Below are 57,671 nucleotides of genomic sequence, written 5' to 3' on the forward strand. Positions count from 1 at the left end.
GGCGTTTCTCAGCCGTGAGGTGGTGGCGCAGAAGCTGTTGGTGGAAGTGCTGTCGGCGTGGCGTGCAGAGGGCAACGAGCTGTATCTGGTCTACCCGAGCCGCAAGCTGAACTCCCCGGCGCTGGCCTGTTTCATTGATGTGGTGCTGCAGCACCCGGCGTTCGACGACTACGCGCGCGAGCTGGCGCGGGAGTGACGGCGGGCGCGCGCAGAGCCTTTTAGGTTCAGGCGGCGCGCCGCGCCACCTGAACGATGCGTTTCCCTCTATTTTCGCCCGCCAGCAGGCCGATCAGTGCGGCGGGCAGCAGCTCGAAACCGGTGATCAGGTCTTCGATAATTGCGAGTTTTTCCTCAGTGACCCAGGCCGCGAGTGCCGCCAGCGCCTGTTCTTGCCGATGAAGGAAATCGGCCAACAGGAATCCCCGCATCGTCAAACTGTTGACGATCAGCAAACCGGGTATCCCGGCAGGCGCTGCCGGCGGGGAGGCCGTATCGTACTGCGACACCGCACCGCAGCAAACGATGCGTCCATGCTTCGCCATATGCGGCAGGCTGGCCGCCAAAATATCGCCGCCGACGTTATCGAACAGCACATCGATGCCGTTGGGACACGAGCGGCGCAGGGCGTCATGCAGATTTTCCTTCTTATAATCTATCGCCGCGTCGAAACCCAACCTGTCCGTCAGCAGAGCCGTTTTGGCGCCGCCGCCGGCAATGCCCACCGTGCGGCAGCCGCGAAGCCGGGCGATTTGTCCGGCGAACATGCCTACCGCCCCCGCGGCGGCAGATACGACGACGGTTTCACCGGCCTCTGGGCGTCCGCATTCCAGCAGACCGAAGTAAGCGGTGAGTCCAGGCACGCCGTAAACGCTGAGCAAGTGCGTATGCGGAACGATGCCCGACTGCTTGAGCGCGCCAGCCGCCGGTACGGCCGCAAAGGTTTGCCAGCCGGTTTCCGCCAGCACTAAATCACCGGCGGCCAGCAGGGGAGAGCGCGACTCGACGACTTCGGCCAGCGCGGTTGCGGCCATGACGTCTCCCGCCTGCAATCCGGAACGATAAGTGACGCCCTGCATCCAGGCTCTGCTGGCCGCATCCAGTGGCACGTAAAGCGTGCGCAACAGCACCTCTTCGGGGCCGGGGAGCGGCATGGGGGCCTCTCGAGTCTGAAAACAATCGAGGGTCAGCTTTCCTTGCGGGAGTTTAGCGAGGATGATTTGACGATTCTGCATAGAAGGTCCCCTATTTAAATCTTGCCGAAGGCATCGACACCGGTGAGTTGCGCCGACAGTTTCCACAGGCGTTGGGCTTGTTCAGGATCGACGGCGTAGCTTTTTACGCCGCTGAAGGAAAAGCCGTTGTCATCGTTGCGCCGGGCGACATCGCAATCTTCGCAATACAATCCGCCAAGGCCATTGAGTTGAGGCGATGTCGCCGCCCAAACCTGGGTTGCCGCGCCTTGTTGCGGGGTTTTCAGCATTTCCGGGTGGGCGGGTTTGCCGTCGGCGTCGATCCAGTCCAACGCGAGCATCTCTTCCTGCGAGAGATAGCGCTGCAGCGGCGTTGGGATCATGCCGGGATGCAGCGAGAAGGCGCGCACGCCAGCGTTTTTCCCCAGCTTGTCAAGCTGCAGGGCGAAGAGCGCGTTAGCGGTTTTCGATTGGCCATAGGCCAGCCACTTGTCATAGCCGCTGTGAAATTGGACGTCATTCCAGCGTATGGCACTGGCATGGTGACCGGAAGAGGAGATGACGACAACGCGGGCGTCGCCCATCAACGCCGGCCAGAGGTGGTTCACCAAAGCGTAATGCCCCAGGTGGTTGATCGCGAATTGAGCCTCCCAGCCTGGGCCGATACGGGTTTCAGGACAGGCCATGATGCCGGCGCCGCAGATCAACATATCGAGGTGGACGTCTGTCGCCAGAAGTTGTTGCGTGAACCCTTTGATGTTGCTCAGATCGGCCAAATCAAGCTCATAAACCTCAGCGTTGCTGATGCCGGCGATGGCCAGACGCGTGTGGGCGATAACGGGGTCGCGGGCGGCGACGATCACCTTCGCCCCCGCCTGCGTCAAAGCGCGAGTCGTTTCCAACCCCAGGCCGGAATGACCGCCGGTCACCAGCGCTGTCATGCCGGCCAGTTGACGGTCTTTGAGCACGTCGGCGGCGGTGGTGGTAGCGTTGAAGCCGGAGTTGAGGGGCACTTGTCTGTTCATTGGGAATTCCTCGCTGCAGTTGACTGTGACACTGGGAGTGTAAGTCGGCGTTATCGGCGGCTGAATGCAACAAAAACCTAATTTCTGTCGCCATCGTCCTAAAACCTTTGGCTGGGGCATCGCACGGGCTATGCTCTTGAAAGGGCCTTAGGGGGAGAGGGTATGGATCCTTTATCGGAAGTGCTTGCGCCGTTGAACAGCCAGAATGCGTTTTTCGGCGGCCTGAAGGCCGGCGGCGACTGGGCCGTTCATTTTCCTGCGCCGCAGAGCGGGAAGTTCAACGCTGTGGTGCGTGGCGGCTGTTGGCTGGCGGCGGAAGGGCTGGCCGAACCGCTGTGGCTGGCGGCCGGCGACTGTTTGTTGCTGACCCGCAGCTTGCCGGTCACCGTTGGCAGCGATCTGTCGCTGCCGGCACTCGATGCTGACGCACTTTATCTGCAGGCAAAAAACGGCGTGGCGAGCTGTGGCGAGGCGGAGGATTGTCTGTTTATCGGCGGGCGTTTTACCTTTGGCGAAGAGGTGGAGCGGTTATTGGGTACTTTGCCGGCGCTGATGGTGATTCGAGGCGGCACTGAAGAGGCCGCGGTGTTGCAATGGGCGTTGCAGCGGCTGGCGGGCGAGCTGCTGAAGCCTTCACCGGGCAGTGCCTCGATGGTACACCATCTGGGGCAGATCATGTTGACTCAGGCGCTGCGGATGTACCTGATGGGAGAAGAGAGCGTGGCGTCCGGTTGGCTGCCCGCCTTGTTCGATCCGCGCATCGGCGCCGCGATGCAGGCGGTGCATGCCGATCCTGGCCGGCGCTGGACGGTGGCGTCGCTGGCCGCCGCTGCGAGCGTTTCCCGCTCGACGTTGGCGTTGCGCTTTAAGCAGAAGGCCGGCATGGCGCCGTTAGAGTATGTGTCGCGCTGGCGCATGCTGTTGGCTGCACGGGCTTTGCGTACCGGCAGCGAACCGGTGTCCGCCATCGCGCAGCGCTTGGGATACGATTCAGACAGCGCGTTCAGCCACGCCTTTAAGAGAATGATGGCGTGCTCGCCGCGCGAGTATCGCCGGACACGGGCATAAAAAAAGGCGCCGCATGCGGCGCCTTTCGGATCACTTGGCGATCTTTTTGTACTTGATGCGGTGCGGCTCGAGCGCGTCGGCGCCCAGCGTACGCTTCTTGTACTCTTCGTACTCGGTGAAGTTACCTTCGAAGAATTCCACCTTGCCTTCATCCTGGTAGTCCAGGATGTGGGTGGCGATACGGTCGAGGAACCAACGGTCGTGCGAGATCACCATGGCGCAGCCAGGGAATTCCAGCAGGGCGTTTTCCAGCGCGCGCAGGGTTTCGATATCCAGGTCGTTGGTCGGTTCATCGAGCAGCAGTACGTTGCCGCCAACCTGCAGCAGCTTGGCCAGGTGCAGACGGCCACGCTCACCGCCGGACAGCTCGCCCACGCGTTTGCCCTGATCGACTCCCTTGAAGTTGAAGCGGCCGACATAGGCACGGCTTGGCATCTCGGTGTTGCCGATGCGCATGATGTCCTGCCCGCCGGAGACTTCTTCCCAGACGGTTTTCGAACCGTCCATGCTGTCGCGGAACTGATCGACGGACGCCAGCTTGACGGTGTCGCCCAGCACGATGCTGCCGGAATCTGGCTGCTCCTGGCCGGACATCATGCGGAACAGCGTGGATTTACCCGCGCCGTTCGGGCCGATGATGCCGACGATCGCGCCTTTCGGCACCGAGAACGACAGGTCGTCGATCAACAGGCGGTCGCCATAGGACTTACGCAGGTTGCTGACTTCGACCACTTTATCGCCCAGACGTGCGCCAGGCGGAATGAACAGTTCGTTGGTTTCGTTACGTTTTTGGTATTCGGTGTTGTTCAGCTCTTCAAAGCGGGCCAGACGGGCCTTGCCTTTGGACTGACGGCCTTTGGCACCCTGACGCACCCACTCCAGCTCTTTCTCGATCGACTTGCGGCGAGCGGCTTCGGCGGATGCTTCCTGCGCCAGACGCGCATCTTTCTGTTCCAGCCAGGATGAGTAGTTGCCTTCCCACGGAATGCCCTCGCCACGGTCCAGCTCGAGGATCCAGCCGGCAACGTTGTCCAGGAAGTAACGGTCGTGGGTGATCGCGACGACGGTGCCTTCGAAGTCGTGTAGGAAACGTTCCAGCCAGGCCACGGACTCGGCGTCCAGGTGGTTGGTCGGTTCGTCCAGCAGCAGCATGTCCGGTTTTTCCAGCAGCAGGCGGCACAGCGCCACGCGGCGGCGTTCACCGCCGGACAGATGGGCGATTTTGGCGTCCCAGTCCGGCAGGCGCAGCGCATCGGCGGCACGCTCCAGCTGCGCGTTGAGGTTGTGGCCGTCGTGCGCCTGAATGATCTCTTCCAGGCGGCCCTGTTCGGCGGCCAGCTTGTCGAAGTCTGCGCCTTCTTCCGCGTACAGCGCGTACACTTCGTCCAGGCGTTTCAGCGCGCCGACCACTTCCGCCAGCGCTTCTTCCACCGACTCACGCACGGTGTGTTCGAGGTTAAGCTGCGGCTCCTGCGGCAGGTAACCGATCTTGATGCCCGGCTGCGGGCGCGCTTCCCCTTCGATATCGGTATCGATGCCGGCCATGATGCGCAGCAGAGTGGACTTACCGGCGCCGTTCAGGCCCAGTACGCCGATTTTTGCCCCAGGGAAGAAGCTCAGGGAGATGTTTTTCAAAATATGACGCTTCGGCGGTACCACCTTGCCGACGCGGTGCATGGTATAGACGTATTGAGCCACGTTGCTCTAAGCCTCTCTATATCAGTATTTATAGGATGTCTGGCGGCATGAGTGTAGCCCGTTTCGATCTCGGATCCCAGACATCGCTCAGCGATCGCCAAGTATAACCGTTTATGCGCCGATAAAGGCGCATATTGGTGGCTTATGGCGTGACGACGATCGCGACGCGGCGGTTTTCCGCGCGGCCGCTGGAGGTGCGGTTGTCGGCGACGGGATCGCGTTTGCCCATGCCGCGGGTTTCGATATTGGCGCGTGGAATGCCGACGCTGGCCAGCAGATCGGCCACCGCATCGGCGCGGCGCAGGGAGAGCTGGTCGTTATAGCTGTCTTCGCCGTAGTTGTCGGTATGGCCGTCCAGACGGAATTTGGTGATGCCGACGCTCAGCAGCGCGCGCCCCATCTTCTGCACCGTCTCGGTGCTTTCCGGGTTCAGCTTGCCGATGTTGTTGCCGAACAGCACTTTATCCGACAGGCCGAACTCCCAGCCGTTGTCGGTCAGTTTGAAGCCCTGCGACTGCAGCAGCGCGACCTGCTCGGGCGTCAGCCCCTGCGGTTTGCTCTGGCAGCCGGCGAGCGCCAGCAGGGCGACGAACACCATCGTCAACAGTGAAAAACGGCCTTTAAACAGTTGCTGTATCATAGTCAAAATCCCTAGTTCAAGTGTTATAGCTGCGGCTCTTATTTGTGTATCGCCAGCCGCCAGCCTCCGTGATAACGATGCTTTGCCTGATACATTGCATCGTCAGCTTCGTGCAAAAGACCCTGAGGCGTCGCCGCGTGATCAGGGTACAGCGCAATACCGATACTCAGAGAGGTGATGATCGTCTCGTCGTTCGGCAAAATGACCGGCTGCGTCATGCAGTCGATAATATTATCGGCGATCTGCAGGACATCTTCCGTGCTGTGCACCGGTGCCAGCAGCACGGCGAACTCATCCCCTCCCAGGCGCGCGACCAGATCGGTTTCACGCAGCTGCGCGCGAATGCGCCCGGCGATGGTGGTCAACACCGCATCGCCTGCGGCGTGGCCGTAACTGTCGTTCACTTCCTTGAAGCGATCGCCATCGATAAATAGCACCGCCAATTTTGCCGACGGCTCGATATCGCCCAGGGCGCGGCTCAGCCGTCCTTCGAAGAAGGCGCGGTTCGGCAAGCCGGTCAGGCTGTCGTGCGTCGCCCGGTGGGCCAGCGAGTCGTTCTCCTGTTTCAGGTGGGCCTGCCAGGCCTCCAGCTCGTCGAGCAAGCCGTTGAAGTCGTTGCTGAGCTCGTGCAGTTCGGCGATCGGCGCCGACGGCACCCGCAGGCCGAAGGTGCGATCGCGGCGTACCGCATGCGCCACGTTGGCGATGTCGTCCAGCGAACTGACGATGCCGACCAGCATGCGGCGCGACAGCACCAGGGCGCACAGGGTACTGAGCACCAGACAGGCGATCATGCCGACCAGGCCGCGCAGCAGGAAACGCAACAGGCTGCCGCCGTTGCCGCTCAGCCAGACCTGACCGACCTGCTTGCCCTCATGTGTGATGGGCAGGATGACCGGCTCGGGCAGCGCCCAGTGCGCGACGATCTGCTCCAGACCGTGTAGCGGCCCGTCGGTGGGATGGCGCCAGTTGGCCAGCATCTTGCCGTTATTGTCGAGGATCCGCGCGTCCGACACCTCTTCGTTGGACGCGATCAGCATCAGCGCCTCGCGCGCGGCAGCGCGATCTTCAAACACCACTGCCGCTTCAACGGTATAGCTGATGGAGCGCGCGATCAGATGCAGGTTGTGGTTGGCGTAAGCGCGCAGCGCAAACAGCGCTACCAGCGTCAAAAAGATGCCGGCGGTGCCGACGGCGATCAGCGCCAGCCCAAGATGCACCCGCTGCAGCACCCGGCCCAGCGTCGGGCGCGCATTGCCGGAACGGTTTTTACGCAACAGTCTCATAGCGGCGGCGCCTGTTTGCGCGCCAGTTGCAGCACGTTGGGGTGAACGCGTACGCCGCTGCGCGCCAGGGCGTCCAGGTTGACCTTGAAGCTGGCCTGATCCCCATCGATCTGCAGGCAGAATGCGCTGCCGGCGGAGCATTCGCTATCGTTCTCGCTGATGCTGAGAATGGAGTTGCCGGAAATGCGCTGCATGAAATTTTGTCTCTGCGCGGCGTTGATGTTCCCTAGATAGATGACATCACAGCCGGTACTCAGCGTTGGGCTGTCGAACGGCACACGTTCAGTTTTAATTGGACGCGGCGCGCTCAGCAGAATCGGATCGAACAGCCCCTCGGCATACTGGGTGGGTGCGGTCACGCACAACCGGATAGGATTGGGTTCACGCGACCAGCGGGCGTAGCTGATGATGCCTACCACCACGGTCGTCACGGCGTGCGTGCGCTTTTGATAGGGATCATCGGCGGCGTGCGCAGGTCCGGGCAACGTCAGCAGAACCAACAGGACGATCAGCAACAGGCGGCCGATATGCAGACGTGCGGCAAGGAAGCCCGGCACGGGGCTTTTTGCGCAACGCATCACTATCGCGGTGTTATTCGCCATCTTCACCCGCCATTCCGGTCTGATCCACCGCCCGCAGGCCGTGGCCCGACAAGGGAAAATCCGGCCCGCTTGCAGGGACAATCGTTTTGCTGAAAGCTGTCAGTTGCACTGCCTAATGAACACTATCTAACCCATAATTGGCGCGGATTGTATTATAAGATGTCTTCGTTGGGCGCTTTATGTGCTGTTTTCTCGGAATTATCCTACTTATTTTTGATAGTATAAAAATGCCCACTCGGGTTTGCCACCGCTTTTCTGCAAAGTTGGTGCGTTTGGCCAGCTGTCAGGCGATTTGCGCAACGGTTGCGCCATCCTGTAAATGCAATAATGTGATAGCTAATAATTAAAAAGTATTTTACTTGTCTCTGAGCTACGAGGTCGGCTAATAAAAATCCGGCTGACGAAAATAGCCGGGCGTCCTGATTTGTCAGCCTAAGTAAACGTTTTTTACCTGGCTCCCGCCATGGCGATACACTTCTTCTTCTACAGTATTGAATGGATGGGCGATCGCGCTGTCTATGGTAGATATCCGCGTCCGGGCCGTGCGCCCGGTTTTATTTTGTCCCGCGGCGCCGTGGCGCGGCGGTCACCGGGGAGCTGGGCGGCTCCTGCGGCACAACCTGTGAGGAAAGAGCGAGGATGGTCAAGGTGGACAAGCGACGGCTGTTGGCGATGGGGCTGTGCCTGACGGCGTTTTCTGGCGCGGCGCTGGCGGATTCTCTGGATGCGCAGCGTCAGCGCTACCAGCAGATCAAGCAGGCGTGGGACGGCAATCAGATGGACGTGGTGGCGCAGTTGATGCCGACGCTACGCGATTACCCGCTTTATCCTTATCTGGAATACCGCGAGCTGACTCAGGATTTGAGCCAGGCGGGATTCTCCGAGGTGAACGACTTCATCAAGCGTAATCCGACGTTGCCACCGGCTAAATCACTGGCGCCGCGCTTCGTCAATGAACTGGCGCGTCGCGAAGACTGGCGCACCCTGTTGGCTTTCAGCCCGCAGCCGCCCAAACCGGTGGCGGCACGCTGCAACTATTACTACGCCAAATGGGCTACCGGCGATCAGCAGGCGGCCTGGAGCGGCGCTGACGAGCTGTGGCTGAACGGCAAAACGCTGCCGGGCGCCTGCGATCGGCTGTTCAGCGTCTGGCGCGGCGCAGGCAAGCAGACCCCGCTGGATATTCTGGCGCGCATGAAGCTGGCGCTGAAAGAGGGCAACAGCTCGCTGGTCAGCAACCTCTATAGCCAGCTGCCGGCCGATTATCAGACCATGGGCAACGCCCTGGTGCGCTTGCAAAACGATCCGACCACCGTGGAAGCCTTCGCCCGCAGCGTGGGGCCGACCGACTTTACCCGCGCCGCCACCGGCATCGCCTTTGAACGCCTGGCGCGGCAGGATGTGGAAAACGCGCGGGCGATGATCCCGACGCTCGCGCGGCTGCAGAAAATGAGCGACGACGAGCGGCTGGGGCTGGAAGAGGCGGTGGCCTGGCGCCTGATGGGCAACGATGCCACCTACGAGCAGGCGCAATGGCGCGATCAGGTGATCCTGCGCAGCCGTTCGCCTTCGCTGCTGGAGCGCCGGGTGCGCATGGCGCTGGGTAACGGCGATCGGCAGGGGGTGGCGACCTGGCTGGCACGCTTGCCGGAAGAGTCGCGCAACAAGGATGAGTGGCGCTACTGGCGCGCCAGTCAGCTGATGGACGAAGGCAAACGCGCCGAAGGCGAGGAGATGTTGCGCAACCTGATGACCGAACGCGGCTTCTATCCGATGGTGGCGGCGCAGAAGCTGAACGCCACTTACCCGGTGATGGTGGCGGTGGCGGCCAAGCCGCGCGCGTCGCTGACCGACGGGCCTGAAGTCGCCCGGGTGCGCGAGCTGATGTACTGGAACATGGACAACCTGGCCCGCAGCGAGTGGGGCTCCTACGTCGCCAGCCGCAGCCGGCCTGAACAAGAGGCGCTGGCGCGTTACGCCTTTGAGCAGAAATGGGCCGATCTGAGTGTGCAGGCGACCATCGTCGGCAAGCTGTGGGACCACCTGGAGGAACGTTTCCCGGTTGCCTGGCCGCAGGAGTTCCGCCGCGCCACCGATGACAAGGGGATCACCAGCAGCTATGCGATGGCGATCGCGCGCCAGGAGAGCGCCTGGAATCCGAAGGCGCAGTCGCCGGTCGGCGCTTCCGGCCTGATGCAGGTCATGCCGCGTACCGCGCAGCATACGGTGCAGATGTTCAATATTCCCGGCTATGTCGGCCCGAGCCAGCTGTTCGACCCGCAGACCAACATCACCATCGGCACCAGCTATCTGGAGTCGGTCTATCAGCAGTTCGGTCGCAACCGCATTCTGTCGAGCGCCGCCTATAACGCCGGCCCGTCGCGGGTGAACACCTGGCTGGGCAACAGCGCGGGGCGGATCGATCCAGTGGCGTTCATCGAAAGCATCCCGTTCTCGGAGACCCGCGGCTACGTCAAGAACGTGCTGGCTTACGACGCGTTTTACCGCTACCTGACGCATCGGCCGGCCAAGGTGCTGACCGACGCCGAGTGGCAGAGACGTTATTGATTTTGACGGCCCTATGGTATGCTGCTGTACTAGTTAAATAGTATGGTGGCTGCCATGACGCAATTATCGTTAAACGACCCCGCTCTTTCAGAACAAGGCAATGAGGATTGGCTGCGCTTCGTCGCGTTGCTGCAGAATTCGTTTGCGCAAGAACTGCATCAACCGCTGTTGCAGCTGATGCTGACGCCGGACGAACGCACCGCGCTGGGCACCCGGGTACGGATCATTCAGGAATTGATGCGCGGCGAGATGAGCCAACGCGAGCTGAAAAATGAACTGGGCGCGGGGATCGCCACCATCACCCGCGGTTCGAACAGCCTGAAAGCGGCGTCGCCCGCGCTGAAACAGTGGCTTGAGCAGCAGCTGCTGCACGATGCGCCCTAGCAGGCTCTGCGCTATTGCTGATAGATGGCGTTGTGGAACGGCACCAGCGCCAGCAGCAACGCCTGATGGTAAACGCTGGTGCGGCTCAGCCGGCCGTCGGTGAAGACGCCGATGGCGCCGCCCTGACGCTTCACCTCGGCGTTACCGGTGATCGCCGCCATTTCGCTGCCTAATTCGCGGCCGTCGCGAATACCCTGTAAGATGACTTCCGGCAGCATCAGGCTCGCCGAGCGGGATTCGCCGCGGATGTGCGGGTTCTCGACGGTCATCCAGGCGAAGGTCATATTCTCTTCAATCCCGGCTTCCACGCCGACCCAAAAATCGGCCTCGGGCCTGACCTGGCGCGCTTCCATCACGCGTTGACGCGAGCCGGTGCGGGTTTCGTGATTGCCTATCGGCTGCAGCGAGACGCCGCTGGCGACGTCGACGGATTCAATGCGGTACTGGTCCGCGCCAAAGACGTCATCGAAGGCCAACTGAATAGCCTTGATCTTTGCCGGGTTGGTAGTTGCAGCGACAACATGGTACATAACGGGTTTGATATCCTTCTGGCCGATACGCCGGGCAGCGGCAACAGCGCCGCCGGGCCGGGGATAAACGCAAATTTCACGCAGTATAACGGAAAACAAAAATGTTACAGGTATACCTCGTTCGCCATGGCGAAACGGAATGGAACGCGGCTCGCCGCATCCAGGGTCAGTCCGACAGCCCGTTAACCGCCATGGGTGAGCACCAGGCTCGCCTGGTCGCCAGGCGCGTCAGCAAGGAAGGCATCACGCACGTCATTACCAGCGATCTGGGGCGCACGCGCCGCACCGCGCAGATCATCGCCGAAGCCTGCGGCTGCGAAGTGATTTGCGATCCGCGTTTGCGTGAGCTGCACATGGGGGTTCTGGAAGAACGCCTGATCGACAGTTTGACGCCGCAGGAAGAACAGTGGCGCAAACAGATGGTCGATGGTACTCCTGACGGCCGCATCCCTCAAGGCGAATCCATGGAGGAGCTGGGTGAGCGCATGCGCGCCGCGCTGGAGAGCTGCCTGATGCTGCCGGAAGGCAGCAAGCCGCTGCTCGTCAGCCATGGCATCGCGTTGGGGTGTTTGATCAGTACGGTGTTGGGGCTGCCGGCCTATGCGGAACGCCGTTTGCGCTTGCGCAACTGCTCACTGTCGCGCGTCGACCACCAGCAAAGCCCGTGGTTGGCTTCCGGCTGGATCGTTGAAACGGCGGGCGATGTCACGCACCTGGACATGCCCGCGTTGGACGAACTGCAGCGTTAACGCCGAATCGGGATCAGGTAATCGCACTTGATCTCGATAGGCGCCTGATGTGGACGGCGCTCGCCTTTCGGATAGAAACGTTCGATGTCGTGCCCTTTGCGGCGCGTCAGTTTGAGCGCCGGCAGGCAGGTGCCGTAGACCGTCAGAATAAAATCTTGCAGACCCTCGGTAGGCCCTTCATAGCTGAACATGGCAAACTCGCCGCCCGGCAGTACCAGTGGCTGGCCGTCCTGTACCTTTTCCGGCACCTGATCCGGCTCCAGCGCCGTGGTGTACAGCACTTCCTGCTCGTCGTCCTTCTCCTGGCTCGGACGTGAGTGATGCAGCCCGTACAGCACCGGCGGCAGGGTTTCTACGTCCCCGAGGAACTGGCGCCAGAACTGCGAGCGCAATTCGGTGCGCACGGTGGTGATCTGTTCCAGCGTACAGGAGTAGCTTTGGGTCAGGCCGACCAGCTGCTTATCCGGCAACGAGACGAACTCCGGCTGCGGCAGGGTGAAGGCCCCCAGACGGATCGGCGGGCAGATGCCGAACGCGTTCCAGTCCTCGGCACGGCGGTACAGCGCCGGCGTTTGCGCAAACTGTTTTTTGAAGGCGCGGGTGAAGGTCTGCTGTGAGTCGAAGCGATATTGCAGGGCGATATCCAAAATCGGCCGGCCGGTCAGACGCAGCGCGACGGCGGCTTTGGACAGCCTCCTTGCCCGGATGTAAGCACCGATGGCGTTACCGGTAATATCTTTGAACATCCGTTGCAGGTGCCATTTGGAGTAGCCGGCCTTGGCCGCTACGTTATCCAGCGACAAGGGTTGGTCCAAATGGCTTTCCAGCCAGCTAAGCAGATCACGAATGATACCGGCTTGATCCATAGATCTTCCTCGTAAAGCTTGGGGGTAGGAACCCGAACTGTTGATTCGTCACGCTGGTGCTGCGCTATCAGACCGATCCATGAGCCATTATGCGTTGCACTCTTTGCCTCTGCTGCGCATGCCGCGCCAGAGTTGGATTGGGGTACACCGTAGTGGGCGCAAAGAAATAACGACGCCGCATCATAGCAATTTTTTTCCTCCGCGACTCTCAAAGATTTTTGTCACGCTCTGTGCTAAAACGGACGGTGCGGACCCGTAAAAACCCGATTCCGTGAGCTTAGACATAAATAATGGTGATCGCCGAGCCTATTTTCGCGGCATGGTTATATCGGAGTTAAGTAAATGAAAAAAAGCTGGATATTATTATTCGGTTTGGTTTGCGCAACCCTGGGTAGCGCACAGGCGGAGCAGGTAGGTTCCGTTGATACGGTGTTTAAATTATTGGGGCCGGACCACAAAATCGTGGTGGAGGCGTTCGACGATCCTGATGTTAAAAATGTAACTTGTTATATCAGCCGTGCCAAAACCGGCGGCATCAAAGGCGGCCTGGGGCTGGCGGAAGATACCGCCGACGCGGCCATTTCCTGCCAGCAGGTGGGGCCTATCGAGCTGAGCGACAAGATCAAAAACGGCAAGGCGGAAGGTGATGTGGTATTCCAGAAACGCACTTCGCTGGTATTCAAGAAGCTGCAGGTGGTGCGTTTCTACGACGCCAAGCGCAATTCGCTGATTTACCTGAGCTACTCCGACAAGGTGATCGACGGTTCGCCGAAGAACGCGCTGAGCGCGGTGCCGATCATGCCGTGGGCTGAGACGAAATAAAAAAACGGGGTTCAGCATGCTGAACCCCGTTTTCATGACGGCAGGCTGGAATTACTCTTCCAGATCGCCGCAGAAGCGGTAACCTTCGCCGTGAATGGTGGCGATGATCTCCGGCGTGTCCGGCGTCGATTCGAAGTGCTTGCGAATGCGGCGGATGGTGACGTCTACGGTGCGGTCATGCGGCTTCAGCTCGCGACCGGTCATCTTCTTCAGCAGTTCGCCACGGGATTGGATCTTGCCCGGGTTTTCGCAGAAGTGCAGCATGGCGCGGAATTCGCTGCGCGGCAGCTTATACTGTTCGCCTGCCGGGCTGATCAGCGAGCGGCTGTTGATGTCCAGCTCCCAGCCGTTGAACTTGTAGCTCTCGACCAGGCGACGCTCTTCACCGAGGCTGCCCAGATTCATGGTGCGCGACAGCAGGTTGCGCGCGCGGATAGTCAGCTCACGCGGGTTGAACGGTTTAGTGATGTAATCGTCGGCGCCGATTTCCAGGCCGAGGATTTTGTCCACTTCGTTATCGCGACCGGTCAGGAACATCAGGGCAACGCTGGCCTGTTCGCGCAGTTCGCGCGCCAACAGCAGGCCGTTTTTGCCCGGCAGGTTGATGTCCATGATGACCAGATTGATATCATTTTCGGACAGGATATTGTGCATCTCTGCACCATCATTGGCTTCATGAACAATGTAGCCTTCCGCCTCGAAAATGCTCTTCAGGGTGTTACGAGTGACTAACTCGTCTTCGACAATCAGAATGTGCGGGGTCTGCATATTTGCTACCTAAAATTGCCAACAAAATAGAAAATCGGAAGTACAGAAGTCTCTGTTTTCTTAGAGGAGGGCAGAGATAGCGCCACGTTCCCTCTCAGCAAATGACTAAAGTACGTAAACTCGTTCTTGATGCACTTTCCATCTCATGTCAACAAGATCGCTAGCTTGGTGGGGATGCCGTTCCCTACAACCCCTGAGGTGCCAAAACGGCGCATATCCTAACCCCATTAACAGCAATATAACAGCGCGTGCCGAATTCATCACCCAACAAAACTACGCTTTGTTGACATATATCAAATTCAATTGTAGCACGTTAACAGATTTGTGAAAAACACTTACAGAAATGCCAGTTTAAGTCACAGAACCTCAAATTCTGTGAACGATTCAGCATTATCTCGTGCGATAGGATACAATTATTCGCTTATTGATCATCGTGTTGTTTTAACTCATTGATAAATAAATGAGGTAAAACATAAGCACGAATAATGACTATTACGACGGGTTTATTAGCTCAACGAGCCGTTTAACCTTGTTTGTTGCTATTAACGCGTTTATTGTTACGCAATTGTAAATATAAGCGGGCGCTGCGCCATCGTCAAAAACGCAGGCTCGCCTTCGGTGGATGAGTGATGCAGCTTCATATTGTTTTAGTGGCTCCGGCGCGGCCGGAAAACGTCGGCGCGGCGGCGCGCGCGATGAAAACCATGGGCTTCGCTTCGTTGCGCATCGTCGACAGCGAGGCACATCTGCAGCCGGCGGCGCGCTGGGTGGCACACGGGGCCGGCGAGATCCTCGACGGCGTGCAAACGTTCGCCACGCTGGAACAGGCGCTGGCGGACGTGGATTTCACCGTCGCCACCACCGCCCGCAGCCGCGCGCGTTTTCACTACTACTGCACGCCGCCTGAACTGCTGGAACAGCTGAGCGAGCGCCGGCAATGGGTCGGCCAGGCCGCGTTGGTGTTTGGCCGTGAGGATTCCGGCTTGACCAACGAAGAGCTGGCGCTGGCGGATTTGCTGACCGGCGTGCCGATGCAGGCGGATTACCCGTCGCTTAACCTGGGGCAGGCGGTGATGGTGTACTGCTACCAACTGGCGAGCCTGATGGGCGTCAGCACGGCGCCGGAAACCACGGCGTCGGAAGGGCAACTCAAGGCGCTGCGCCGCCGCGCCGATGCTTTGTTGAATACCCTGGATGTCGGCGACGATCAAAAATTGCGCGACTGGCTGCATCAGCGCCTCGGTGCGCTGCAACAGCGAGATACGGCGATGTTGCATACGCTGCTGCACGACATCGAAAAAAAACTCGCCAAGTGATAGCGGCTCCATCAGGCGGTTACTCAGTGTGATCTACTGGTAAATTGCAGCTAAGTCGTGTTTTTGTTCTGTCATCTTGCTTTTTACCTGCGATATCGCGCAACGATGCCGTTGAACGGAAAATAAGCAAAAAAAAGAAATCGTTTGACTTGGGATAGCGATTGCTTTAACCAATAGAGGGGACAGAACATTTCATGAGACAGACAGACAACATGCGCAACATCAGCCTGAATACCACAATTATTACCACCACCGATACCACAGGTAACGGGGCGGGCTGACGCGCACAGGAAACACAGAAAAAAGCCCGCACCTAATCAGTGCGGGCTTTTTTTTCGGCTTAAATTCGGAGAGATCACAAATGCGAGTGCTGAAATTTGGCGGAACCTCGGTAGCGAATGCAGAACGTTTTCTGCGCGTCGCCGACATCATGGAGAGTAACGCGCGTCAGGGACAGGTAGCCACGGTCTTGTCCGCCCCCGCAAAGATCACCAACCATTTGGTGGCGATGATCGAAAAAACGGTGGCGGGTCAGGACATTCTGCCGAATATCAGCGACGCAGAGCGGATCTTTGCCGACCTGCTGAGCGGCCTGGCGCAGGCGCTGCCGGGCTTTGAGTACGATCGCCTGAAAGGCATGGTCGAGCAGGAATTCGCGCAGCTCAAGCAAGTGCTGCACGGCGTCTCGCTGCTGGGGCAGTGCCCGGATAGCGTCAATGCGGCGATCATCTGCCGCGGCGAAAAGCTCTCCATCGCCATCATGGAAGGGGTGTTCCGCGCCAAGGGCTACCCGGTCACGGTAATCAATCCGGTGGAGAAACTGCTGGCGCAGGGCCACTACCTGGAGTCCACCGTGGACATCGCCGAATCCACGCTGCGCATCGCCGCCGCGGCGATCCCGGCTGACCACATCGTGCTGATGGCCGGTTTCACCGCCGGTAACGACAAAGGCGAGCTGGTAGTGCTGGGCCGCAACGGCTCCGACTATTCCGCCGCGGTGTTGGCCGCCTGCCTGCGCGCCGACTGTTGCGAGATCTGGACCGACGTCGACGGCGTTTATACCTGCGATCCGCGCACCGTGCCAGACGCCAGGTTGCTGAAATCGATGTCGTACCAAGAGGCGATGGAGCTCTCCTATTTCGGCGCCAAAGTATTGCATCCCCGCACCATCACGCCGATTGCCCAGTTCCAAATCCCTTGCCTGATTAAAAACACCTCCAACCCGCAGGCCCCCGGCACGCTGATCGGTCAGGACGGCACCGATGACGCGATGCCGGTGAAAGGCATCACCAACCTGAACAACATGGCGATGATCAACGTCTCCGGGCCGGGCATGAAAGGCATGGTCGGCATGGCCGCCCGAGTGTTCGCCGTGATGTCGCGCGCCGGCATTTCGGTGGTGCTGATCACCCAGTCCTCTTCCGAATACAGCATCAGCTTCTGCGTGCCGCAAGGCGAGCTGCAGCGCGCCCGTCGGGCGCTGGAAGAGGAGTTTTATCTGGAGTTGAAAGACGGCGTACTGGATCCGCTGGATGTGATGGAACGCCTGGCGATCATCTCGGTGGTCGGCGACGGCATGCGCACCCTGCGCGGCATCTCCGCGCGCTTCTTCTCCGCGCTGGCGCGCGCCAACATCAATATCGTCGCCATCGCCCAGGGGTCTTCCGAGCGCTCAATCTCGGTGGTGGTCAGCAATGACTCCGCCACCACCGGCGTGCGCGTCAGCCACCAGATGCTGTTCAATACCGATCAGGTGATCGAAGTGTTCGTCATCGGCGTCGGCGGCGTCGGCGGGGCGTTGATCGAGCAGATCTACCGCCAGCAGCCGTGGCTGAAGCAAAAGCATATCGATCTGCGGGTGTGCGGCATCGCCAACTCGCGCGTGATGCTGACCAACGTGCACGGCATCGCGCTGGACAGCTGGCGCGACGAGCTGGCCGGCGCGCAGGAGCCGTTCAATCTCGGCCGCCTGATCCGGCTGGTGAAAGAATATCACCTGCTGAACCCGGTGATCGTCGATTGCACCTCCAGCCAGGCGGTGGCCGATCAATACGCGGACTTCCTGGCGGACGGCTTCCACGTGGTGACGCCGAACAAAAAGGCCAACACCTCGTCGATGAACTATTATCAGCAACTGCGCGCGGCCGCCGCCGGTTCGCATCGCAAGTTCCTGTACGATACCAACGTCGGCGCCGGTCTGCCGGTGATCGAGAACCTGCAAAACCTGCTGAACGCCGGCGATGAGCTGGTGCGTTTCTCCGGCATCCTGTCCGGTTCGCTGTCCTTTATCTTCGGCAAGCTGGACGAAGGGTTGTCGCTGTCGGCGGCGACTCTGCAGGCCCGGGCCAACGGTTACACGGAGCCGGATCCGCGCGACGATCTGTCCGGTATGGACGTGGCGCGCAAGCTGCTGATCCTGGCGCGCGAGGCCGGTTACAAACTGGAGCTGAGCGATATCGAGGTCGAGCCAGTGCTGCCGCCGTCCTTCGACGCCTCGGGCGACGTGGATCAGTTCCTGGCGCGGTTGCCGGAACTGGATAAAGAGTTTGCGCGCAACGTGGCCAACGCCGCCGAGCAAGGCAAGGTGCTGCGCTATGTCGGCCTGATCGACGAAGGGCGCTGCAAGGTGCGCATTGAGGCGGTGGACGGCAACGATCCGTTGTATAAAGTGAAGAACGGCGAGAACGCGCTGGCCTTCTACAGCCGCTACTATCAGCCGCTGCCGCTGGTGCTGCGCGGCTACGGCGCCGGTAACGATGTGACCGCAGCGGGCGTGTTCGCCGATCTGCTGCGCACACTGTCATGGAAGTTGGGAGTTTAATATGGTTAAGGTGTATGCACCGGCCTCGATCGGTAACGTCAGCGTCGGTTTTGATGTGCTGGGCGCGGCGGTTTCGCCGATCGACGGCACGCTGCTGGGCGACTGCGTCAGCGTGGAAGCCGCCGAGACGTTCAGTCTGCAAAACGCCGGGCGCTTCGTCAGCAAGCTGCCGGCCGATCCGAAAGAGAACATCGTCTATCAATGCTGGGAGCGTTTCTGCCAGGAGATCGGCCGCGAAGTACCGGTGGCGATGCGTTTGGAAAAGAATATGCCGATCGGTTCGGGGCTGGGTTCCAGCGCCTGTTCGGTGGTCGCCGGGCTGATGGCGATGAACGAATACTGCGATCGCCCGCTGGACAAAAACACGATGCTCGGGTTGATGGGCGAGCTGGAAGGGCGCATTTCCGGCAGCGTGCATTACGACAACGTAGCGCCTTGCTACCTGGGCGGTCTGCAGCTGATGCTGGAAGAAGACGGCATTATCAGCCAGGAAGTGCCGTGCTTCGACGATTGGCTGTGGGTGATGGCCTATCCGGGCATCAAGGTCTCCACCGCCGAAGCGCGCGCTATTTTACCCGCGCAGTACCGCCGCCAGGATTGCATCAGCCATGGCCGTTATCTGGCCGGCTTTATTCACGCCTGCCACACCCGGCAGCCGCAGCTGGCCGCCAAATTGATGAAGGACGTGATCGCCGAACCGTACCGCACCCGGCTGCTGCCGGGCTTCGCCGAAGCGCGCAAGGCGGCGCAGGAGATCGGCGCGCTGGCCTGCGGCATCTCCGGCTCCGGCCCGACGCTGTTCGCCGTCTGCAACGACGGCGCCACCGCGCAACGCATGGCCGCCTGGCTGCAACAACACTATCTGCAAAACGACGAAGGTTTTGTTCATATTTGCCGTCTGGATACCGCAGGCGCTCGACTACTGGGATAACGCATGAAACTGTACAACCTTAAGGATCACAACGAGCAGGTCAGCTTCGCGCAGGCGATCAAACAAGGCCTGGGCAAGCAGCAGGGGCTGTTTTTCCCGCTGGAGCTGCCGGAGTTCGAACTGACCGAGATTGACCAGCTGCTGGAGCAGGACTTTGTCACCCGTAGCAGCCGCATTCTGTCGGCCTTTATCGGCGAAGAAGTGCCGGAGGCGGCGCTGAAGAAACGCGTGCAGGCCGCCTTTGAGTTTCCGGCACCGGTAGCGAAAGTGACCGAGGATGTCTCTTGCCTGGAGCTGTTCCACGGCCCGACGCTGGCGTTCAAAGACTTCGGCGGCCGCTTTATGGCGCAGATGCTGGCGGAAGTGGCCGGCGATCAGCCGGTGACCATTTTGACCGCCACCTCCGGCGACACCGGCGCCGCCGTGGCGCACGCCTTCTATGGCCTGAAGAACGTTCGGGTGGTGATCCTCTACCCGCAGGGCAAAATCAGCCCGCTGCAGGAAAAGCTGTTCTGCACCCTGGGCGGCAATATTCACACCGTGGCGATCGACGGCGATTTCGACGCCTGCCAGGCGCTGGTGAAGCAGGCGTTCGACGATCAGGAGTTGAAAGAGGCGCTGCACCTGAACTCGGCCAACTCGATCAACATCAGCCGCTTGCTGGCGCAGATCTGCTACTACTTCGAAGCGGTGGCGCAGTTGCCGCAGGAAGCGCGCAATCAGCTGGTGATTTCGGTGCCGAGCGGCAACTTCGGCGATCTGACCGCCGGGTTGCTGGCCAAATCGCTGGGCCTGCCGGTGAAGCGCTTCATCGCCGCGACCAACGCCAACGACACCGTGCCGCGCTTCCTGACCAGCGGCCAGTGGCAGCCGCACGCCACGGTAGCGACGCTGTCCAACGCCATGGACGTGAGCCAGCCAAACAACTGGCCGCGCGTGGAGGAACTGTTCCGTCGTAAGGTCTGGCAACTGAAAGAGCTGGGGCACGCGGCGGTCAGCGATGAGACCACCCAAGACACCATGCGTGAACTGGCTGAGCTGGGCTATATCTCCGAACCGCATGCGGCCATCGCTTACCGCGCGCTGCGCGATCAGCTGCAGGAAGGGGAGTTCGGGCTGTTCCTCGGCACCGCGCATCCGGCCAAGTTTAAAGAGAGCGTGGAAGCGATCCTCGGCCAGGAACTGCCGTTGCCGAAAGCGCTGGCGCTGCGGGCCGATCTGCCGCTGTTGTCGCACACGCTGCCGGCCAATTTCGGCGAGCTGCGCAAATTCCTGATGGGGCTGCCGGCCTGACGTTCGGCCGGCTAAAATGCGAAAAGCCGTCTTGCGACGGCTTTTTTTATGCCTGTTCCGGGCGTTTGAACACCAGCTCGTTGCCCTGCGAGGCGGCTTCGTCGAAGGCGTAGCCTTCCAGGTTGAAGTCCACCAACTGCTCGCTGCGCGTCAGGCGGTTTTTGATGATAAAGCGGCTCATCAACCCGCGCGCTTTTTTGGCGTAGAAGCTGATGACCTTGTACTTGCCGTTCTTCTCGTCGAGGAACACCGGCTTGATCAGCGCGCCATGCAGTTTGGCCTGCTTCACCGCCTTGAAATACTCGTCGGACGCCAGGTTGACCACCACGTCGTCGCCCTGCTGCTCCAGCGCTTCGTTGAGTTTTTGGGTGATCTGATCGCCCCAGAAGCTGTACAGGTCTTTGCCTTTCGGGTTTTCCAGCTTGATGCCCATCTCCAGCCGGTACGGCATCATCAGATCGAGCGGGCGCAGCACGCCATACAGGCCGGACAGCATGCGCAAATGCTGTTGGGCGAAGTCGAAATCGGCTTCGTTGAAATCCTGCGCCTGCAGGCCGGTATAAACATCGCCCTTGAAGGCCAGCAGCGCCTGGCGGGCGTTGTCCGGGGTAAATTTCGGCTGCCATTCGCTAAAGCGCGCGGCGTTGAGCCCGGCCAGCTTGTCGCTGATGCTCATCAGGCTGGCGATTTGCGCCGGCGTCAGCTCGCGGCAAATTTTGATAAGCCGCTGAGACTTGTCCAGCAGTTCGGGCTGCGTGAAGCGTTGTGTCGCCAGCGGGCTTTCGTAATCGAGCGTTTTTGCAGGGGAAATAATAACGAGCATGGCCAGATCCTGTTTATCCAAGTGCGCATACTGTAGCAAAAAGCGCGTAAAAAAGGGGCAATCGGTCCAATAGGCGGGGCGCGCATCGCACACGCCCCGGAAAATTCAGCGCGGCGGCTGTTGATCGTCCCACACGCCCGGCTCCAGCTGCGACTTCAGCTCCGGGTAGCGGTTGGCATCGAAGGTCGGCAGTTTGCCCAGGCGGCGCTGACGGTGGTAATCGTCGGCCAGCTTCAGCGCCACCCGCGACAGCAGCAGGATCGCCGTCAGGTTGGTGATCGCCATCAATGCCATGGAGGTATCCGCCATTTTCCACACCAGCGGCAGCTCCGCCAGCGCGCCGAACATCACCATGCCCAGCGCCACGCAGCGGAAGATCAGCAGGCCGCCCGGGTGGTTGTGCTCGAGGAACACCAGGTTGCTCTCGGCATAGGCGTAGTTGGCGATGATCGAGGTAAAGGCGAAGAAGAAGATGGCGATGGCGACGAACGGCGCGCCCCAACTGCCGACGGCGGTCGACAGCGCGCGCTGGGTCAGATCGATGCCGCTGATGCTGTCGGTCGGCTGATCGAGAATGCCGGAGGAGAGGATGATCGCCGCGGTGGCGCTGCAGATGACGATGGTATCGATAAACACCCCGAGCATCTGCACGTAGCCCTGTGAGGCGGGATGCGGCGGATAAGGCGAGGCGGACGCCGCGGCGTTGGGCGCCGATCCCATGCCGGCTTCGTTGGAGAACAGACCGCGCTGCACGCCCTGAGTCATCGCCTGAGAAATGCCGTAACCGACCGCGCCTGCCGCGGCTTCCTGCAGGCCGAATGCACTTTTGAAGATCAGCGTCAGGATCGCCGGCATGTGTTCGATGTTATGACCAATCACCCAGAGGGCCAGCAGCAGGTAGGCGCCGGCCATCAGTGGCACCACCAGCTCGGCCACTTTGGCGATGGAGCGGATGCCGCCGAAGATCACCACGCCGCTCAGCACCACCAGGCCGATGCCGACATGCAGCGGCTGTAAGTGGAAGGCGACGGCGGAGGCCTGCGCGATGGAGTTGGCCTGTACGGCGTTGAACACCAGACCGAAAGCGATGATCAGGAAAATGGAAAACAGCACGCCCATCCAGCGCATGCCAAGGCCTTTTTCCATGTAGTAGGCCGGGCCGCCGCGGTAGTTGCCGTTATCGTCCTTGGTTTTGTAGAGCTGCGCCAGCGAGCTTTCCACAAATGAGGTGGCCATGCCGATAAACGCCACCACCCACATCCAGAAGATGGCGCCGGGGCCGCCGGCGGTCAGGGCGATGGCGACGCCGGTCAGATTGCCGGTGCCGACGCGCGCGGCCAGCGTGGTGCACAGCGCCTGGAAAGAGGAGATGCCGGCGCTGTCGCTTTTATTGCTGTTTTTCAACACCGAGAACATGTGGCTGAAGTGGCGGAGCTGAATAAAGCGGGTGCGCAACGTGAAGTAAATGCCGGTGCCAAGCAGCAGATAAATCAGCACCGACCCCCACAAAATGTTGTTTATAAAATTCATCAGGTCCGTCAAGGGATCCCTCCTCTTATCGAAATTTAATGCGCACCTGGCAGCATCCACCGCAGGTGAAAAACATTGGCCTATTTTTTACAAGAGCTTAGCTGGAATCGGTCCGGCGTCAGTCGATTAAGATTTTTCGCAGATTAGCGGACGAATTGCATCAATTTTTTCGAATTTAACATAATTTATTCGGGTGATAGCACGTTATTGCCTTTTCATCCGCTCGGTAATGGCGAAAGATATCGGCGTAAACGGTTGCTCGCCCAAGGATAAAACAGATGCTTGCGCGCCGCGGTTTTCCAGCCTTGCACCGGGCTTGGCGCATGTTATTATCAGGGCAGGGCATGGTTGAACAATGCCAAAAGTTCATGCACAAACGATGAGATAATGCCAACATGACCGACAAATTAACTTCCCTGCGCCAGCTGACTACGGTGGTTGCAGATACGGGTGATATCGCGGCAATGAAGCTGTATCAACCGCAGGACGCCACAACCAACCCTTCGCTGATCCTCAATGCAGCCCAAATTCCTGAATACCGCAAACTGATTGACGAAGCCATCGCCTGGGCGCGCGGCCAGAGCAGCGATCGCGAGCAGCAGATCGCCGACGCCGCCGACAAGCTGGCGGTCAACATTGGTCTGGAGATCCTCAAACTGGTTCCGGGCCGCATCTCCACCGAGGTGGACGCGCGTCTGTCTTACGACACCGTGGCCAGCGTGGCCAAGGCCAAGCGCCTGATCAAGCTGTACAACGAAGCCGGCATCAGCAACGATCGCATCCTGATCAAGCTGGCTTCTACCTGGCAGGGCATCCGCGCGGCGGAGCAGCTGGAGAAAGAAGGCATCAACTGTAACCTGACCCTGCTGTTCTCCTTCGCTCAGGCTCGCGCCTGCGCCGAAGCTGGCGTTTACCTGATCTCGCCGTTCGTCGGCCGTATCCTCGACTGGTACAAAGCCAACGGCGACAAGAAAGAGTTTGCGCCGCATGAAGATCCGGGCGTGATCTCCGTGACCGAGATTTACCAGTACTACAAACAGCACGGTTACAACACCGTGGTGATGGGCGCCAGCTTCCGTAACGTCGGCGAAATCATCGAGCTGGCCGGCTGCGACCGCCTGACTATCGCCCCTGCGCTGCTGAAAGAGCTGGCGGAGAGCGAAGGCGCGCTGGAGCGCAAACTGTCTTACACCGGTGAAGTGAAGGCGCGTCCTGCCGCACTGACTGAACCTGAGTTCTACTGGCAGCACAACCAGGATCCGATGGCGGTTGAAAAACTGACCGACGGCATCCGCAAGTTCGCCGTAGACCAGGGCAAACTGGAAAAAATGATCGCCGACCTGCTGTAATCGCCGCAGATCGCACAGTAAAAAGGTGGCTCAGGCCACCTTTTTTTATGCCCGGCGCTCCCGCCGGCGGGGGAAGCCCTTATACTCTCGGCAATGACAACAGAGCGGGGGACGAACCCGTTCGGACCCCATCAGGCAGTAGAGGTTACGCATGGATATTTTACGTATTGGTTTGGTTTCCGTTTCCGACCGCGCTTCCGGCGGCGTTTACCAGGATAAAGGCATCCCGGCGCTGGAAGAGTGGCTGAGCGGCGCGCTGGCAACGCCGTTCAAGCTGGAAACCCGACTGATCCCCGATGAGCAGACGCAGATTGAACAAACGCTGTGTGAGCTGGTGGATGAAATGGGCTGCCATCTGGTGCTGACTACCGGTGGCACCGGGCCGGCGCGCCGCGACGTCACCCCCGACGCCACGCTAGCGATCGCCGATCGCGTGATGCCCGGCTTCGGCGAGCAAATGCGTCAGATCAGCCTACACTATGTGCCAACGGCAATTCTTTCTCGTCAGGTGGGCGCGATCCGTAAACAGGCGCTGATCATCAACCTGCCCGGTCAGCCGAAGTCGATCAAGGAGACGCTGGAAGGGGTGAAGGATGAGCAGGGCAATGCGGTGGTACACGGCATCTTCGCCAGCGTGCCTTATTGCATTCAACTGCTCGACGGGCCTTACGTCGAAACGCACGCCGCGGTGGTAGCAGCATTTCGGCCAAAGAGCGCGCGCCGCGAGATAAACCTCTAAATTTCAGCGTTCTGCGACATCGGCTTCAGTCCGTCTGGTGTGAAAATAATTTGCCGCTATAGTAAGGATTCTTTTACAAAAAGCCTGCGGCTTTTATTTTTACAGCCTTTACCGACGGTGCCCTATGCCTCACGACACTAATCGCCGGCTGAACCGGCAAGACTACAAAACGCTGACGTTGGCCGCGTTGGGCGGCGCGCTGGAGTTTTACGACTTCATCATCTTCGTGTTCTTCGCCGCCGTGGTCGGCGATCTGTTCTTCCCGGCGGACATGCCGGAGTGGCTGCGGCTGGTGCAGACCTTCGGCATTTTCGCCGCCGGCTATCTGGCCCGCCCGCTGGGCGGCATCGTGATGGCGCACTTCGGCGATCTGGTCGGCCGCAAAAAGATGTTTACCCTGAGCATTCTGCTGATGGCGTTGCCGACGCTGGCGATGGGCCTGCTGCCGACCTACGCCAGCATCGGCATCGCCGCGCCGCTGTTGTTGCTGTTGATGCGCGTGCTGCAAGGGGCGGCGATCGGCGGGGAAGTGCCAGGCGCCTGGGTCTTCGTCGCCGAACATGTGCCGCGCCGGCGCATCGGCTTCGCCTGTGGCACGCTGACTGCCGGGCTGACGGTCGGCATCCTGCTGGGTTCGGTGGTGGCGACAGTGATCAACACCACGCTCAGCCCGCAGAGCATCGCCGGCGGCGGCTGGCGCATTCCTTTCCTGCTGGGCGGCATGTTCGGCCTGGTGGCGATGTACCTGCGCCGCTGGCTGCAGGAAACGCCAATCTTCATCGAGATGCAGGCGCGTAAAGCGCTGGCCGAAGAACTGCCGTTGAAATCGGTGGTGCTCAACTACAAACGGGAAGTGGCGGTATCGATGCTGCTGACCTGGCTGCTCTCCGCCGGCATCGTGGTGGTGATCCTGATGACCCCGACCTATCTGCAAAAACAGTTCGGCATCGCGCCGGCGTTGACGCTGCAGGCTAACAGCATCGCCACCATCATGCTGATCGCCGGCTGCATCGTCGCCGGCGTGTCGGCCGATCGTTTCGGCGCCAGCAAAACGCTGGTGGTCGGCAGTTTGCTGCTGGCCGGCTGCAGCTGGCTGTTTTATCAAACGGTGGGCGTACGCCCGGAAATGCTGTTCGCCTGCTATGCCCTGGTGGGGTTCAGCGTAGGCGTGGTGGGGGCTGTGCCGTACGTGATGGTGCGGGCATTCCCGGCGGAAGTGCGGTTTACCGGCATCTCGTTCTCATATAACGTCTCGTACGCTATTTTCGGCGGTTTAACCCCTATTTTTGTGACGCTGATCATGAAATTAACCCCGTTAGCGCCCGCTTACTACGTACTGGCGCTGTCGCTGATCGGGCTGCTGCTCGGTGTCTACCTGCATCGCGACCTCAACAGCGAAGCCGGAGAGCGGCAAGCCGATTCTTACAGCTAAAAAAAAGCCCTGCATCGCAGGGCTTTTCGTTAAGGGGGGCGATTACGCCGTGACCGGCGATGCCGCGACGCGAGCCGTAGCCGGTTCGCCAATCGGCAGCACGGTGCGGCCATACTGCTCGTTGAGCACTTCTGCCATCGCCAGGTAGATGGCGCTGGCGCCGCAGATGATGCCTTCATAGCCGGCGAAGGTCAGCAGCGCGTGGTTGCCGGTGATGTTGCCGACGGCCAGCAGGGCGAACAACAGCGTCAGGCTGGCGAACACGAACTGCAGCACGCGGTTGGCGCCGAGAGTACCGAAGAACATGAACAGGGTGAAGACGCCCCACAGCGCCAGGTAGATGCCCAGCACGTGCGCCTCGGTGGCTTCAGCCAGGCCCAGGCGCGGCAGCAGCAGCAGGCCGACCAGGCTCAGCCAGAAGCTGCCGTAGGCGGTAAACGCGGTCATGCCGAAGGTGTTGCCCTTCTTGTATTCCAGCAGACCGGCCAGGATCTGGGCCAGGCCACCGAAGAAAATTCCCATGCTGATGATGGCGGAGTTCAGTGGGAAAAAGCCCGCGTTGTGCAGGTTCAGCAAGACGGTGGTCATCCCGAAGCCCATCAGGCCGAGAGGGCCGGGATTCGCCAACTTGTTGGTGTGCATAAGTCCTCTGCGATAACAGAAAATTAACGGAAACAGCGAAGTAAAATAATAAATGGTCTGAATGGCCAAAAAATCGAAGTTTTCCATCAGAGCGCGCGCATCATAATGATCCCCGCAGCCGGAAACAATGATCTGAATGACGATAAAAAAAGAAATTTTTTTCGCCTTGCCCCTTGATGCCGGATTGTATGGCCCCATCTTATTTGCAACCGCAGTTGCTAACCGCGGGTCGCACTGAGATATCGGGCAGTTGAAAAGTAAAAAATCGCCCGCATATAGGTTAGCAACCTGACTGATTATGAATTTTTTAGTGGAGACGTTTAGATGGGCAAAATTATTGGTATCGACCTGGGTACTACCAACTCTTGCGTAGCAATTATGGATGGTGCCAAGGCACGCGTGCTGGAAAACGCCGAGGGCGACCGCACTACTCCTTCTATTATCGCATATACCCAGGACGGTGAAACTCTGGTTGGCCAGCCGGCTAAGCGTCAGGCAGTGACCAACCCTGAAAACACCCTGTTCGCCATCAAGCGCCTGATCGGTCGCCGCTTCCAGGATGAAGAAGCGCAGCGCGACAAAGCGATCATGCCGTACAAAATCGTCGAAGCCGACAACGGCGACGCCTGGCTGGAAGTGAAAGGCCAGAAAATGGCTCCGCCGCAGATCTCTGCGGAAGTGCTGAAGAAAATGAAGAAAACGGCGGAAGATTACCTGGGTGAACCGGTAACTGAAGCGGTTATCACCGTACCGGCTTACTTCAACGACGCCCAGCGTCAGGCGACCAAAGACGCCGGCCGCATCGCGGGTCTGGAAGTAAAACGCATCATCAACGAACCGACCGCTGCGGCCCTGGCCTACGGTCTGGACAAAGAAGTCGGCAACCGCACCATCGCGGTTTATGACTTGGGCGGCGGTACTTTCGATATCTCCATCATCGAAATCGACGACGTTGACGGCGAAAAAACCTTCGAAGTGCTGGCGACCAACGGTGACACCCACCTGGGCGGCGAAGACTTTGACAGCCGTCTGATCAACTATCTGGTGGAAGAGTTCAAGAAAGATCAGGGCATCGATCTGCGCAACGATCCGCTGGCGATGCAGCGTCTGAAAGAAGCCGCTGAGAAAGCGAAGATCGAGCTGTCTTCCGCGCAGCAGACCGACGTCAACCTGCCGTACATCACCGCAGATGCGACCGGTCCAAAACACATGAACATCAAAGTGACTCGCGCCAAACTCGAGTCGCTGGTTGAAGATCTGGTGGCGCGCTCCATCGAGCCGCTGAAAGTGGCACTGAAAGACGCAGGCCTGTCGGTTTCCGACATTCAGGACGTGATCCTGGTGGGCGGCCAGACCCGTATGCCAATGGTGCAGAAGAAAGTTGCAGACTTCTTCGGCAAAGAGCCGCGTAAAGACGTGAACCCGGACGAAGCGGTTGCCGTGGGCGCTGCGGTACAGGGCGGCGTGTTGGCCGGTGATGTGAAGGACGTTCTGCTGCTGGACGTGACCCCGCTGTCGCTGGGTATCGAAACCATGGGCAGCGTGATGACACCGCTGATCACCAAAAACACCACTATCCCGACCAAGCACAGCCAGGTGTTCTCTACCGCTGAAGACAACCAGTCTGCGGTAACCATCCACGTGCTGCAGGGTGAGCGTAAGCGCGCCAGCGATAACAAATCTCTGGGCCAGTTCAACCTGGACGGCATCCAGGCGGCACCGCGCGGCATGGCGCAGATCGAAGTGACCTTCGATATCGATGCCGACGGCATCCTGCACGTGTCTGCCAAAGACAAGAACACCGGCCGTGAGCAGAAGATCACCATCAAGGCATCTTCTGGCCTGAACGAAGACGAAATCCAGAAAATGGTGCGCGACGCCGAGCTGAATGCTGAAGCGGACCGCAAGTTCGAAGAGCTGGTGCAGACTCGTAACCAGGCGGATCACCTGATCCACGGCACTCGCAAGCAGCTGGAAGAAGCGGGCGACAAACTGCCGGCGGAAGACAAAACGGCGATCGAAGCAGCGCTGAAAGATCTGGAAGCGGCGGTGAAAGGCGAAGACAAAGCCGAGATCGAAGCGAAGACTCAGGCGCTGGTGCAGGTTTCCGGCAAACTGCTGGAAATGGCTCAGGCGCAGCAGGCTCAGCAGGGTGCTGACGCCGGCGCGGACAACGCGGCGCAGAAAGACGACGACGTGGTTGACGCCGAGTTCGAAGAAGTTAAAGACAAAAAATAATCGCCCTTAAGCGGGCACGGGGCGGCGAGATGCCGCTCCCGGAAACCAGCACGGGCGTCGAGGCAACTCTGCGCCCGTGCACGCATGTTAAGGGTAAGCGAAAGAATGGCGAAGAAAGACTATTACGAGATTCTCGGCGTCAGTAAGACGGCGGATGAACGTGAGATCAAAAAGGCGTACAAGCGCCTGGCGATGAAATACCATCCTGACCGCAACCAGGAACAAGACGCCGAAACCAAGTTTAAAGAAGTTAAAGAAGCTTACGAAGTCCTGACCGACGATCAGAAACGCGCGGCCTACGACCAGTATGGGCACGCGGCCTTTGAACAGGGCGGCATGGGCGGCGGCGGCTTTGGCGGCGGTGCCGACTTCAGCGATATCTTTGGCGACGTGTTTGGCGACATCTTCGGCGGAGGCCGCCGTCAGCGCGCCAGCCGCGGTTCCGATCTGCGCTATAACATGGAGCTGACCCTCGAGGAAGCGGTACGTGGCGTCACCAAAGAGATCCGCATCCCGACGCTCGAAGAGTGCGACGTCTGCCACGGCAGCGGCGCCAAGCCGGGCAGCTCACCGGTTACCTGCCCAACCTGTCATGGTCAGGGGCAGGTGCAGATGCGCCAGGGCTTCTTCACCGTGCAGCAGGCGTGTCCGCACTGTCATGGTCGCGGTCAGATCATCAAAGATCCGTGCAACAAGTGCCACGGTCATGGCCGGGTAGAGAAATCCAAAACGCTGTCGGTGAAAATTCCGGCCGGCGTGGATACCGGTGACCGCATCCGCCTGGCGGGTGAAGGCGAAGCCGGCGAGCACGGCGCACCGGCGGGCGATCTGTACGTTCAGGTGCAGGTGAAAGCGCACCCGATCTTCGAGCGTGAAGGCAACAACCTGTACTGTGAAGTGCCGATCAACTTCGCCATGGCGGCGTTGGGCGGCGAGATAGAAGTGCCGACGCTGGATGGCCGGGTGAAACTGAAGGTGCCTTCGGAGACCCAAACCGGCAAGCTGTTCCGCATGCGCGGTAAGGGCGTGAAATCGGTGCGTGGCGGCAGCCAGGGCGACCTGCTGTGCCGCGTAGTGGTGGAAACCCCGGTCAATCTGAACGACAAGCAAAAGCAACTGCTGCGTGAGCTGGAAGAGAGCCTGGGTGGCCCGTCCGGTGACAAGAACAGCCCGCGTTCGAAGAGCTTCTTCGACGGGGTGAAAAAGTTCTTTGACGATCTGACTCGCTAACCTTCTGTTTCTTTTGGCTTATGTGCGAACCCCGGGCTTTTGTCCCGGGGTTTTTATTTGTGCGCCAAACCGCTAATTCCCTAATATAAATGTGACTTATTCGTGCTTTTGATCGGTTTTTCCGAGTTATTTAGCATTTATAAACTTATTTTTTCGAACTAAAACGCCATCTATACTCACTTCATGACTGTGGTTCGCAGGGCGCTGCGCCTTGCACAGATTTGGAGAGACGTATTGTGACCAACATTATTCGTCAATTTTTACGTCAGGAAGCCGCGGGCGGCATCATCCTGATCGCGGCGGCGATCGTCGCCCTGATTATGGCCAACACCCCGGCGCAAGGGATCTATCAGGCCTTTCTTAATCTGCCGGTGATGGTGAAGGTCGCTTCGCTGGAGATCGCCAAGCCGCTGCTGCTGTGGATCAACGACGGGCTGATGGCCATCTTCTTCCTGGTGGTGGGGCTTGAGGTCAAGCGCGAGCTGATGCAAGGTTCGCTGTCCGGACGCGACAAGGCGGTGTTTCCGGCGATCGCCGCGCTGGGCGGCATGCTGGCGCCGGCGCTGATTTACCTGCTGTTCAACGGCGCGGACGAAGTCACCCGCCAGGGCTGGGCGATCCCGGCCGCGACCGACATCGCCTTCGCCTTGGGCGTGATGGCGTTGCTGGGCAATCGCGTCCCGACCAGCCTGAAAGTGTTCCTGCTGGCATTGGCGATCATCGATGACCTGGGCGTGATTATCATCATCGCGCTGTTCTATACCCACGAAGTGTCGATGGTGGCGCTGGGCGTGGCGGCGGCGGCGACCGCGCTGCTGGCGGTGATGAACTGGCGCGGCGTCGGCAAGACCTCGCTGTACATGATGGTCGGCCTGGTGCTGTGGGTGGCGATCCTCAAGTCCGGGGTGCATGCGACGCTGGCCGGGGTGATTGTCGGCTTTATGATCCCGCTGAACGTGAAGAAGGGGCCATCGCCGTCGGAGACGCTGGAGCATGAGCTGCACCCGTGGGTGGCGTTTATGATCCTGCCGCTGTTCGCCTTCGCCAACGCCGGGGTTTCTCTGCAGGGCGTATCGCTGGAAGGGCTGACGTCGCTGCTGCCGGTAGGGATTGCGGCCGGCCTGTTTATCGGCAAGCCGCTGGGTATTTTCCTCTTCAGCCTGCTGGCGGTGAAGATGGGTATCGCCCGCTTGCCTGAGGGCATCGGCTTCAAACAGGTGTTTGCCGTTTCGGTGCTCTGTGGTATTGGTTTCACCATGTCGATTTTCATCGCCTCGCTGGCGTTCGGGGATGCGGATGCGGCGCTCAGCACCTATTCCCGTCTGGGGATCCTATTGGGCTCCACCGCTGCGGCGGTAGTCGGGTACGGATTACTGCGCTTGGCGTTGCCGCGCGTGCGTTAATCCTGAATGCGCCCGACAGGGGCGCATAAAAAATGGCTGGTCGGAGCTGCGCGGTATAAAATATGTGCAGCTTCGACCGTTCTTCGTTGGGACTAATGGGGTTATACGTTGTCTGAAGCAGGGAAAGGAAGTTTGTCGCTCGTCACGGCACACCGTTTGCCGCTGCGAAACGTTGTTAAGGAGAGCCGCTCGTGAGGATGTCGCATATCAACTTTAATCACCTTTACTATTTCTGGCAGGTCTGCAAGGCCGGCTCCGTGGTCGGCGCCGCCGAAGCGTTGTTCCTGACGCCGCAGACCATCACCGGCCAGATCAAAGCGCTGGAAGAGCGGCTGGACGGCAAGTTGTTCAAGCGCCAGGGGCGCGGCTTGGTGCCTTCGGAACTGGGGCAACTGGTGTTCCGCTATGCCGACAAGATGTTTATGCTCAGCCAGGAAATGCTGGATATCGTCAACTACCGCAAAGAGTCCAACCTGCTGTTCGACGTCGGCGTGGCGGATGCGCTGTCGAAGCGGCTGGTCAGCCAGGTATTGGAGGCGGCGGTGGTGGTGGACAACGAGCAGATCCACCTGCGCTGTTTTGAATCGACGCACGAGATGCTGCTGGAGCAGCTCAGCCAGCACAAACTGGATATGATCCTGTCGGATTGCCCGGTGGACTCCAGCCAGCAGGAAGGGCTGTTTTCGCTGAAGCTGGGCGAGTGCGGCATCAGTTTCTTCTGCCGCCAGCCGGCGCCGGAGCTGCCGTTCCCGGCCTGCCTGGAACAGCGCAAGCTGCTGATCCCCGGCCGCCGTTCGATGCTGGGGCGCAAGCTGCTCAACTGGTTCAATACGCAGGGCATCCAGGTGGAGATTCTGGGCGAGTTCGACGATGCGGCGCTGATGAAGGCCTTCGGTATGTACCACAATGCGATTTTCGTGGCGCCGACGCTGTATGCGCAGGATACCTACAACGATGACAACGTGGTGGAGATCGGACGCATCGACAGCGTGCAGGAGGAGTATTACATCATCTTCGCCGAGCGCATGATCCAGCACCCGGCGGTGCAGCGCGTGTGCAACAAAGATTTCTCGGCGCTATTTTCCTGCTAGCGGTTCGCTGAACGCAGGGCGTAAAAAAACCGGCCTGAGCCGGTTTTTTTATCAAGCAGATAACGAAATGCTTATTGCATTGCGTTGATGCGTGCAGTCAGGTTTGACTTATGACGCGCTGCTTTGTTTTTGTGGATCAGGCCTTTAGCTGCCTGACGGTCCACCAGTGGCTGCATTACCAGGAATGCATTTTGTGCTGCTTCTTTGTCGCCAGCTGCGATAGCTGCGTCTACCTTCTTGATGAAGGTACGCACCATTGAGCGACGGCTTGCGTTATGCTTGCGGCGTTTCTCAGACTGTACGGCGCGTTTCTTAGCTGATTTGATATTAGCCAAGGTCCAACTCCCAAATATATTCTATTGAGGACAATTCAAAGGCCGAGGAATATGCCCTTTTAGCCTTCGTTTGTCAATGGATTTGTGCAAATAAGCGCCGTTTGTACAGGCGGCACTCGCTACGTTGTGATGGCGCAGGATTTTACCAGCTTCGCTCTTGGGAATACAGTGTTTCGCGAGAAAATTCGCCAATGTTTTGCCGCACCGGGCGCAAGCCGTTGGCCGCGGTCGAGAATCGGCCCGGCGGCGCCGGATAAACTGCGGCGAAGCCGTTTCACGCGCAGATTATCTCCGGTATGGTATGTCTATTACATAAAGGCACCAATCGCGGGTTAACCTTACCGGCTGTACAAGGTATAATCCGCCGATTTCCACTGTTTTGAGCCAGCTATGGAGCTAATTCGCGGCATTCACAATATCCGGGCGCGCCACCATGGTTGCGTGCTCACCATCGGCAACTTTGACGGCGTGCATCGCGGCCATCAGGCGTTGCTGGAACAGTTGAAGCAACAGGGGAAACGCCTCGGGCTGCCGGTGATGGTCATGATCTTTGAGCCGCAGCCGCTGGAGATGTTCGCCGCAGACAAGGCGCCGGCCCGTTTGACGCGCCTGCGCGACAAGGCCAACTACCTGGCGCACGCGGGTGTCGATTACCTGCTGTGCGTCAAATTCGATCCGCGTTTTGCCGCCAACACCGCGCAGGCGTTCGTCGCCGAGCTGCTGGTGGAAAAACTGGGCGTCAAATTCCTGATGGTGGGGGATGATTTTCGCTTTGGCGCCGGGCGTCAGGGCGATTTCCCGCTATTGCAGCAGGCCGGAAAAGAGTACGGCTTCGAGGTGGTCAGCACCCCGACCTTCCGCGAGGGCGAGCGGCGCATCAGCAGCACCGCGATCCGCACCGCGCTGAGCGAGGACGATCTGCCGCTGGCGGAGACCCTGCTGGGCCACCCTTACAGTATTTCAGGGCGGGTGGTGCATGGCGACGAGCTGGGGCGCACTATCGGCTTCCCGACCGCCAACCTGCCGCTCAAGCGCCTGGTGGCGCCGGTGAAAGGGGTATATGCGGTGGAGGTGTACGGCCTGGGGCTGCAGCCGCTGCCGGGCGTGGCCAACATCGGCACGCGCCCGACCGTCGCCGGCGTGCGCCAGCAGCTGGAAGTGCATCTGCTGGATGTCACAATGGATCTTTACGGGCGCCATATTGAGGTGGTGCTCCGCGCAAAATTGCGCAATGAACAGCGGTTTGCTTCGCTCGATGCCCTGAAGCAGCAGATCGCCAATGATGTGGTGACGGCCCGGAAGTTCTTCGGGCTACAGACACCGGTTTAATCTCTATAGCCGAAAACGGAACCGAGAATCTAATGAGTGACTACAAGAATACCCTGAACTTGCCGGAAACAGGGTTCCCGATGCGCGGCGACCTCGCCAAGCGTGAACCTGGCATGCTGCAACGTTGGTATGAACAGGATCTGTACGGGATTATTCGTACTGCCAAAAAGGGCAAAAAAACCTTCATTTTGCATGACGGCCCTCCGTATGCGAACGGCAGCATTCACATTGGTCACTCGGTTAACAAGATTCTCAAAGACATTATCATCAAGTCGAAAGGGATGGCCGGCTTCGACTCGCCTTATGTGCCGGGTTGGGACTGCCACGGCCTGCCGATCGAACTGAAGGTTGAACAGCTGTATGGCAAGCCGGGCGAGAAGCTGACGGCGGCCGAGTTCCGCCAGAAGTGCCGCGAATACGCGGCCGAGCAGGTTGAGGGCCAGAAGAAGGACTTCATCCGTCTGGGCGTGCTGGGCGATTGGGATCGTCCTTACCTGACCATGGACTTCAAAACAGAAGCCAACATCATCCGCGCGCTGGGCAAGATCATCAGCAACGGCCACCTGTTGAAAGGCGCCAAGCCGGTTCACTGGTGCACCGACTGCGGATCGTCGCTGGCGGAAGCGGAAGTGGAGTACTACGACAAGACTTCGCCGTCGATCGACGTGAGCTTCCATGCGGCCGATGCGGCTGCCGTAGCGGCCAAGTTCGGCGTGAGCAACTTCAGCGGCTCCATCTCCCTGGTTATCTGGACCACCACCCCGTGGACCCTGCCGGCCAACCGCGCGATCTCGCTGCACCCGGACTTCACCTATCAGCTGGTGCAGGTTGACGGCCAGTGCCTGATCCTGGCGGCTGAGCTGGTGGAAAGCGTGATGAAACGCGCCGGCATCACCGAGTGGACGGTGCTGGGCAGCTGCAAAGGCGCCGATCTGGAGCTTCTGCGCTTCAAACACCCGTTCATGGACTTCGACGTGCCGGCGATCCTCGGCGAGCACGTGACGCTGGACGCCGGTACCGGTGCGGTGCACACCGCGCCAGGCCACGGCCCGGACGACTTCGTGATCGGTCAGAAATACGGTCTGGAAGTGGCCAACCCGGTGGGGCCGAACGGCTGCTACCTGACCGGCACCTATCCACTGCTGGACGGCAAGTTCGTCTTCAAGGCCAACGATCTGATCGTCGACCTGTTGCGTGAGAAAGGCGCGCTGCTGCACGTCGAGAAGTTCCTGCACAGCTATCCGTGCTGCTGGCGCCACAAGACGCCGATCATCTTCCGCGCCACGCCGCAGTGGTTCATCAGCATGGATCAGAAAGGCCTGCGTCAGCAGTCGCTGGAAGAGATCAAGGGCGTGCAGTGGATCCCGGATTGGGGCCAGGCGCGCATCGAAATGATGGTCGCCAACCGCCCGGACTGGTGCATCTCGCGTCAGCGCACCTGGGGCGTGCCGATGTCGCTGTTCGTGCATAAAGAGACCGAGCAGCTGCACCCGCGCAGCGTCGAGCTGATGGAAGAAGTGGCCAAGCGCGTCGAGCAAGACGGCATTCAGGCCTGGTGGGATCTGGACGCGGCCGACATCCTCGGCGCGGAAGCCGCCGACTACGTGAAAGTGCCGGATACGCTGGACGTATGGTTCGACTCCGGCTCCACTCACGCCTCGGTGGTTGACGTGCGCCCTGAGTTTAACGGTCACGGCGCCGACATGTATCTGGAAGGCTCCGACCAGCATCGCGGCTGGTTCATGTCATCGCTGATGATCTCCACCGCGATGAAGGGCAAAGCGCCTTACAAGGAAGTGCTGACCCACGGCTTCACCGTCGACGGCCAGGGCCGCAAGATGTCCAAGTCGATCGGCAACACCGTCAGCCCGCAGGACGTGATGAACAAGCTGGGCGGCGACATTCTGCGTCTGTGGGTGGCGTCGACCGACTACACTGGCGAGATCGCGGTGTCCGACGAGATCCTCAAGCGTTCCGCCGACTCTTATCGCCGCATCCGCAACACCGCGCGCTTCCTGCTGGCCAACCTGAACGGGTTCGAGCCGAGCACCGATTGCGTGGCGCCGGAAGACATGGTGGTGCTGGATCGTTGGGCGGTCGGCCGTGCGCTGGCGGCGCAGCGGGATATCGAGCAGGCTTACGCCAACTACGATTTCCACGAAGTGGTGCAGCGTCTGATGCAGTTTTGTTCGGTCGAGATGGGCTCGTTCTATCTGGATATCATCAAGGATCGCCAGTACACCGCCAAGAGCGACAGCGTCGCCCGCCGCAGCTGCCAGACCGCGCTGTATCACATCGTGGAAGCGCTGGTGCGCTGGATGGCGCCGATCATGTCGTTCACTGCGGACGAGATCTGGGGCTTCATGCCGGGCAAACGCGCGCAGTACGTGTTCACTGAAGAGTGGTACGACGGCCTGTTCGGGCTGGCGGAAGGCGAGCCGATGAACGACGCTTTCTGGGCCGAGTTGCTGAAAGTGCGCGGCGAAGTGAACAAGGTGCTGGAGCAGGCGCGTGCCGACAAACGCCTCGGCGGTTCGCTGGAAGCGGCGGTGACGCTGTATGCCGACAGCGAGTTGGCGGCGCGTCTGAACAGCCTGCAGGATGAGCTGCGCTTTGTGCTGCTGACCTCTGCGGCAAGCGTTGCGCCATTGGCGGATGCGCCGGCCGACGCACAGGCTTCCGAGCTGCTGAAAGGGCTGAAGATCGCCTTCAGCACGGCGCCGGGTGAGAAGTGCCCGCGCTGCTGGCATTACACCACCGATATCGGTCTGGTGGCGGAGCATGCAGACATCTGCGGCCGCTGTGTAAGCAACGTCGCCGGTGACGGCGAGAAACGTAACTTTGCCTGAGAATTCGCGCCTGATGAGTAAACCAATTTGTTCGACCGGCCTGCGTTGGCTGTGGGTTGTGGTGGCGGTGCTGGTGCTGGATTTCGGCAGCAAACAGTGGATCCTCGCTAACTTTGCGCTGGGCCAGTCCCAGCCGTTGATCCCGTCGTTCAACCTGTTTTACGCGCGCAACTACGGCGCTGCGTTCAGCTTCCTGGCCGACCATGGCGGCTGGCAGCGCTGGTTCTTCGCCGGCATCGCCATCGCCATCGTCGCGGTGCTGCTGGTGATGATGTATCGCAGCACTGCGCAGCAGAAGCTGAACAACATCGCCTACGCCTTTATTATCGGCGGGGCGTTGGGCAATCTGTTTGATCGCCTGTGGCACGGTTTCGTGGTCGACTTCATCGACTTCTACGTCGGTGATTGGCACTACCCGACCTTCAATCTGGCGGACAGCTTTATCTGCGTGGGTGCGGCGATGATCGTGCTGGAAGGTTTCCTGTCGCCGGCGAGCAAAGGCGCAAAGAGTAAAGGTGAGTAATATGACGGCTCAGGTTATCAGTGACAGCGCGGTGCTGGTTCACTTTACGCTGAAACTGGAAGACGGTTCGACCGCCGAATCCACCCGCAGCAGCGGCAAACCGGCGCTGTTCCGTCTGGGTGACGGCAGCCTGTCGGCGCCGCTGGAAGCGCATTTGCTCGGCCTGCGCGCGGGCGACAAATGCGCCTTTACCCTGCAGCCGGAAGCGGCGTTCGGCGCGGAGAACCCGGATCTGGTCCAGTTCTTCTCGCGCCGCGACTTCGCGGAAACCGGCGTGCCGGACGTGGGCACCATCATGCTGTTTACCGCCATCGACGGCAGCGAAATGCCGGGCGTGGTGCGCGCGGTGGCGGAAGACTCGATCACCGTCGATTTCAACCATCCGCTGGCGGGTCATCCAGTGACCTTCGATATCGAAGTGCTGGAGATCGATCCGCAGCAGGAGGAGACGCATGCAAATATTGCTGGCTAACCCGCGCGGCTTCTGCGCCGGGGTCGATCGTGCGATCAGCATCGTGGAACGCGCGCTGGAGCTGTATGGCGCGCCGATCTACGTGCGGCATGAAGTGGTGCACAACCGCTACGTGGTCGACAGCCTGCGTGAGCGCGGCGCGGTGTTTATCGAAGAGATCGCCGAAGTGCCGGACGGTTCTATCCTGATCTTCTCGGCGCACGGCGTTTCTCAGGCGGTGCGCGCCGAAGCCAAGGCGCGCGATCTGACCATGCTGTTCGACGCCACCTGTCCGCTGGTGACCAAGGTGCATATGGAAGTGGCGCGCGCCAGCCGCCGCGGCACCGAAGCTATTCTGATCGGTCACGCCGGGCACCCGGAGGTGGAAGGCACCATGGGCCAGTACAGCAACCCGCAGGGCGGCATGTACCTGGTCGAGTCGCCGGATGACGTGTGGAAGCTGCAGGTGAAGGACGAAAATAACCTGTGCTTCATGACGCAGACCACGCTGTCGGTAGATGATACCTCGGACGTGATCGACGCGCTGCGGCAGCGTTTCCCGAGTATTATCGGCCCGCGCAAGGATGATATCTGTTACGCCACCACCAACCGTCAGGAAGCGGTGCGCAATCTGGCCGGCGATGCGGACGTGGTGCTGGTAGTGGGGTCGAAAAACTCCTCCAACTCCAACCGTCTGGCGGAGCTGGCGCAGCGCGTCGGCAAACCGGCTTATCTTATCGACTCGGCGGCGGATATTCAGGAAAGCTGGCTGAGCGAAGCGCGCAACATCGGCGTCACCGCCGGTGCTTCAGCGCCGGACGTGCTGGTGCAGGAGGTGATCTCTCGCCTGAAAGCGCTGGGCGGCCTGGACGTGCATGAGATCAGCGGGCGTGAAGAGAATATCGTGTTTGAAGTGCCGAAAGAGCTGCGCGTGGATGTGCGTCAGATCGATTAAGGTGCGTGAATAGCGATAACCACGGGGAGCTCAGGCTTCCCGTTTTTTTTTGGCAGGCTGCGGCGTTAAAAATAAAATCCTGCGAATATTCAAATTTTCTGCTAACTAAAGCCAAATTTATTCTGAGTATTTGAAATAGCTTCTGCGTAATTAATTATATGGTCTGACAATAAAGTCATTAATCAGAATATCATTAGTCTGCAATCTAAATGAGCCTGGTGTTGGCAGCGCGATTACAATAATTACAATAGTGGTGTTGCAGATGTTTCTTATTTTATTCTTGGCGAATCTGTTCTAGAGCGTTTAATCCTTTCTTCTGTAAATAGATCTTCATATGCTCCAGTAATCGTCGCACTTTTAATGGCTGGATCTCCCTGCGCGGCATTATGGCATAGCAATTAATTTCCGGTAATCGCCAGTCGGGCAATATTTCTATCAGTTCGCCGCTGCGCAATTCTCGCTCAACGTTGGCGAAGAAATTGCGAATGATGCCTTTGCCGGTCAGCGCCAGTTCCTTCATCGCCATGCCGCTGTTGGTGAACAAGCGACCGGTCATGCGCATGCGGTGCTCGCCGCCGTCGCGGTGGATCAGACGAACAAACTGCGGGTTGCCGAGCGGTGTAAAGGTGACCCATTGGTGGTGCGTCAGCGCCTGTGGCGAATCCGGCACGCCGTGATGCGCCAGGTAAGCCGGCGAGGCGCACAGCACTTCGCGGCAGCGCGCCAGCCGCGTGGAAACGTAGCTGGAGTCCGCCAGCACGCCGCCGCGTATCGCCAGATCGATGCGCTGCGTGATGAGATCTATCTTCTCATCATGGATTTCCAACCGCAGCGTGAGGCGGGGATGTTCGTCGAGAAAACTTTGCAGCGCCGGCACCAGGTAGTGAGTGGCGAATTCGGTGGAGGTGGCGACGCGCAGCTCACCGACCAGTTCGCCGCGCAGCGCGGCGATCCGTTGTTGGCCTCGTTCGGCGGCGTGGATCATCAACAGGCAATCTTCATAAAAGCACAGCCCGGCTTCGGTCAGACTCAATGAGCGCGTCGAGCGCAGCAGTAATTGAATGCCCAGATGTTCTTCCAACTGGCGAATATGCTGGCTAACGGCGGAAGTCGTCATGCCCAATTCTTTTGCCGCCATGCTGAATGCGCCGCAATCGACCACTTTTGAGAAAATGGCCATACGTCTTAAAATATTGCTCATAGTTTGTTAAGCACAACTTAACCAAGATTGTGAGTTATACGGGCTAATAATATAGCACTATCTCTTCTATATTGCCTGAAGCATATAAACGCCGGGCTGGTTATTATTCCGCAGGGATTTTTCTCTTTTTGATAAATCTTATTGCGCTTATCAATAATACACCCGCGCCACATCGCAACAGGAGCTCATTGTGGACAGCGCTCAGAAAGAAGAAATATCGTTAAAGATACTACGTGAATTATTGCAATACCGTCGCCGCTTCCCCGGCGGTGATGGCACCTCGATTGCCGATGAAGAGCGGCGGGTCACCCAGGTGCAATTGCCGCGCATTCGGGCATTCATTGAAAACGAACAGCGCATCGAGTTCGTGCTGCCCGCCTTTCCGACCAAATCGCCTAATGCCAACAAGGTGATCGGCGCGGTGCCGGACATGGCGGAGCGTCTGTCGCTGATCTTCCTCAATTCGCTGTGCCAGCGCATTCAACTCTACTACCCGCCGGGCGCGCATATCGTTATCTGCTCCGACGGCCACGTGTTCGGCGATCTGATCCGCGTCAGTGACGAAGCGATCAACCACTACCAGCGCGAAATTGAAAACCTGCTGCATGAAGTGGGCGCGACGCATCTCAGCGTATTCAACCTCGGGGATGTCAAAGGCCTGGCCGAACATACCGATGATTACGATCTGCTGCGCCAACTGTTGGTGGAAGGCTATGCCGAACCGGAGGAGGCGATCAAGCAACAGCTGATGCAGGACGAACAGGGCTTACTGCTTTATCGCGCCATCACGCGCTTCCTGTATGAAGATAGCCAACTGCCGGGTTACAGCGGTTCCAACGCCGCACTGCAGAAAGACGCCAAACAGCGCGCCTGCGGGGTTATTCAGCGCAGCTGGGCCTGGGGCAACCTGCTGGCGCAGCACTTCCCGGCGGCGATCCGCCTGTCGATTCACCCGCAGCCGGTCGACAGCCTGAAGATGGGTATCCACATGATGCCGACCAAAGACGACTGGTTGACGCCGTGGCACGGCGTGGCGGCCAACGTGAACGGCCAGTTCGTGCTGATGAAGCGCAAAGACGCGCAGAGCCTGGACGGCGAACTGGTGGAAATCCGCGGCACGCCGAGCCATTACCTGATCGAACAGCCGCAGATGGCCTGAGCCTCTGCAGGCCTTGCGCCCGAAATCCTGGCGGGCGCGTTTTTGACGGCACGTTGCCGTGTGAGCAGCACATTCGATGCAAGGAGAATCACCGATGAACAACCAACCGCTTGATTGCCACATTCAACTGAATACCCCGTTCGGCGCGATCCTGACGCCGCAGCACCCGGGGCAAAAGATCGGCGAACTGCCGGTGGCGGCACTGCGGGCGCTGGCGCAGGAGCACCACTTGCTGGTGCTGCGCGGATTCGACTCCGGTTTCAGCGACGCGGATGTCCTGACTCGCTATGCCGAACGCTGGGGCGAGATCATGATGTGGCCGTTCGGCGCGGTGCTGGACGTGAAAGAACATCCGGACGCCAAGGATCATATCTTCGACAGCAGCTACGTTCCGCTGCATTGGGATGGCATGTATAAGCCGACCATCCCCGAGTTCCAGCTGTTCCACTGCGTGGCGGCGCCATCGCAGGATGAAGGCGGATGCACCACCTTCGTCGATACCACGCGACTGTTGGCCAACGCGGACGAAGCGCTGCTGGATCAGTGGCTGTCGGTGTCGATCACTTACCGCATTAAGCAGGTGGTGCACTACGGCGGTGAAGTCTGTTCGCCGCTGGTGGTGCAGCACCCGAACGGCAGGGGATTGATCATGCGCTACAATGAACCGCCGACGGAAGGCAAAAAATTCCTCAACCAGCATGCGCTGGAATATCACGGTGTGCCGGAGCAACAGCAGGAACAGTTCCACCACACCCTGCAGCAGCACCTGTACGATCCGCGTCACTATTATGCCCACCAGTGGCAGCAGGGCGACGTGGTAGTGGCGGACAACTTCTCGCTGCTGCACGGCCGTGAGGGCTTTACCGCCCGTTCCGCGCGTCATTTGCAGCGCGTGCATATTCAGAGCAACCCGGTGTGCGCCAATCTGGCGCTGAAGCCGGCCAACGCAGAAGCGTAAAGGAGCATTATGGCAAGGATACTGATGGCGGCGGTCGCCACTCCGGGGCACGTCTACCCGATGTTAGCTATCGCTCGTCACCTGATCGCCCAAGGGCATCAGGTGCGGGTGATGACCGGCGCGCTGTTTCGCGAACGCGCCGAAGCGGCTGGGGCGAACTTCGTACCGTTCGACGCGCAGGTGGACTTCGATTATCGCCACCTGGAAGAGCACTTTCCGCAGCGCGCCGCGCTGCCGCCGGGCAATGCGCAGATGGCGCTGGCGCTGAAGGATTTCTTCGCCGCGCCGATCCCGCTGCTGGATCGGCAGCTGCGTGCGGCCATTGCCGCCGAAAAGACCGATTTGTTGATGGTGGAGAACTGTTTCTACGGCGTATTGCCGCTGTTGCAGTCCGCCGAACGGCCACCGGTCTTCGGTATCGGCGTTACGCCGCTGTCGTATTCTTCGCGTGACGCCATTTTTTACGGCCCGCGCATCCCGCCGGCGCTGTTGCCGCAGGCGCTGACCCGCGAGCAATTGGTGGATGAAGAGACGCGCGTGTTGCTTGATGAGGTGCAGCGGAGCTTCGATGCGGCGCTGGTGCAAGCGGGCGGGCGGGCGCTGACTCGCCCGTTTACCGATGCGCTGATCGGCGGCTGCGAGCGTTTCCTGCAGTTGGCCACCACGGCGCTGGAATATGAGCGCGACGATCTGCCGAGCGGCGTGCGCTTCGTCGGTCCGCTGCGCAGCGGCGGTCAACCGGCGGCGGAAGAGACGCTGTGGGAGGCGGACGATGATCGGCCGCTGGTGATTGTGTCTCAGGGCACGTTGGCCAACGTCGATCTGCATCAGCTGATCGTGCCGACGCTGCAGGCGCTGGCGCATCTGCCGGTGCGGGTGTTGGCCACCACCGGCGGGCGGGCGACGGCAGGGCTGATGGACGCGTTGCCGGACAACGCCAGAGTGCGGGAGTTTATCTCCTTCGAACGCTGGCTGCCGCGGGCGTCGCTGCTGATCACCAACGGCGGTTACGGCTCGATCAACTATGCGCTGGACAGCGGCGTGCCGCTGATCGTCGCCGGCACCGGCGAGGATAAGCTGGAGGCGGCGGCGCGTGTGGTCGCTGCCGGTTGCGGCATCAGCCTGCACACCAGCACGCCGAGCGCAGAACAGATCCTGGCGGCGGCGTCGCGTATTCTGCAGCAGCCGATCTACCGCCAACGCGCGGCGCTGGTGCGTGAAGATTATGCCCGCCACGATGCGCTAACGGCGATAGCCAACGAAGTGGCGGCTATTACCGCCTGATCTCGCTGCACCTCCTTCCCAGGCGCCGTTTTCGGCGCCTTTTTTCTGCATTTTTTCTCAATGGAAACTGCATGATTATGTACAATCGCCGCAGGCCGCCAAATCGGTTGAATGTTAATCTTATGACAGCGCCGCTGATGGAAGCGGGGGAATATCATCATTTTCTAATGATGTCATGAATCCTCTGGCGGCGCGCAAGCGGGGCAGTTACCCTGAATCGATGGATTAATGGGATACGCGTTAAATCAAGAAGAGAGCAAGCATGAAAGATTCACAAATCCGCATTGCGATTGCGGGCGCCGGCGGCCGGATGGGCCGTCAATTGATCCAGGCGGTGCAGCAGGCGGAAGGCGTAGTGTTGGGCGCGGCGCTGTCGCGACCGGGCTCCAGCCTGATCGGCGTCGACGCCGGTGAGCTGGCGGGCATCGGCGCGCTGGGTGTCAAGGTAAGCGACAGCCTGGAGAAAGTGGCGAGCGAGTTCGACATTCTGATCGACTTCACCCGTCCGGAAAGCACGCGGAGCTACCTGGATTTTTGCGTGGCGCACCACAAGGCGATGGTGATTGGCACCACCGGCTTCGATGACGCCGGCAAGCAGGCGATCCGCGATGCGGCGCAGCATATCGGCATCGTGTTTGCCGCCAACTTCAGCGTCGGCGTCAACCTGGTGTTGAAACTGCTGGAGAAGGCCGCGCAGGTGATGGGCGACTATACCGACATCGAAATCGTTGAGGCGCACCACCGCCACAAAGTGGATGCGCCATCGGGCACGGCATTGGCGATGGGCGAAGCGATCGCCGGCGCGCTGGGGCGCGACCTGAAAAGCTGCGCGGTCTATGCGCGCGAAGGCCATACCGGCGAGCGCGATCCGAAAAGCATCGGCTTTGCCACCATTCGCGCCGGCGACATCGTCGGCGAGCACACCGCGATGTTTGCCGACATCGGTGAGCGGGTGGAGATCACCCATAAAGCTTCCAGCCGCATGACTTTTGCCAGCGGCGCGGTGCGTGCGGCAGTCTGGCTGTATAATCGAGATAAAGGCCTGTTTGATATGCGAGATGTGCTGAATCTCGAGCAGTTATAATTGATTTGCATACCATCGTGATGTGGGTGTATTGATCATAATACTATGATAATCGGACAATAATTTTATTGTCCTTTTTTTTAACATGATAAATATGGCTTTGGTTGATTTTTTGTTTTAAAGGTTTTATTTGTTGTTGTTTATCTTGCTAATTATCTCGTTTTTCTCCGCCAGAGGCTATTTTAGCGTCTGTTTTAGCCCGTTCCGGCGCCGTTTTCCGTCATTCGGCCTCGCAACCGTTTTCCAGCCCCGGTTTTCTGTGTTTTTATCGCCGCTCAAGCCGCTTGAGCACCGAAAACTGCAAAAATAAAACAAAAAATGGCAGTTTGGGTAGACAAGCCGAACACTCATCATTAAAATGCGCCCAATTTGCCAAAAATTGGCCTCGCGGACGGTTTTTGCATTGATTTAGATCGCGATATCTGAATTAATATGCAAATATTGTGATTGATTATTCCTCGGAGGATGTTTTGATTAAGTCAGCGCTATTGGTTCTGGAAGACGGAACCCAATTCCACGGTCGGGCCATCGGGGCAGAGGGAACGGCAGTGGGGGAAGTGGTCTTCAATACGTCGATGACCGGTTATCAAGAAATCCTCACTGATCCTTCCTATTCCCGCCAGATCGTTACTCTTACTTATCCTCATATCGGCAATGTCGGCACCAATGCTTCCGACGAAGAATCCTCCGCAGTACACGCCCAAGGCCTCGTCATTCGTGACCTCCCGCTGATCGCCAGCAACTACCGCAACGAAGAAAGCCTGTCCGACTACCTCAAGCGTCACAACATCGTGGCGATCGCCGATATCGATACCCGTAAATTGACCCGCCTGCTGCGCGAGAAGGGCGCCCAGAACGGCTGCATCGTCGCCGCCGATACGCCGGACGCCGCGCTGGCCCTGGCCAAGGCGCAAGGTTTCCCGGGGTTGAAGGGCATGGATCTGGCGAAAGAAGTCACGACCCAAGAGGCCTACAGCTGGCAGCAAGGCAGCTGGACGCTTGAAGGCGACCTGCCTGAAGCCAAAACCGCCGCGGAACTGCCTTTCCACGTGGTGGCTTACGACTACGGCGCCAAGCGCAACATCCTGCGCATGCTGGTGGATCGCGGCTGCCGCCTGACCGTGGTGCCGGCGCAGACCCCGGCCGACGAGGTGCTGAAAATGAATCCGGACGGCATCTTCCTGTCCAACGGCCCGGGTGACCCGGAGCCGTGCGACTACGCCATCGCCGCCATCAAACAGTTCCTGGAAACCGACATTCCGGTGTTCGGCATCTGTCTGGGCCACCAGCTGCTGGCACTGGCCAGCGGGGCGAAAACCATGAAGATGAAGCTCGGCCACCACGGCGGCAACCACCCGGTGAAGGATCTGGACAACAATACCGTGATGATCACCGCGCAGAACCACGGCTTTGCGGTAGACGAGAATAACCTGCCGGCGAACCTGCGCGTGACGCACAAATCGCTGTTCGACCACACGGTGCAGGGCATTCACCGCACCGACAAGGCGGCGTTCAGTTTCCAGGGGCACCCGGAAGCCAGCCCTGGCCCGCACGACGCCGCGCCGCTGTTCGATCACTTTATCGAACTGATTGAGACTTACCGTTCTAACGCCAAATAATCAGGAGCAGTAAAAAATGCCAAAACGTACAGACATAAAAAGCATCCTGATCCTCGGCGCGGGCCCGATCGTTATCGGTCAGGCGTGTGAGTTCGACTACTCTGGCGCCCAGGCGTGTAAAGCGCTGCGCGAAGAGGGCTACCGCGTCATTTTGGTCAACTCCAACCCGGCGACTATCATGACCGACCCGGAAATGGCCGACGCTACCTACATTGAGCCGATCCACTGGGAAGTGGTACGCAAGATCATCGAAAAAGAGCGCCCGGATGCGGTGCTGCCGACCATGGGCGGCCAGACGGCGCTGAACTGCGCGCTGGAGCTGGAGCGTCAGGGCGTACTGGCCGAGTTCGGCGTCACCATGATCGGCGCCACCGCCGATGCGATCGACAAGGCCGAAGACCGTCGCCGTTTCGACGTGGCGATGAAGAAGATCGGTCTGGATACCGCGCGCTCCGGCATCGCGCACACCATGGAAGAAGCGCTGGCGGTTGCCGCTGACGTCGGCTTCCCGTGCATCATCCGTCCTTCCTTTACCATGGGCGGTACCGGCGGCGGCATCGCTTACAACCGTGAAGAGTTCGAAGAAATCTGCGAACGCGGTCTGGATCTGTCGCCGACCAACGAGCTGCTGATCGACGAATCGCTGATCGGTTGGAAAGAGTACGAGATGGAAGTGGTGCGTGATAAGAACGACAACTGCATCATTGTTTGCTCCATCGAAAACTTCGACGCCATGGGCATCCACACCGGCGACTCGATCACCGTCGCGCCGGCCCAGACCCTGACCGACAAGGAATACCAAATCATGCGCAACGCCTCGATGGCGGTGCTGCGTGAGATCGGCGTCGAAACCGGCGGCTCCAACGTGCAGTTCTCGGTCAACCCGAAAACCGGCCGCCTGATCGTCATCGAAATGAACCCGCGCGTATCGCGCTCTTCGGCGCTGGCGTCGAAAGCCACCGGCTTCCCAATCGCCAAGATCGCCGCCAAGCTGGCGGTGGGTTACACCCTCGATGAGCTGATGAACGACATCACCGGCGGCCGCACCCCGGCGTCGTTCGAGCCGTCCATCGACTACGTCGTCACCAAGATCCCGCGCTTCAACTTCGAGAAGTTCGCCGGCGCCAACGATCGCCTGACCACCCAGATGAAGTCGGTCGGTGAAGTGATGGCCATCGGCCGCACCCAACAGGAGTCGCTGCAGAAAGCGCTGCGCGGCCTGGAAGTGGGCGCCACCGGTTTCGACCCGAAAGTGAGCCTGGACGATCCGGAAGCGCTGACCAAAATTCGCCGCGAGCTGAAAGACGCCGGTTCCGACCGCATCTGGTACATCGCCGACGCCTTCCGCGCCGGTCTGTCGGTCGACGGCGTCTTCAACCTGACCAACGTCGACCGCTGGTTCCTGGTGCAGATTGAAGAGCTGGTGCGCCTGGAAGAGCAGGTGGCCGACGCGGGCATCAACGGCCTGAACAAAGAGTTCCTGCGCACCCTGAAGCGCAAAGGCTTCGCCGATGCGCGCCTGGCCAAGCTGGCCGGCGTCGCCGAGAGCGAAATTCGCAAGCTGCGCCATAGCCACGGTTTGCACCCGGTGTACAAGCGCGTGGACACCTGTGCGGCGGAATTCGCCACCGACACCGCCTACATGTACTCCACTTATGAAGAAGAGTGCGAGTCCAATCCGACCAACGACCGGCCGAAAGTGATGGTGCTGGGCGGCGGGCCGAACCGTATCGGCCAGGGCATCGAGTTCGATTACTGCTGTGTGCACGCCTCGCTGGCGCTGCGCGAAGACGGCTACGAGACCATCATGGTCAACTGTAACCCGGAAACCGTCTCCACCGACTACGACACCTCCGACCGTCTGTACTTTGAGCCGGTAACGCTGGAAGACGTGCTGGAAATCGTGCGCATCGAGAAGCCGAAAGGCGTTATCGTACAGTACGGCGGCCAGACTCCGCTGAAGCTGGCGCGCGAGCTGGAAGCCGCAGGCGTGCCGATCATCGGCACCAGCCCGGACGCCATCGACCGCGCCGAAGACCGCGAACGCTTCCAGCAGGCGGTAAACCGCCTGGGCCTGAAGCAGCCGGCCAACGCCACCGTCACCGCCATCGAGCAGGCGGTGGAGAAGGCGGCGGGCATCGGCTATCCGCTGGTGGTGCGCCCTTCCTACGTGCTGGGCGGCCGGGCGATGGAAATCGTCTATGACGAAACCGACCTGCGCCGTTACTTCCAGACCGCGGTCAGCGTGTCCAACGATGCGCCGGTGCTGCTGGACCGCTTCCTGGACGATGCGGTAGAAGTGGACGTCGACGCCATCTGCGACGGCGAGCGCGTGCTGATCGGCGGCATCATGGAGCACATCGAACAGGCGGGCGTGCACTCCGGCGACTCCGCGTGTTCGCTGCCGGCATACACCCTGAGCCAGGAAATTCAGGACGTGATGCGTCGCCAGGTGGAAAAACTGGCGTTCGAGCTGCAGGTGCGCGGCTTGATGAACGTGCAGTTCGCGGTGAAAGACAACGAAGTCTACCTGATTGAAGTCAATCCGCGCGCCGCGCGTACCGTGCCGTTCGTGTCCAAAGCCACCGGCGTGCCGCTGGCCAAGGTGGCCGCGCGCGTGATGGCGGGCAAAACGCTGGTTGAGCAGGGTGTGACCGAAGAGATCATCCCGCCGTACTACTCGGTGAAAGAAGTGGTGCTGCCGTTCAACAAATTCCCGGGCGTCGACCCGATTCTGGGGCCGGAAATGCGCTCTACCGGGGAAGTGATGGGCGTGGGCCGCACCTTCGCGGAAGCCTTCTCCAAAGCGATGCTGGGCAGCAACTCGGGCATGAAGAAACAGGGCCGTGCGCTGCTGTCGGTGCGCGAAGGCGATAAAGCCCGCGTGGTCGACCTGGCCGCCAGCCTGCTGAAGCAGGGCTTCGAGCTGGACGCAACCCACGGCACCGCGGTGGTGCTGGGCGAAGCGGGCATCAACCCGCGCCTGGTCAACAAGGTGCACGAAGGGCGTCCGCACATTCAGGACCGTATCAAGAACGGCGAGTACACCTACATCGTCAACACCACGGCCGGCCGTCAGGCGATTGAAGACTCCAAGCTGATTCGCCGCAGCGCCCTGCAGTACAAGGTGCACTACGACACTACGCTGAACGGCGGCTTCGCCACCGCGATGGCGCTGAAAGCGGATCCGACCGAGCAGGTCACTTCGGTGCAGGAAATGCACGCGCGCATCGGCAAGTAACCGTGCGATAACGCTATGTCAGGGGCGCTGCAATGCAGCGCCCCTTTTTTATTCAGCAAATTTGTCGGCTGGCGTTAAAAATTTCCGCTATCAATCAGTGGGCAAACTGTCACTCTGTGTGATTGGTATATGCTTGGTGTATTGGCAAGGAACGAAGGAACGACGATAACAATGATTTTGATAATTTATGCTCACCCGTATCCCCGGCATTCGCATGCCAATCAGCGCCTGCTGCAGGCGGTGAAGGATCTCCCCGAGGTAGAGGTGCGCTCGCTGTATGAGCTGTATCCCGATTTCAATATCGACATCAATGCCGAACAGCAGGCGCTGGAGCGCGCCGACATGGTGGTGTTGCAGCATCCGATGCAGTGGTACAGCTTTCCGCCGCTGTTGAAGCTGTGGATCGATAAAGTGCTGGAGCACGGCTGGGCCTATGGCCACGACGGCAATGCGCTGGTGGGCAAAGACTGCCTGTGGGCGGTAACCAGCGGCGGTGACGAGCACCATTTCGAACTGGGCGATTTTCCCAACTTCGCCGCGCTGGCGCAGCCGCTGCAGGCCACGGCGATCTATTGCGGCATGAACTGGCAGCCGTATTTCGCCCTGCACAACACCTTTACCTGCAACGAACCGGCGTTGCTCGCCGCCGGTGAAGCCTACCGGCAGCGGTTGGTCGACTACCTGATGGAACACGCCGAAGCGGAAACCGGGGAGGCCAGCCATGGATAATCACCATATGATGATCGAGGGGCTGATCTATCTCGGCTCCGCCGCGTTATTTGTACCGATCGCGGTGCGGCTGGGGCTGGGCTCGGTGCTCGGTTACCTGATCGCCGGCTGCATCATCGGCCCCTGGGGGCTGAAACTGGTGTCGGACGCCGAGTCGATCCTCACCTTCGCCGAGATCGGCGTGGTGCTGATGCTGTTTATCATCGGTCTGGAGCTGGATCCCAAGCGGCTGTGGACGCTGCGCGCCTCGGTGTTCGGCGGCGGCAGCATTCAGATGGTAGGCTGCGGCCTGGCGCTGAGCGCTTTCTGTTACTTCCTTGGCCTCAACTGGAAGGTGGCGCTGCTGATCGGTTTGACGCTGGCGCTCTCATCCACCGCCATCGCCATGCAGGCGATGAGTGAACGCAATTTGACGCCGTCTCCGATCGGCCGCAGCGCGTTTGCGGTGCTGCTGTTCCAGGACATCGCGGCGATCCCGCTGGTGGCGATGATCCCACTGCTGGCCAGCAGCGGCGCCAGCACCACGCTGGGCGCATTCGTGCTGTCGGCGGCCAAGGTGGTGGGCGCGCTGGTGATGGTGGTGCTGCTCGGCCGCTACGTCACCCGCCCGCTGCTGCATTTCGTCGCCCGCTCGGGCATGCGCGAGGTATTCAGCGCCGTGGCGCTGTTCCTGGTGTTCGGCTTCGGCATCCTGCTGGAGATGGCCGGGCTGTCGATGGCGATGGGGGCGTTTCTCGCCGGGGTACTGCTGGCGAGCTCGGAATACCGCCACGCGCTGGAGAGCGATATTCAGCCGTTCAAAGGACTGCTGCTGGGGCTGTTCTTCATCGGCGTCGGCATGTCGATCGATTTCGGCACCCTGTTCCATCATCCGCTGCTGATCGCCTCGCTGCTGCTGGGCTTTATGCTGATCAAAGCGGCGCTGCTGTGGCTGATCGGGCCGCTGCTTGGGGTGCCGAAACGCCAGCGCGGCCTGTTCGCCATTTTGCTGGGCCAGGGCAGTGAGTTCGCTTTCGTTATCTTCAGCGCGGCGCAGCTGGCCGGCGTTTTGCCGGTCGAGTGGGCCAAGTCGCTGACGCTGGCGGTGGCGCTGTCGATGGCGGCCACGCCGCTGCTGTTGGTGATCGCCGCGCAGCTGGAGAATAATGCGCCGAAAGAGGAGCGCCCGGCTGACGTCATTGACGACGAAAATGCCAGCGTGATCATCGCCGGTTTCGGCCGTTTCGGTCAGATCGCCGGTCGTCTGCTGTTGGCCAACGGCGTGCACACCGTGGTACTGGATCACGATCCGGATCATATCGAAACGCTGCGCAAATTCGACACCAAGGTGTTCTACGGCGACGCCACGCGGGCCGATCTGCTGGAGGCCGCCGGCGCCGCCCATGCCAAGGTGCTGATCAACGCCATCGACGATGTGGAGGACAGCCTGGCGTTAACCGAGCTGGCCAGGCAGCACTTCCCGCATCTGAAGGTGGTGGCGCGGGCGCGCGACGTCGACCACTGGTATCAGCTGCGGCAGCTGGGGGTGGAAAAACCGGAGCGCGAAACCTTCGAAAGCTCGCTGCGCATCGGCCGTGAAACGCTGGAATTGCTGGGACTGGACGCCTATGAAGCGCGCGAGAAAGCGGACACTTTCCGTCGCTATAACCTGAAGATGCTGGAAGATACGCTGGAGAATTATCAGGACACTGAATTCCGTATCGCCAGCCTGCAACGGGCCAAGGAGATGCTCAGCGCGGCCATCGAGCAGGATCAGAATCGGTTGGCGCGGGTGCAGCAGACCGGTTGGCGCGGCAGTATCGACGGCAAGGCGCCGGAAGACGAAGTGGTGGAAGCCAAAGAAGCCAAAGGATAACAACAGGGGCGCCGCGATGGCGCCCCGTTTTTTTGTTCAGCTCAGCGCGACCTTGATGCCTAAGGCGATCAGCATGCCGCCCAGCAATTTGTCGACGACCTTCTGTGCCTTCTCCAGCCCGCGGCGTACCGGTCCGCTTTGGATCAGGAATACCAGCAGCGGCCACCAGATGACCGACAGGCCGAGAATAATCCCCGCGTACCACAGTTTGTCGCCCAGGCCAGAATCGATCTGCAGCACCTGGGTGAACACCGCCAGGAAGAACAGGGTGGCCTTTGGGTTCAGCAGATTGCACAGGTAGCCTTGCGCAAAGGCGCTCTTCAGGCTGACCTGCTGCTGCGGCAGATTGCTGACGTTCATTTTGCCGCCGCCGCGCGACAGCAGCGCCTGGATGCCGATCCACACCAGATACACCGCCCCAGCGTATTTCAGCAGGTTGAACAGCCACGGCGTAGTGGTGATCACCACCGCCAGCCCGGCGACGCAGTAGGACATGTGGGTGGCGACGCCGCAGATCACGCCGAAGGCGGTCATCATGGCGGCCAGACGTGGGTAGCGGGCGGCGTTTTTAATCACCAGGAAAAAATCCGGGCCGGGGGAGAGCATGCCAAGGGTGGCGATGCCGGCGACGAACAGCGAAGTTTCAAGCATGGGAGCGTCTCGCGCAAAAGGCAGAATTCTGGCGATAATAACGCCGCTTCCTCTGATGCGCATCAACCCAATGAGGTATTGTTAGGCTCTATGATAATAATTCATCTACCACCCGCGACGGAGCACCATGCAGCAGACTACCGCCACAGACATGCCGGAACCGCATCGGCAACAGCGTGAAATCACCCGCCTGTGCATTCAATGCGCGTTGCTGCTGTTGCAGCACGGCGCCGAGAGCACGGTGGTGGAACAGCTGTCGACCCGCCTGGGGTTGGCGCTGGGGATGGACAGCGTGGAAAGTTCGATCTCCGCCAATGCGGTGGTGCTGACCACCCTCAGCCACGGCGCCTGCCTGACCACCACCCGCAAGAACGTCGATCGCGGCATCAATATGCAGGTGGTGACCGAAGTGCAGCATATCGTGATCCTCGCCGAGCACCACCTGGCGGATGCGCACGACGTGGCGCGCCGCTTTGAAAGGATCCGGCCGCTGCGCTATCCGCGCTGGCTGGTGGTGCTGATGGTGGGGTTGTCCTGCGGGTGCTTCAGCATGCTCAACGGCGGCGGTGGCGACGCCTTCCTGGTGACCTTTATCGCCAGCGGCGCGGCGATGTTGGTGCGCCAAATCCTCACCGCCCGCCATATGAATCCGTTGATCAATTTCTGCCTGACGGCGTTTGTCGCTACGTCGATCTCCGGATTGCTGCTGCGCCTGCCGGCGTTTAAAGACACCTCGAGCGTGGCGATGGCCGCCAGCGTGCTGCTGCTGGTGCCGGGCTTTCCGCTGATCAACGCGGTGGCCGACATGTTCAAAGGGCATGTGAATACCGGGCTGGCGCGCTGGGCGATGGCCAGCCTGTTGACGTTGGCGACCTGTATCGGCGTGGTGATGGCGATGTCGCTGTGGGATCTGCGGGGGTGGTCATGAATCTGTTGTGGGCCTTGTTGCAGGAGATGCTGTTGGCGGCGGTGCCGGCGCTGGGCTTCGCCATGGTGTTCAACGTGCCGCTGCGTGCGCTGCGCTATTGCGCGTTGCTCGGGGCTATCGGGCGCGGTTCGCGCATGCTGATGATGCACGGCGGCATGAACATCGAGTGGGCCTCGTTGCTGGCGGCGATCCTGATCGGCATCATCGGCATCTATTGGTCGCGCTGGCTGCTGGCGCACCCGAAGGTATTCACCGTGGCGGCGGTGATCCCGATGTTCCCCGGCATTTCCGCCTATACCGCGATGATAACTGTGGTAGAGATCTCGCATCTGGGCTACAGCGAGGCCTTGATGGAGACCATGATCACCAACTTCCTCAAGGCCAGTTTCATCGTCGGCGCCTTGTCGATCGGCCTGTCGTTACCGGGTCTGTGGCTGTACCGCAAACGCCCCGGCGTGTGAAATTTCCCGGCGGAAGAACGTTGGTTATTAGATATGCTGATAAGAGCTATCTTATATATTCATCTTGCTTGATTAGCCTATCGACGGCACTCAGGCCTTTACGTATAGTGTCACCAATTTTGCTGCCTACACAGGGTTAAACAATGATTATCAGCCTGATCGCTGCCTTGGCGGCGGATCGCGTTATTGGCATGGAAAACGCCATGCCGTGGCACCTGCCGGCGGACCTTGCGTGGTTTAAACGCAACACGTTGAATAAGCCGGTTATTATGGGCCGTAAGACCTTCGAGTCCATCGGCCGCCCGCTGCCGGGCCGCCACAATATCGTTTTGAGCAGCCGCCCGGGCAGCGAAGCCGGGGTGACCTGGGTGACTTCGCTGGATGAGGCGCTGGCCGCCGCCGGCGACGTGGAAGAAGTGATGGTGATCGGCGGCGGGCGCATCTATACCCAGCTGCTGCCGCGCGCCGATCGCCTGTACCTGACGCACATCGACGCCGAAGTCGGCGGCGATACCCACTTCCCCGACTACGAGCCGGACGAGTGGGAAACCACCTTCAGCGAGTTCCACGACGCCGACGATCTGAACTCGCACAGCTACTGCTTCGAGATCCTGCAGCGCCGCTGATTTCAGCGCGTTAGCCAGGCTATCCCCGGGGGCGCAAGCAATTGCGCCCCCGGTCTTTTTGCGTCCGTCATGCGTAACCTTTCCGTCACATTACCTGATTAGTATGAAGCCCAACTCCGAGCGCCTCGGCAACTCTGGTGAATCTTGATCGCGGCGCCATAACTAAAAAGGTAACCACGCTATGACCAAGCAAATTGAGCAATTAGACGCCGATCGCCTGATCGATCCCACTCGCCGCAAACTGCTGCTCGGCAGCGCCGGCGCCGTCGGTCTGGCCGGTTTTCTCGGCGGCGGCATCTGGTCGGTCTCCGCCGAGGCGTTGGCCGAGGATCTGCCGCCGAACAGGCTGCTGGGCTTTCAGGGCATCGCCGCGTCGACCGCCGATGAGGTGACCATCACGCCGGGCTACCGGGCCGAGGTGCTGATCTCCTGGGGCGAGCCGCTGGTGGACGGCGCGCCGGCCTTCGATCCGCAGGGCAACAACAGCGCCGCCGATCAGGAAAAGCAGTTTGGCGACAACAACGACGGCATGAGCTTTTTCCCGATCGATGACAATCACGGCGTGATGGCCATCAACAACGAATACGTCAACGAGCAGTACCTGTTCGCCCACGGCGGCACCAAGGCCACTAGCCTGGAAGAAGTGCGCAAGTCGCAGGCGGCGCACGGCGTCTCTATCGTGGCGGTCAAACGCGTCGGCGATGGCCAGCGCTGGGAAGTCGAGCGCCCGTCGCGCTATAACCGCCGCATTACCGCCAACAGCGACATGCAGTTCAGCGGCCCGGCTGCCGGGCATCCGCTGCTGCAGACCGCCGCCGATCCGAGCGGCCGCAAGGTGTTGGGCACCTTCGGCAACTGCGCCAACGGCAAGACGCCGTGGGGCACTTACCTGACCTGTGAAGAAAATTTCGATACCTACTTCGGGACTCACCAGGCCGATTACCCAACCACCCCGGAACAGAAACGCTACACGCTGAAGGCCAACGAGCCGGAGCGCAACTGGCCGGACTACGACGAACGCTTCGACGTGGCGAAGAACCCCAACGAATTCAACCGCCACGGCTGGATCGTGGAGATCGATCCGCTGGATCCAACCTCGACGCCGATTAAGCACACTGCGCTGGGCCGCTTCAAACATGAGAACGCGGCGGTGACCGTCGCCAAAGACGGCCGTATGGTGGTGTATATGGGGGACGACGAGCGCGGCGAGCATATCTATAAGTATGTCTCCAAAGGCGTGGTCGACATCGCCAATCCGGCCAACAATCGCACGCTGCTGGACGAAGGGACGCTGTATGTGGCGCAGTTCGACGGCGACGAAGCCGGCACCCCGCTGAAGGGCAAAGGGCTCTGGATTGCGCTCGAGTTCGGCACGAACGGCCTGACGCCGGAGAACGGTTTCCGCGATGAGGCTGAAGTGCTGATCTTCGCCCGTAAGGCGGCGCAGCAGGTCGGCGCCACTAAAATGGATCGCCCGGAGTGGATCGCGGTGAACCCGCATGATGGCCGCGCGTACTGCACGCTGACCAACAACAGCAAGCGCGGCGAGGAAGGGATGCCGTTGAACGCCGCTAATCCGCGGCCGAACAATGTCTATGGCCAGATTATTCGCTGGGACGAGGGCGGCGACGCCACCGCCGACGCTTTCACCTGGGATATCTATGCGCTGTGCGGCAACCCGATCGCCCACCCGGAAGGCGTTAACCGCGGCACGCCGAACATCACGGCGGATAACACCTTCAACAGCCCGGACGGGCTGGGATTCGATCGCGCCGGCCGCCTGTGGATCCTCACCGACGGCAAGTACAGCAACAAGGGCGACTACGTCGGGCAGGGCAACAACCAGATGCTGGTGGGCGATCCGGTCAGCGGCGAAATTCGCCGCTTTATGGTGGGGCCGAAGTCCTGCGAACTGACCGGCATCACCTTCACTCCGGACTACAGGACGATGTTCGTCAACGTGCAGCATCCGGGAGAAGAGGGCGATTCGCACTTCCCGAACAACAGCCCGCGCCCGCGTTCATCGGTATTGATGATCACGCGTGAAGATGGCGGGGTGATTGGGGCGTAATGCGATAATATAGAAAACAAAGGCGGCCACGGGGCCGCCTTTGTATTTTCAGGATGCGGCTAATCTGCCGGCGTCAGGCGCTTCGCTGCGATTAGCTGGCTGGGTGAAATAACGACGGTCTTCCCAGCGCAGCATCGTCAGATCGCCGCCCCAGCAGCAGCCGGTATCCAGCCCGATCACGCCTTCCGGCGTGCCCTTGCCTTCGAGCGAGGCCCAATGGCCGAAGATGATGGTGTATTCGGGGTCGATCAGGCGCGGCAGTTCGAACCACGGTTTCAGCGGCGCAGGTGCGCTGCCCGGCGCATCTTTGCAGATCATGTCGAGCTGG

General features: G+C 60.0%; 51 protein-coding genes and 1 other annotated feature (2 of these 52 cut by a window edge). Of the genes, 35 read left to right on the forward strand and 16 right to left on the reverse strand.

The genetic code is table 11. The features are described 5' to 3' along the window. Positions 1–196, forward strand: partial view of a LysR family transcriptional regulator gene (locus ACRAWE_RS19680; RefSeq protein WP_019454999.1) — the 3' end only. It extends 716 nt beyond the left edge of the window; 196 of the gene's 912 nt are visible here — the last part of the coding sequence; its start codon lies off the left edge, out of view; its stop codon occupies positions 194–196. Between the two features lie 28 nt (positions 197–224). On the opposite strand, the gene ACRAWE_RS19685 is transcribed toward ACRAWE_RS19680, so the two are convergent. Together ACRAWE_RS19685 and ACRAWE_RS19690 are read right to left on the reverse strand one after the other, a co-directional pair. After that, a complete protein-coding gene (locus ACRAWE_RS19685; RefSeq protein WP_025159619.1) occupies positions 225–1,232 on the reverse strand; it encodes an NADP-dependent oxidoreductase in 1,008 nt (335 codons plus the stop codon). A gap of 14 nt (positions 1,233–1,246) precedes the next feature. Continuing rightward, positions 1,247–2,215: an SDR family NAD(P)-dependent oxidoreductase gene (locus ACRAWE_RS19690; protein WP_019455001.1), complete on the reverse strand. Its 969-nt coding sequence runs from the start codon at positions 2,213–2,215 to the stop codon at positions 1,247–1,249. A gap of 162 nt (positions 2,216–2,377) precedes the next feature. Between ACRAWE_RS19690 and ACRAWE_RS19695 the strand changes: the two genes are divergently transcribed. Then, positions 2,378–3,283 carry an AraC family transcriptional regulator gene (locus ACRAWE_RS19695; protein ID WP_063918126.1) on the forward strand — a complete coding sequence of 302 codons (906 nt, stop codon included), beginning with the start codon at positions 2,378–2,380 and terminating at the stop codon, positions 3,281–3,283. A 30-nt stretch (positions 3,284–3,313) separates the two neighbouring features. On the opposite strand, the gene ettA is transcribed toward ACRAWE_RS19695, so the two are convergent. The 4 genes from ettA to ACRAWE_RS19715 form a co-directional block, all read right to left on the reverse strand. After that, on the reverse strand, positions 3,314–4,981 hold the full coding sequence (gene ettA / locus ACRAWE_RS19700; protein ID WP_025159620.1) for an energy-dependent translational throttle protein EttA: 1,668 nt from the start codon (positions 4,979–4,981) through the stop codon (positions 3,314–3,316). Between the two features lie 142 nt (positions 4,982–5,123). Further along, positions 5,124–5,621 carry an OmpA family protein gene (locus ACRAWE_RS19705; RefSeq protein ID WP_019455003.1) on the reverse strand — a complete coding sequence of 166 codons (498 nt, stop codon included), beginning with the start codon at positions 5,619–5,621 and terminating at the stop codon, positions 5,124–5,126. A gap of 38 nt (positions 5,622–5,659) precedes the next feature. After that, a complete protein-coding gene (locus tag ACRAWE_RS19710) occupies positions 5,660–6,907 on the reverse strand; it encodes a diguanylate cyclase domain-containing protein (RefSeq protein ID WP_019455004.1) in 1,248 nt (415 codons plus the stop codon). Continuing rightward, entirely contained in the window at positions 6,904–7,515 is a 612-nt protein-coding gene (locus tag ACRAWE_RS19715) for a YfiR family protein (protein WP_025159622.1), read from the reverse strand. The genes ACRAWE_RS19710 and ACRAWE_RS19715 overlap by 4 nt, the downstream gene beginning before the upstream one ends. Positions 7,516–8,148: 633 nt before the next feature. Here ACRAWE_RS19715 and sltY point away from each other — a divergent pair. Both sltY and trpR read left to right on the forward strand, forming a co-directional pair. After that, entirely contained in the window at positions 8,149–10,077 is a 1,929-nt protein-coding gene (gene sltY, locus ACRAWE_RS19720; protein WP_432525789.1) for a murein transglycosylase, read from the forward strand. A 54-nt stretch (positions 10,078–10,131) separates the two neighbouring features. Further along, a complete protein-coding gene (gene trpR, locus ACRAWE_RS19725) occupies positions 10,132–10,461 on the forward strand; it encodes a trp operon repressor (protein WP_016929152.1) in 330 nt (109 codons plus the stop codon). 11 nt (positions 10,462–10,472) lie between these two features. Here trpR and yjjX read toward each other — a convergent pair whose 3' ends face one another. Then, complete coding sequence (gene yjjX / locus ACRAWE_RS19730; RefSeq protein ID WP_025159624.1) at positions 10,473–10,991, reverse strand: inosine/xanthosine triphosphatase; 519 nt, start codon at positions 10,989–10,991, stop codon at positions 10,473–10,475. A gap of 101 nt (positions 10,992–11,092) precedes the next feature. On the opposite strand from yjjX, the gene gpmB reads away from it, so the two are divergent. Further along, entirely contained in the window at positions 11,093–11,740 is a 648-nt protein-coding gene (gene gpmB / locus ACRAWE_RS19735; protein ID WP_019455008.1) for a 2,3-diphosphoglycerate-dependent phosphoglycerate mutase GpmB, read from the forward strand. Here the strand turns inward: gpmB and robA are convergent. Continuing rightward, entirely contained in the window at positions 11,737–12,606 is an 870-nt protein-coding gene (gene robA / locus ACRAWE_RS19740; RefSeq protein WP_019455009.1) for an MDR efflux pump AcrAB transcriptional activator RobA, read from the reverse strand. The genes gpmB and robA overlap by 4 nt on opposite strands. A 342-nt stretch (positions 12,607–12,948) precedes the next feature. Here robA and creA point away from each other — a divergent pair, with 342 nt between their 5' ends. Continuing rightward, positions 12,949–13,428, forward strand: a complete 480-nt coding sequence (gene creA, locus ACRAWE_RS19745) for a protein CreA (RefSeq protein ID WP_019455010.1) — start codon at positions 12,949–12,951, stop codon at positions 13,426–13,428. A gap of 51 nt (positions 13,429–13,479) precedes the next feature. Here the strand turns inward: creA and arcA are convergent, their stop codons facing one another. Continuing rightward, the gene (gene arcA / locus ACRAWE_RS19750; RefSeq protein ID WP_004933003.1) at positions 13,480–14,196 is read right to left on the reverse strand and encodes a two-component system response regulator ArcA; all 717 of its coding nucleotides are present in this window, start codon (positions 14,194–14,196) and stop codon (positions 13,480–13,482) included. A gap of 629 nt (positions 14,197–14,825) precedes the next feature. Here arcA and ACRAWE_RS19755 point away from each other — a divergent pair. From ACRAWE_RS19755 to thrC, 5 genes are all read left to right on the forward strand, one after another. Beyond that, positions 14,826–15,512: a tRNA/rRNA methyltransferase gene (locus ACRAWE_RS19755; protein WP_019455011.1), complete on the forward strand. Its 687-nt coding sequence runs from the start codon at positions 14,826–14,828 to the stop codon at positions 15,510–15,512. 212 nt (positions 15,513–15,724) lie between these two features. Further along, positions 15,725–15,793, forward strand: a complete 69-nt coding sequence (gene thrL, locus ACRAWE_RS19760; protein ID WP_071998276.1) for a thr operon leader peptide — start codon at positions 15,725–15,727, stop codon at positions 15,791–15,793. Next, positions 15,732–15,849, forward strand: a sequence feature (Thr leader region). Its footprint overlaps the gene before it by 62 nt. A gap of 24 nt (positions 15,850–15,873) precedes the next feature. Beyond that, a complete protein-coding gene (thrA, locus tag ACRAWE_RS19765) occupies positions 15,874–18,333 on the forward strand; it encodes a bifunctional aspartate kinase/homoserine dehydrogenase I (protein ID WP_019455012.1) in 2,460 nt (819 codons plus the stop codon). Between the two features lies 1 nt (position 18,334). Beyond that, on the forward strand, positions 18,335–19,264 hold the full coding sequence (gene thrB, locus ACRAWE_RS19770; protein ID WP_063918133.1) for a homoserine kinase: 930 nt from the start codon (positions 18,335–18,337) through the stop codon (positions 19,262–19,264). Positions 19,265–19,267: 3 nt separating this feature from the next. Then, on the forward strand, positions 19,268–20,557 hold the full coding sequence (gene thrC / locus ACRAWE_RS19775; RefSeq protein WP_063918134.1) for a threonine synthase: 1,290 nt from the start codon (positions 19,268–19,270) through the stop codon (positions 20,555–20,557). Positions 20,558–20,603: 46 nt separating this feature from the next. Here thrC and yaaA read toward each other — a convergent pair whose 3' ends face one another. Together yaaA and ACRAWE_RS19785 are read right to left on the reverse strand one after the other, a co-directional pair. Further along, entirely contained in the window at positions 20,604–21,380 is a 777-nt protein-coding gene (gene yaaA / locus ACRAWE_RS19780) for a peroxide stress protein YaaA (RefSeq protein ID WP_432525790.1), read from the reverse strand. A gap of 105 nt (positions 21,381–21,485) precedes the next feature. Continuing rightward, a complete protein-coding gene (locus ACRAWE_RS19785; RefSeq protein ID WP_063918135.1) occupies positions 21,486–22,922 on the reverse strand; it encodes an alanine/glycine:cation symporter family protein in 1,437 nt (478 codons plus the stop codon). A 383-nt stretch (positions 22,923–23,305) separates the two neighbouring features. On the opposite strand from ACRAWE_RS19785, the gene tal reads away from it, so the two are divergent. The 3 genes from tal to ACRAWE_RS19800 all read left to right on the forward strand — a co-directional run bounded on the left by tal (position 23,306) and on the right by ACRAWE_RS19800 (position 26,430). Further along, a complete protein-coding gene (tal, locus tag ACRAWE_RS19790; RefSeq protein ID WP_004932982.1) occupies positions 23,306–24,259 on the forward strand; it encodes a transaldolase in 954 nt (317 codons plus the stop codon). A 151-nt stretch (positions 24,260–24,410) separates the two neighbouring features. Further along, positions 24,411–24,998 carry a molybdopterin adenylyltransferase gene (gene mog / locus ACRAWE_RS19795; RefSeq protein WP_004932980.1) on the forward strand — a complete coding sequence of 196 codons (588 nt, stop codon included), beginning with the start codon at positions 24,411–24,413 and terminating at the stop codon, positions 24,996–24,998. A gap of 124 nt (positions 24,999–25,122) precedes the next feature. Then, the gene (locus tag ACRAWE_RS19800) at positions 25,123–26,430 is read left to right on the forward strand and encodes an MFS transporter (RefSeq protein ID WP_019455017.1); all 1,308 of its coding nucleotides are present in this window, start codon (positions 25,123–25,125) and stop codon (positions 26,428–26,430) included. Between the two features lie 42 nt (positions 26,431–26,472). On the opposite strand, the gene satP is transcribed toward ACRAWE_RS19800, so the two are convergent. After that, positions 26,473–27,072, reverse strand: coding sequence for an acetate uptake transporter (gene satP / locus ACRAWE_RS19805; RefSeq protein WP_025159626.1), 600 nt, complete (start codon positions 27,070–27,072; stop codon positions 26,473–26,475). A 324-nt stretch (positions 27,073–27,396) separates the two neighbouring features. Between satP and dnaK the strand changes: the two genes are divergently transcribed. The 4 genes from dnaK (at position 27,397) to nhaR (ending at position 33,034) form a co-directional block, all read left to right on the forward strand. Continuing rightward, positions 27,397–29,310, forward strand: coding sequence for a molecular chaperone DnaK (gene dnaK / locus ACRAWE_RS19810; protein WP_004932972.1), 1,914 nt, complete (start codon positions 27,397–27,399; stop codon positions 29,308–29,310). 105 nt (positions 29,311–29,415) lie between these two features. Next, the gene (dnaJ, locus tag ACRAWE_RS19815) at positions 29,416–30,540 is read left to right on the forward strand and encodes a molecular chaperone DnaJ (protein ID WP_004932969.1); all 1,125 of its coding nucleotides are present in this window, start codon (positions 29,416–29,418) and stop codon (positions 30,538–30,540) included. Between the two features lie 236 nt (positions 30,541–30,776). Continuing rightward, on the forward strand, positions 30,777–31,943 hold the full coding sequence (gene nhaA, locus ACRAWE_RS19820) for a Na+/H+ antiporter NhaA (RefSeq protein ID WP_019455019.1): 1,167 nt from the start codon (positions 30,777–30,779) through the stop codon (positions 31,941–31,943). Between the two features lie 191 nt (positions 31,944–32,134). Next, positions 32,135–33,034, forward strand: a complete 900-nt coding sequence (gene nhaR, locus ACRAWE_RS19825; protein ID WP_025159627.1) for a transcriptional activator NhaR — start codon at positions 32,135–32,137, stop codon at positions 33,032–33,034. Positions 33,035–33,105: 71 nt separating this feature from the next. Here nhaR and rpsT read toward each other — a convergent pair whose 3' ends face one another. Further along, on the reverse strand, positions 33,106–33,369 hold the full coding sequence (gene rpsT, locus ACRAWE_RS19830) for a 30S ribosomal protein S20 (protein ID WP_004932960.1): 264 nt from the start codon (positions 33,367–33,369) through the stop codon (positions 33,106–33,108). Between the two features lie 390 nt (positions 33,370–33,759). Between rpsT and ribF the strand changes: the two genes are divergently transcribed. Genes ribF through ispH form a run of 5 tightly spaced genes read left to right on the forward strand, consistent with a single transcriptional unit; the run spans position 33,760 to position 39,476 of the window. After that, a complete protein-coding gene (ribF, locus tag ACRAWE_RS19835; protein ID WP_432525792.1) occupies positions 33,760–34,698 on the forward strand; it encodes a bifunctional riboflavin kinase/FAD synthetase in 939 nt (312 codons plus the stop codon). 32 nt (positions 34,699–34,730) lie between these two features. Then, on the forward strand, positions 34,731–37,547 hold the full coding sequence (gene ileS, locus ACRAWE_RS19840) for an isoleucine--tRNA ligase (protein WP_019455022.1): 2,817 nt from the start codon (positions 34,731–34,733) through the stop codon (positions 37,545–37,547). Positions 37,548–37,560: 13 nt separating this feature from the next. Continuing rightward, entirely contained in the window at positions 37,561–38,070 is a 510-nt protein-coding gene (lspA, locus tag ACRAWE_RS19845; RefSeq protein ID WP_019455023.1) for a signal peptidase II, read from the forward strand. Between the two features lies 1 nt (position 38,071). Next, a complete protein-coding gene (fkpB, locus tag ACRAWE_RS19850; RefSeq protein WP_019455024.1) occupies positions 38,072–38,542 on the forward strand; it encodes an FKBP-type peptidyl-prolyl cis-trans isomerase in 471 nt (156 codons plus the stop codon). Next, complete coding sequence (gene ispH, locus ACRAWE_RS19855; protein ID WP_004932946.1) at positions 38,523–39,476, forward strand: 4-hydroxy-3-methylbut-2-enyl diphosphate reductase; 954 nt, start codon at positions 38,523–38,525, stop codon at positions 39,474–39,476. The genes fkpB and ispH overlap by 20 nt, the downstream gene beginning before the upstream one ends. 274 nt (positions 39,477–39,750) lie before the next feature. Here ispH and ACRAWE_RS19860 read toward each other — a convergent pair whose 3' ends face one another. Next, on the reverse strand, positions 39,751–40,677 hold the full coding sequence (locus tag ACRAWE_RS19860; protein ID WP_025159628.1) for a LysR family transcriptional regulator: 927 nt from the start codon (positions 40,675–40,677) through the stop codon (positions 39,751–39,753). Positions 40,678–40,867: 190 nt separating this feature from the next. Here ACRAWE_RS19860 and pvcA point away from each other — a divergent pair, with 190 nt between their 5' ends. The 8 genes from pvcA (at position 40,868) to kefC (ending at position 52,606) form a co-directional block, all read left to right on the forward strand. Beyond that, entirely contained in the window at positions 40,868–41,836 is a 969-nt protein-coding gene (pvcA, locus tag ACRAWE_RS19865; RefSeq protein ID WP_063918138.1) for an L-tyrosine isonitrile synthase, read from the forward strand. A 94-nt stretch (positions 41,837–41,930) separates the two neighbouring features. Then, on the forward strand, positions 41,931–42,794 hold the full coding sequence (locus ACRAWE_RS19870) for a TauD/TfdA dioxygenase family protein (protein WP_019455027.1): 864 nt from the start codon (positions 41,931–41,933) through the stop codon (positions 42,792–42,794). Positions 42,795–42,818: 24 nt separating this feature from the next. Then, positions 42,819–44,078 carry a glycosyltransferase gene (locus ACRAWE_RS19875; protein WP_432525831.1) on the forward strand — a complete coding sequence of 420 codons (1,260 nt, stop codon included), beginning with the start codon at positions 42,819–42,821 and terminating at the stop codon, positions 44,076–44,078. Positions 44,079–44,340: 262 nt separating this feature from the next. Continuing rightward, positions 44,341–45,162, forward strand: coding sequence for a 4-hydroxy-tetrahydrodipicolinate reductase (gene dapB / locus ACRAWE_RS19880; RefSeq protein ID WP_019455029.1), 822 nt, complete (start codon positions 44,341–44,343; stop codon positions 45,160–45,162). A 470-nt stretch (positions 45,163–45,632) separates the two neighbouring features. Continuing rightward, positions 45,633–46,781 (forward strand): glutamine-hydrolyzing carbamoyl-phosphate synthase small subunit, encoded by a 1,149-nt coding sequence (gene carA, locus ACRAWE_RS19885; protein ID WP_071532848.1) that lies wholly within the window; start codon positions 45,633–45,635, stop codon positions 46,779–46,781. Between the two features lie 16 nt (positions 46,782–46,797). Continuing rightward, positions 46,798–50,022, forward strand: coding sequence for a carbamoyl-phosphate synthase large subunit (gene carB, locus ACRAWE_RS19890; protein WP_019455031.1), 3,225 nt, complete (start codon positions 46,798–46,800; stop codon positions 50,020–50,022). A gap of 171 nt (positions 50,023–50,193) precedes the next feature. Continuing rightward, entirely contained in the window at positions 50,194–50,751 is a 558-nt protein-coding gene (kefF, locus tag ACRAWE_RS19895) for a glutathione-regulated potassium-efflux system oxidoreductase KefF (protein ID WP_063918140.1), read from the forward strand. After that, complete coding sequence (kefC, locus tag ACRAWE_RS19900; RefSeq protein WP_432525793.1) at positions 50,744–52,606, forward strand: glutathione-regulated potassium-efflux system protein KefC; 1,863 nt, start codon at positions 50,744–50,746, stop codon at positions 52,604–52,606. Before kefF ends, kefC begins: the two co-directional genes overlap by 8 nt. Before the next feature lie 36 nt (positions 52,607–52,642). Here kefC and ACRAWE_RS19905 read toward each other — a convergent pair whose 3' ends face one another. After that, the gene (locus ACRAWE_RS19905; protein WP_019455034.1) at positions 52,643–53,257 is read right to left on the reverse strand and encodes a LysE family translocator; all 615 of its coding nucleotides are present in this window, start codon (positions 53,255–53,257) and stop codon (positions 52,643–52,645) included. A 127-nt stretch (positions 53,258–53,384) separates the two neighbouring features. Here ACRAWE_RS19905 and ACRAWE_RS19910 point away from each other — a divergent pair, with 127 nt between their 5' ends. The 4 genes from ACRAWE_RS19910 (at position 53,385) to ACRAWE_RS19925 (ending at position 57,343) form a co-directional block, all read left to right on the forward strand. Continuing rightward, positions 53,385–54,185: a threonine/serine ThrE exporter family protein gene (locus tag ACRAWE_RS19910; protein ID WP_141971008.1), complete on the forward strand. Its 801-nt coding sequence runs from the start codon at positions 53,385–53,387 to the stop codon at positions 54,183–54,185. Continuing rightward, positions 54,182–54,646: a threonine/serine exporter gene (locus ACRAWE_RS19915; RefSeq protein ID WP_019455036.1), complete on the forward strand. Its 465-nt coding sequence runs from the start codon at positions 54,182–54,184 to the stop codon at positions 54,644–54,646. Before ACRAWE_RS19910 ends, ACRAWE_RS19915 begins: the two co-directional genes overlap by 4 nt. Positions 54,647–54,789: 143 nt before the next feature. Then, on the forward strand, positions 54,790–55,272 hold the full coding sequence (gene folA, locus ACRAWE_RS19920; RefSeq protein ID WP_019455037.1) for a type 3 dihydrofolate reductase: 483 nt from the start codon (positions 54,790–54,792) through the stop codon (positions 55,270–55,272). A 181-nt stretch (positions 55,273–55,453) separates the two neighbouring features. Next, the gene (locus tag ACRAWE_RS19925) at positions 55,454–57,343 is read left to right on the forward strand and encodes a PhoX family protein (RefSeq protein ID WP_432525794.1); all 1,890 of its coding nucleotides are present in this window, start codon (positions 55,454–55,456) and stop codon (positions 57,341–57,343) included. 48 nt (positions 57,344–57,391) lie between these two features. On the opposite strand, the gene apaH is transcribed toward ACRAWE_RS19925, so the two are convergent. Then, positions 57,392–57,671 carry the 3' end of a bis(5'-nucleosyl)-tetraphosphatase (symmetrical) ApaH gene (gene apaH, locus ACRAWE_RS19930; protein ID WP_019455039.1) on the reverse strand. 569 nt of this gene lie beyond the right edge of the window, so only the last 280 of its 849 coding nucleotides appear in the window; the start codon falls outside the window, past its right edge; its stop codon occupies positions 57,392–57,394.

The sequence above is a fragment of the Serratia sp. BFP-2025 genome, assembly GCF_050880365.1.
GTDB lineage: Bacteria > Pseudomonadota > Gammaproteobacteria > Enterobacterales > Enterobacteriaceae > Serratia > Serratia surfactantfaciens.

Excerpts from the sequence above, each read along its gene's own strand:
- ACRAWE_RS19685 (WP_025159619.1), bottom strand. The coding sequence starts at position 1,232 with ATGCAGAATCGTCAAATCATCCTCGCTAAACTCCCGCAAGGAAAGCTG.
- ACRAWE_RS19690 (WP_019455001.1), bottom strand. The coding sequence starts at position 2,215 with ATGAACAGACAAGTGCCCCTCAACTCCGGCTTCAACGCTACCACCACC.
- ACRAWE_RS19695 (WP_063918126.1), top strand. The coding sequence starts at position 2,378 with ATGGATCCTTTATCGGAAGTGCTTGCGCCGTTGAACAGCCAGAATGCG.
- ACRAWE_RS19705 (WP_019455003.1), bottom strand. The coding sequence starts at position 5,621 with ATGATACAGCAACTGTTTAAAGGCCGTTTTTCACTGTTGACGATGGTG.
- ACRAWE_RS19710 (WP_019455004.1), bottom strand. The coding sequence starts at position 6,907 with ATGAGACTGTTGCGTAAAAACCGTTCCGGCAATGCGCGCCCGACGCTG.
- sltY (WP_432525789.1), top strand. The coding sequence starts at position 8,149 with ATGGTCAAGGTGGACAAGCGACGGCTGTTGGCGATGGGGCTGTGCCTG.
- trpR (WP_016929152.1), top strand. The coding sequence starts at position 10,132 with ATGACGCAATTATCGTTAAACGACCCCGCTCTTTCAGAACAAGGCAAT.
- yjjX (WP_025159624.1), bottom strand. The coding sequence starts at position 10,991 with ATGTACCATGTTGTCGCTGCAACTACCAACCCGGCAAAGATCAAGGCT.
- gpmB (WP_019455008.1), top strand. The coding sequence starts at position 11,093 with ATGTTACAGGTATACCTCGTTCGCCATGGCGAAACGGAATGGAACGCG.
- robA (WP_019455009.1), bottom strand. The coding sequence starts at position 12,606 with ATGGATCAAGCCGGTATCATTCGTGATCTGCTTAGCTGGCTGGAAAGC.
- creA (WP_019455010.1), top strand. The coding sequence starts at position 12,949 with ATGAAAAAAAGCTGGATATTATTATTCGGTTTGGTTTGCGCAACCCTG.
- arcA (WP_004933003.1), bottom strand. The coding sequence starts at position 14,196 with ATGCAGACCCCGCACATTCTGATTGTCGAAGACGAGTTAGTCACTCGT.
- ACRAWE_RS19755 (WP_019455011.1), top strand. The coding sequence starts at position 14,826 with ATGCAGCTTCATATTGTTTTAGTGGCTCCGGCGCGGCCGGAAAACGTC.
- thrA (WP_019455012.1), top strand. The coding sequence starts at position 15,874 with ATGCGAGTGCTGAAATTTGGCGGAACCTCGGTAGCGAATGCAGAACGT.
- thrB (WP_063918133.1), top strand. The coding sequence starts at position 18,335 with ATGGTTAAGGTGTATGCACCGGCCTCGATCGGTAACGTCAGCGTCGGT.
- thrC (WP_063918134.1), top strand. The coding sequence starts at position 19,268 with ATGAAACTGTACAACCTTAAGGATCACAACGAGCAGGTCAGCTTCGCG.
- yaaA (WP_432525790.1), bottom strand. The coding sequence starts at position 21,380 with ATGCTCGTTATTATTTCCCCTGCAAAAACGCTCGATTACGAAAGCCCG.
- tal (WP_004932982.1), top strand. The coding sequence starts at position 23,306 with ATGACCGACAAATTAACTTCCCTGCGCCAGCTGACTACGGTGGTTGCA.
- mog (WP_004932980.1), top strand. The coding sequence starts at position 24,411 with ATGGATATTTTACGTATTGGTTTGGTTTCCGTTTCCGACCGCGCTTCC.
- ACRAWE_RS19800 (WP_019455017.1), top strand. The coding sequence starts at position 25,123 with ATGCCTCACGACACTAATCGCCGGCTGAACCGGCAAGACTACAAAACG.
- satP (WP_025159626.1), bottom strand. The coding sequence starts at position 27,072 with ATGCACACCAACAAGTTGGCGAATCCCGGCCCTCTCGGCCTGATGGGC.
- dnaK (WP_004932972.1), top strand. The coding sequence starts at position 27,397 with ATGGGCAAAATTATTGGTATCGACCTGGGTACTACCAACTCTTGCGTA.
- dnaJ (WP_004932969.1), top strand. The coding sequence starts at position 29,416 with ATGGCGAAGAAAGACTATTACGAGATTCTCGGCGTCAGTAAGACGGCG.
- ribF (WP_432525792.1), top strand. The coding sequence starts at position 33,760 with ATGGAGCTAATTCGCGGCATTCACAATATCCGGGCGCGCCACCATGGT.
- ileS (WP_019455022.1), top strand. The coding sequence starts at position 34,731 with ATGAGTGACTACAAGAATACCCTGAACTTGCCGGAAACAGGGTTCCCG.
- lspA (WP_019455023.1), top strand. The coding sequence starts at position 37,561 with ATGAGTAAACCAATTTGTTCGACCGGCCTGCGTTGGCTGTGGGTTGTG.
- fkpB (WP_019455024.1), top strand. The coding sequence starts at position 38,072 with ATGACGGCTCAGGTTATCAGTGACAGCGCGGTGCTGGTTCACTTTACG.
- ispH (WP_004932946.1), top strand. The coding sequence starts at position 38,523 with ATGCAAATATTGCTGGCTAACCCGCGCGGCTTCTGCGCCGGGGTCGAT.
- ACRAWE_RS19860 (WP_025159628.1), bottom strand. The coding sequence starts at position 40,677 with ATGAGCAATATTTTAAGACGTATGGCCATTTTCTCAAAAGTGGTCGAT.
- ACRAWE_RS19870 (WP_019455027.1), top strand. The coding sequence starts at position 41,931 with ATGAACAACCAACCGCTTGATTGCCACATTCAACTGAATACCCCGTTC.
- ACRAWE_RS19875 (WP_432525831.1), top strand. The coding sequence starts at position 42,819 with ATGGCGGCGGTCGCCACTCCGGGGCACGTCTACCCGATGTTAGCTATC.
- dapB (WP_019455029.1), top strand. The coding sequence starts at position 44,341 with ATGAAAGATTCACAAATCCGCATTGCGATTGCGGGCGCCGGCGGCCGG.
- carB (WP_019455031.1), top strand. The coding sequence starts at position 46,798 with ATGCCAAAACGTACAGACATAAAAAGCATCCTGATCCTCGGCGCGGGC.
- kefF (WP_063918140.1), top strand. The coding sequence starts at position 50,194 with ATGATTTTGATAATTTATGCTCACCCGTATCCCCGGCATTCGCATGCC.
- kefC (WP_432525793.1), top strand. The coding sequence starts at position 50,744 with ATGGATAATCACCATATGATGATCGAGGGGCTGATCTATCTCGGCTCC.
- ACRAWE_RS19905 (WP_019455034.1), bottom strand. The coding sequence starts at position 53,257 with ATGCTTGAAACTTCGCTGTTCGTCGCCGGCATCGCCACCCTTGGCATG.
- ACRAWE_RS19910 (WP_141971008.1), top strand. The coding sequence starts at position 53,385 with ATGCAGCAGACTACCGCCACAGACATGCCGGAACCGCATCGGCAACAG.
- ACRAWE_RS19915 (WP_019455036.1), top strand. The coding sequence starts at position 54,182 with ATGAATCTGTTGTGGGCCTTGTTGCAGGAGATGCTGTTGGCGGCGGTG.
- folA (WP_019455037.1), top strand. The coding sequence starts at position 54,790 with ATGATTATCAGCCTGATCGCTGCCTTGGCGGCGGATCGCGTTATTGGC.
- ACRAWE_RS19925 (WP_432525794.1), top strand. The coding sequence starts at position 55,454 with ATGACCAAGCAAATTGAGCAATTAGACGCCGATCGCCTGATCGATCCC.